The following is a 57,671-nucleotide window of genomic DNA, read 5'->3' on the forward strand; positions in this document are numbered from 1 at the left end:
AAAAAGCGAAATAAAGAGCATATCTACAACAAGTACCGATTTTATACGGAGGACTCCGGGATAAGGGGGTCGCACCGAGAAGTGCCCCTGAATCCCGGGAAAGTTGGCTAAACGAGTAAATCAGGAGCACAAGTGCCCTTGAATCCCGGGAAAGTTGGCTAAACGAGTAAATGAAGAGCACAAGTGCCCCTGAATCCCGGGAAAGTTGGCTAAACGAGTAAATGAAGAGCACAAGTGCCCTTGAATCCCGGGAAAGTTGGCTAAACGAGTAAATGAAGAGCACAAGTGCCCCTGAATCCCGGAAAAGTTGGCTAAACGAGTAAATGAAGAGCACAAGTGCCCCTGAATTCCAGAAAAGTTGGCTAAACGAGTAATTCAGGAGCACAAGTGCCCCTGAGTTCGTGGAAAGTAGGAGTGTTCAAATCTATATTAGTCCAAAGCGTGCGGGGCGAGCAACAGTAGCTCCCTAATCATTCCTGATAGCTCTCATAGCTCCCGAATCGCTCCCTGTTAGCTATCATTGCTCGTTGATCGCTCCCTCATTGCTCCTTGATCGCTCCCTCATCACTTCCTCATCGCCCCAATCACTCCAATCACTCCAATCTCCCCTGGCCCCATCCCTCGCCATGCCTTTCTATCCGACTTGTACCTGCTCCCCTCCCAATTGAAAGCGCTTTATTAATTTTGGGAATGCCTATCAGTTTTGATTATTCTCCTGCGGCTGAGGCCAGGAGTGCCGGGCGGCAATCAATTGGCAATCAATTGTGATAGGTGATCATCAATACTCATGATATTCAAGACCCGGCAAAGGCGGTAGCATAGGAGCCAGGCCGGAGAATAATAGCCGGAAGCCGGCAAGAAGAATTCAAGGCAGGAGGTGAATATGTTGAAAGCTGCAAGCGCTTCACAAACGAATCACAGTCCTTTATTAAGAAGGAAACAGGGGTTCAGCTATTATTTACTGCGGGATTGGCAGCTCTATCTGCTGGTGATGCTTCCGCTGGCTTTTGTCATCGTATTCAAATATTTGCCCATGACCGGACTTGTAATCGCCTTCAAGGACTATAAGATCGCCAGAGGCTTCTGGGGCAGTGAATGGGCCGGACTGCAGGTCTTCCAGGACCTGTTCGCCAAGCCTGATTTCATCCGGGCCGTCCGCAACACCCTGCTGTTGAACGTGCTCGACCTGTGCTTCAGCTTCACGATGCCGATTGTGCTGGCTCTGCTGCTGAACGAGATCAAGAGTGTACGGTTCAAAAGAATCAATCAGACGGTGCTCTATTTGCCCCACTTCCTGTCCTGGGTCATTATCGGAGCCATCGCCTATCAGCTCCTCAGTGAGGGGGGCGGCGTTGTCAATAATCTCATAGAACTGATGGGAGGCACCCGGATTCCGTTCCTGCAGCAGGATACGAATTGGCTCATTAGCTATCTCGTGATCGGGGTCTGGCAGAGCATGGGCTGGGGCACGATTATCTATCTGGCGGCGATGAGCGGGATCAACCCTGAGATGTATGAAGCGGCTACGGTGGACGGGGCAGGCCGCTGGAGAAAGGTATGGAATATCACCCTTCCATCAATCCGGGCAACGATTGTGACGCTCTTGATTATGGCGCTGGGCAAAGTAATGGACGGCTCCTTCGAGCGTATCTATGCGCTGCAGAATAAGGCCACCACGGAGTTCACCACCACCATACCGGTCCTGGTGTACCGCTGGGGGATTGAGAGCGGTAATTTCAGCCGGGCGACCGCCATCGGATTATTCCAGTCCGTCATCGGAATTATTCTGGTCATTTCCGCGGACCGCGTAGCCAAGAAGCTTGGCGAGGATGGGATTTTGTAGAAAGGAGAGGAACCATGAAAGCAATTGCCGGAGGCACTGCCGCACCCCATAAAGCACGTATCGATATCTGGGAAACGCTGATCCGCCTCGTCATTATTATCATCTCATTGATCTGCCTGCTGCCGTTCATTCATGTTGTATCGAAATCGCTGAGCTCTGACTCCTTCGTCATTGCCAACAAGGTCTTTCTGTGGCCGCAGGGCTTCACCATTGAAGCGTATAACAAAATCTTCGCGGATGCCAGTATCCTCCGTTCCCTGTACATCTCGGTCATCGTGACTGTGCTGTTCACCATTCTGGGCATGATCCTGACCATCTGCGCCGCCTATCCGCTGTCCCGAACCCAGTTCAAGGGGCGCAGGGTGATCACCTTTATCTTCCTGTTCACCATGTACTTCAGCGGGGGCATTATCCCCGACTATATGAACATCAATAATCTGGGGCTGATGGATACCATCTGGTCACTGGTGCTGCCGCTCTCCTTCAGCGCTTTCAATCTTCTCATTATGAAAACCTCGCTGACCAGCGGGATTCCCGTCAGTCTGGAGGAATCTGCGCGGATCGACGGTGCCGGGCATTTCCGGATTCTGTTCAGCATTGTGCTGCCATTATCCAAGCCGATCATGGCGACACTCGCTCTCTTCTATGCAGTGGGACGCTGGAATGCTTATCAGGACGCATTGTTCTATATCAAGCATGAGACCTCGCTCCGGCCGCTTCAGCTCAAGCTGTATTATCTGGTCATTCAGGCAAGTGAAAGCTTCCAGCTGGAGGCCAGCCAGGTGCAGCTCAGCAATCCCGAGGTCCTGAAGGCGTCAGTCGTTGTATTCGCTACCTTGCCTATCCTCTGTGTGTATCCGTTCGTCCAGAAATACTTCGTTCAAGGTGTTATGCTCGGAGCCGTCAAGGAGTAATCCTGCGTCCCTGGTATATAGTCATTCTTTGGAATTACGAAAATTCAAAAAATGGGGGAATTGCGATGAGTAAAAGAAGCGTGTATTCGTTAATGATGGCATCCGTCATGACGGCCGGCCTGCTGGCCGGATGCTCCGGGGGAAATAACACCAAGGATACAGCCGAAGCCAGCAGTAAGCCGGCCGAGACTGCCGCTGCTACGAACCAGACCGAAGGAGCCTATCCTGATTATTCCAAGGGCTTTGAGAAAAAAGTCTCGCTCGACATTCCAGTCTATGAGCGTGCCTATGAAGGCTGGAACGTGTCCGATAACTACTATACCCGCTGGGTGCAGGCGGAGTTCGGCAACAAATATAATATAGAGGTTAACTATGTGCCGATTACCCGCTCCAAGGAAGTAACGGATTTCGAACAGCTGCTGGCTTCGCACAAGGCTCCGGATATTATTTTCCACTATGATATGCCGCAAGCGCTTACTTATTATGGTGAGGATGTGATGCAGCCGCTCGACTATGCAGAGATCCAGAATTATGCGCCGACCTACTGGAAGAACTTGGGTGAGACAATTGAACAGTATGGTACCGTGGACGATCAGAAGACCTTCTTCTTCGCTGCCCGCCCTGAAGCCGACAACTTCGTCAACATTATCCGCAAGGACTGGGTGGAAAAGGTAGGCATGAAGGTTGAGGATCTGACCTCGCTCGAGAAGTACAACGAGATGCTGGCTAAATGGAAGGAAGCCGGACTCGGGGTAAGCGGCGGCAATCTGCTGCAGAACTTCTTCAACTTCAACTATCCGTTCCGCAAATGGCCGGTGGATGCGAAATATCGTGCGCTGTATTCCGATCTCAGCGTTGCCGATCTGACTACGGAGGAGACTGAGGCTTACCTGCGGAACCTCAATTATCAGTATAACAATGGCCTGATTGATAAGGAATTCTATCTGCGCAACGATGAACCGAAGATTAAGGCTGAATTCGTGGCAGGCAAAACCGGCAACTTCGGCTTCTATCTGGCGAACAACACTGATGTTTTTGCGGCTACGCTGCAGAATAACCCGGATGCCGAATTTGCTGTGGTGCCTCCGTATGCGGGAGTTCCGGAAGGCAACAAGCCACAGGGACGCGCTTACTGGCCGTTCGGCTTCATTATGGGAATTAACTATGAATCCACGCCGGAAGAACGCGCAGCCGTGTGGATGTATCTGGAATGGCTCAGCCAGCCGGAGAACCTATTCAAGTTCCAGAACGGGATCGAAGGGGAGAACTATACGCTTGACGCAGACGGCATTGCGCTGAAGAACCCGGATTATAAGGGCGAAGCGGTGCTGGCACAGAACAATAACAAGGACTATTGGGGTCTGGTGACAGAAATTGCCCAGTACCCGGATGAAGCCAAGACCCGCAAGGCCAACCTGCGCAACTGGGCACCGGCCGGTTATGAGCCGCTGGCGGATGATCTGGTGAAGTATTATGACGAGGTTGCCGAATTCCGTACACCGGATGCCCTGTTCAATGTGGTGCTGGAGAAGGTGAACGAATACAAGGCGGATCTGAATACGCTGTTCCAGGAGCTGTACGTGAAGGTGGTGCTCGCTCCGGAGGCTGAATTCGATGCTACGTATGAAGCCGCCAAGAAGACGTATCTGGAGGCAGGCTACCAGGAGATTCTCGATGAGAAGCAGGCGGCAATTGATGCAGGCAAGTTCCGTTAATCTTGTGTAAGTCTGGCTTAGTATAGCAAAAAAATTACCCGGAAGTATCCTCACCCGGCAGGCCGATCCGTAGCATTACGGAGGCTTGCCGGGTGATTGCTGTGTTCCCCGCCGCTACTCGCGGCTGTTCAGGAAGACATCCTCCGTCACCTGCACCAGGCAGCGCGCTGCCGTGCTGAGTCCGCCGCTGCTCTGGTATATGAGGCAAGTGGTCCGCTGCGTCTGCTCCAGCTCCTTGATGTGCAGGGAGACCAGCCCCCCGCCGTTCAGCAGCTCCGGACGCAGATACGAATTCGGCAGCAGGGCCGCAGCTTTGATGGTGGGCAGCAGACGGACAATGGCCTCGAAGGAGTCGATCTCCATCCGTACATCGGGATCAACCCCGCAGCGCTGGAACAGATCATCTGTCGTCCGGCGGTACCAGGTTCCCTTGGAGAAAAGGATCATCGGCAGCCGGGAGAGATGCTCCATGGTGAGCCGCGGCGTCAGGGTCAGTGGATGCTGCTCGGAGACGACCAGCCGGAGCTGGTCCTCGAACAGCGGAATGCAGCGCAGCCCCGGCTCCTGGACCTGGGAGGCGATGATGGCCACATCGCATTTGCCTTCACTGACAGCGGTAACCATCTCATGGGTCTTCCCGGTGATAAGCTTGAGCTCGGCTGCCGGATATTTCTCTGTGTACGCTTTTACCAGGGGAGGCAGGGTTGTCTGCAGCGTGGTCAGGCTGGCCCCCAGCGTCACGAGCTGCGGCTCGCCCTCCTTGAACTTCGATAACGCTTCCAGGAACTTGGAACGCTGCTGCCGCTGCTCCAGCGCATAGGTGTAGGTAAGGCGGCCTACCTCTGTAAGCTCCAGGCGCTTGCCGAAGCGGTTGAACAGGGCGACGCCGAGCCGCTCCTCCAGCTTGGAGATTTTGCGGGAGAGGGCCGGCTGGGACAGGTTGAGCTGGCGCGAGGCCCGGTTCAGGCTGGAATGCTCCACCACCGCAGCAAAAGCATCTAAATCATCATACATTTCATAGTGCTCCTCTCTCTCCCAAATTCCCATTCAACTGTGATAAAAAGTATAGCAGATGAGCAGAGTTGCCCCTGATACGCAGGTAGACAAGTCTGGATTGTATGTTATTAATGAAGCTAAATGAGAATTATTATCATATTAAAAATATTCTTATGCAATTATAGTATAACGATTAATAATTAGATTGCAATTCCCTTATAAGCGAAAAAAGAGTAACATGAAAAGTGACACAGGATATTCACATATTGTGAATTATTCAGCAAAGTCCGGGAAAACAATGGATAGTGGTGCAAACAGACTATTAGCCGGTAAATCAAGCCTGCCGCTGCCCTGTTTCAACTGTACTCCCGGCGGTGTATGCTCTTTAAAAAGACTTGTGAAAACGCTGTTTTATATGGAAAGGGGACACTTTGCATGAGAGGATTTTATTCCAGAAAGATTCATTCCTTGCTCGGCGTTATCCCGCTCGGGGCATTCTTCCTTGAGCACATGCTGACGAACTTCGCAGCAGTAGAGGGTGGCGCTTCTGGCTTCACAGACAGTGTGCTGTGGCTGAACAGCCTGCCGCTTGTCTTCTTCCTGGAATTGTTCGGCATCTGGCTGCCGCTGCTGTACCATGGAGTCTACGGCCTGTACATCGCGTACCAGTCGAAGCCGAACCTGAACCGCTACAATCTTGAGCGCAACTGGCGTTATACGCTGCAGCGGATTACCGGAGTCGTCACCTTCATCTTCATTGTCTGGCATCTGTGGGACACCCGCGTCCAGGTAGCGCTCGGCAAGGTGGAGCATGATCAGCTTGGCGGAGTGATGCATAACATTGTGACCCAGCCGCTGCTGATGACTCTCTATATTGTCGGAATCGTGGCTGCCTGCTTCCACTTCTCCAACGGTCTATGGTCGTTCCTGATCAGCTGGGGAATCACGGTGGGGCCGCGTTCGCAGAGAGTATCGTCCGTACTTTGCCTAGGTATTTTCGTTATCGTTACTTTCATGTTCGTCCTGTCGCTGGTTACCTTCCGTAACGATGAATTCCAAACTGCCGCTACAGCGATGCAGTCAGTGCGCAGTTTTATTTAGTAATAGAAGAGAGAGCTATTAACTTGTAGGAGGGGAACAATCATGGCATCAGCCGATATCATCATCGTGGGCGGCGGTCTGGCCGGCCTGATGGCTACCATTAAGGCCGCTGAATCCGGCGCGCATGTACATCTATTCTCACTGGTCCCTGTCAAAAGATCACATTCCGTCTGCGCGCAAGGCGGCATCAATGGCGCCGTGAATACTAAGGGCGAGGGCGACTCGCCCTGGGAGCATTTCGACGATACCGTCTACGGCGGCGACTTTCTGGCCAACCAGCCTCCGGTGAAGGCCATGTGCGAAGCGGCACCGGGCATTATTCACCTGATGGACCGGATGGGCGTAATGTTCAACCGTACCCCAGAGGGGCTGCTCGACTTCCGCCGGTTCGGCGGAACGAAGCGCCACCGCACAGCCTTTGCCGGGGCGACTACCGGCCAGCAGCTATTGTATGCGCTGGATGAGCAGGTGCGCCGCTGGGAAGCGGAAGGTCTCGTTACCAAGAGCGAGAACTGGGAATTCCTCTCGGTGATTCTGGATGATGAGCGGGTCTGCCGCGGCATCAGCGCCCAGAATCTCAAGACGATGGAGATTCAGACCTTCCCGGCGGACGCGGTCATTCTGGCCAGCGGCGGTCCGGGGATTATTTTCGGCAAAACCACGAATTCGGTCATCAACACAGGAACCGCCGCAAGCGCCGTGTATCAACAGGGTGTGCATTATGCGAACGGGGAATTCATTCAGATTCACCCGACGGCGATTCCCGGCGATGACAAGCTGCGGCTGATGTCGGAATCGGCGCGCGGTGAAGGCGGACGGATCTGGACCTATAAGGACGGTAAACCGTGGTACTTCCTTGAAGAGAAATATCCTTCGTACGGTAACCTGGTGCCGCGCGATATTGCTACCCGTGAGATTTTCAATGTGTGTGTGGATCAGGGGCTGGGCATTAACGGCGAGAACATGGTCTACCTGGATCTGTCGCATAAGGACCCGAAGGAGCTTGACGTCAAGCTGGGCGGCATTATTGAGATCTACGAGAAGTTCATGGGGGATGATCCCCGCAAGATTCCGATGAAAATCTTCCCGGCTGTGCATTATTCGATGGGCGGCATGTGGGTCGACTATAATCAAATGACGAATATTCCCGGCTTGTTCGCGGCAGGGGAATGTGAATATCAATACCACGGGGCCAACCGTCTGGGCGCGAATTCCCTGGTCTCTGCCATTTATGGCGGGATGGTCTCCGGTCCGAAGGCTGTGGAATACATTAAGGGACTGAAGAAATCGGTGCAGGATATCTCCTCGACGGTGTTCGACAGCTTCCACAAGACGCAGACCGATAAATATGAGTCGCTGCTAGGGATGACTGGCACAGAGAATGCTTACGTGATCCATAAGGAGCTTGGTGAATGGATGACGGCCAACATGACCGTGGTGCGTGAGAACAAGAAGCTGGAAGCGACCATCGGCAAAATCAAAGAACTGAAGGAACGCTACAAGAATATCAATATGAGCGACACTTCGCGCTGGAGCAACCAGGGCGTGGCCTTCACCCGCCAGCTGTGGAACATGCTGGAGCTGTCGGAGGCGATGACGCTTGGAGCCCTCCTGCGGAATGAGAGCCGGGGCGCACATTACAAGCCGGAATTCCCGACGCGCAATGATGAGGAATTCCTCAAGACCACCAAAGCCGCCTGGACAGCAGACGGCCCGCAGATCTCCTACGAGGAAGTCGATGTATCGCTGATTCCTCCGCGCGTGCGGGATTACTCGAAGGACTGACAGGTTAGACTAACCAAACTTTCTAGGAGGTAACTGACATGGCGGAAACAGCAGCAGCTCCCAAAAATGTGAAATTTATTATTACCCGCCAGGATGAACCGGAGACCAGCCCCTATACGGAGGAGTTCGAGCTTGCCTACCGCCCGGGGATGAACGTGATCAGCGCGCTGATGGAGATTCAGCGTAATCCGGTGAACGCGAAAGGCGATAATACGGTTCCTGTATGCTGGGAATCCAACTGTCTGGAGGAGGTCTGCGGCGCCTGCTCCATGGTCATCAACGGCAAACCCCGTCAGGCCTGCGCAGCGCTCATCGACAATCTGGAGCAGCCGGTGCGCATTGAGCCGATGAAGACCTTCCCGGTCGTCCGCGACCTGGTGATTGACCGCAGCCGGATGTTCAATGCCCTGAAGCGGGTCAAGGCCTGGATTCCGATTGACGGCACGTATGATCTCGGTCCGGGACCGCGCATGCCGGAGAAGAAGCGCCAGTGGGCCTATGAGCTGTCCAAATGCATGACCTGCGGCGTCTGCCTGGAGGCCTGCCCGAATGTCAACGAGAAGACCGATTTCATCGGGCCGGCAGCCATCTCGCAGGTGCGGCTGTTCAACGCTCATCCTACAGGTGAGATGAACGCTGAAGAACGCTTGGATGCGCTCATGGATGACGGCGGCATCGACGGCTGCGGCAACTCGCAGAACTGTGTGCGGGCCTGCCCGAAGGGCATTCCGCTCACGACCTCCATTGCCGAGATCAACAAGCAGACGACGAAGCATATGTTCAAGCGCTGGCTGGGTGTCTGAGGCAATGTAGCCCATTTCTCTATAATCAGAATTGTAGCAGGCCATTCAGGTGTCAATCCTGGGTGGCCTGTTTGGCTGCGTCTGGCATAGTAACAGGTACGGATGTTTCTGGCCGGCTGGAAAAAGGGTACATGTGTAGACAGCCTGTAATGAGAAGCCTGTAGCTGCATAGAATAGCTATACGTCCGCAGGTTCCGATAAATATAGGTGAATATGTTATAATCTACATAGCCAAGTGGAAACGGCTTTGCCGTCCTTTTAAGGACGGTACCGTTTCAGCGAGAAATAGAAGGATAATTTATAGCGTAAAACATATAAATTTTTATATTTTAAAGATAACCGTCTGACAGCGGATAACGGGGAGGAATGACTGTGATTTGCCGTGAACAGGATGGAACGCTTGTAATGACGAAGCAGCATGAGCACGGTCTGCTGGCTGGAGAATTTGCTAAGTGGTTCAAGGAAGAGCATACGCCCGCGGAAGGCCGCCGGGCTGAGGTACTGTGGGCAGTAAGTAACCATGACCGGGGCTGGATTGATCTGGATGAGACACCGTTCTGGAATGATGCGGAGGGGCTGCCTTACAGCTTCCTCGATTTCCCGGTTGTGCCGAAGCTGACCTTTTATAGACGGGGAATCGATGAGGTGGAAGCGGAGACGCCATACGGGGCGCTGCTGTGCAGCTCGCATTTTGAACGGCTGATTGAGGTGTCGGGTGAGGAATGCCCGGAGCTGACGCAATATCTGGAGGATGAAGCGGACCGACGTGCCCGTATCCACCGGGCGCTGGAGCAGAGCAAGCCGCTTGAAGAAGGCGAGCTGTATTATGACGCCAGACTGCTGCAATTCTGCGATGATCTGTCGCTGTTCCTGGCGCTTAGTAGGCCGGGCAGCGCCGAATCCGAGAAGCACCCCTGGTTCGCAGACGGCTTCTCCGGCAGTGAGGAGTTCAGCTTCACCTCCGGCCGTGCCATTGAGGCGGAGTGGCAGGACAGTGCTACGCTGACCCTGACTCCGTTCCCGTTCACACAGGAGGTTGAAGTGAGCTTCAAGCAGCGGCGGGTCAGCCGCAAGGACATTCAGGCCAAGGGTATTGCCCTCGCCTACCGCGAGGCTCCTGAGGAAGAATGCCGGATCAGAGTCATAAGCGGACCGGAGGAAGATTCGCGGGTGAAGTCCGGAGCCGGTCAGCGCACTAAGGGGTAGTGTAAGTCCGGGGCAAGCCGCTGCTCTGCGAGTATCGGCAGGACCGGATAAGGACCTTCCCGGCGGGAAGCCGGGAGCATAGAACAGGAGCGTAAAAGCCATGGCATGGTGGATCTGGGCTTTTAATATCATTGTCATTGTATTCCTGGTAGTGAGATTTGCCCGGTTGAAGCTGAACTGGATGGGCAGAGGAGTGTTGCTCGCTCCTATTCTGATCTATGCGCTGATCTCGGTGGAGGATCTGCTGAACCTGATCGATCTGGGGACGATTGTGCCCGGCAACCGGGGACTGCGCGGACTGATTTTGTTTTTTGTCCTGGCTTCAGTCCTGTTTTATATTCTGTTTATTTTCCATGAAATCAGGGATTCCAACAGTAAGGAAGTCAGAATGCAGCAGACGCTGGTCCGGATCAGCATTGCTGCGTTCACCTGCATTCTTTTTTTTACAGTCGTATATACATCGATATATAAGCTGTTTGGACAGTCCTCGTTCCAGGGAGAAGGCTTGGGTCAGGATCTGCTTAGCCAGTTGATTACGTTCCTCTATTTCAGCGTGGCTACTTTTACGACCGTCGGTTACGGAGATATAGCTCCCATAGACAATACCTCAAGGCTGGTTGTAGTTATGCAGATCTGCTTCAGCTTCATTACGGTCGCCTATGCGCTGTCCATGCTGGGCTTGTTCCGCAAGATTCTTGGGGTAAATACCACGGAGGAAGAGATTGAGGCGGCCATTGAAGTAGATATTGATGACAAAGTGGATGAAGCCGTAGCGGATCGACAATAACCCGATTAGAATTCAAGACAGAGAGGAGAATCTCCCTATGAAAAAATCGTTCGGAGGCTCTCCCGAGCGTACGGTTCCTGCTGCTGGCGATGGCGCGGGAACAGGCCCCCCGAAGCCGGAAGGCCGAAGCAGCCGCAAGATGACCCGCCGCCAGTTCCTGGCCCGGGGGGCAGGAGCGGTGGTAGGGGCGGGTCTCCTCGCCGGCGGCTATGCCTGGCAGGGGGAGCCGAACTGGTTAGAGGTGACCCGCCGGGAGCTGCCGCTTGCGGAGCTGCCGTCCGCGTTCGCCGGGACCCGGCTGGTCCATTTCAGCGATGTGCATCTGGGCTTCAACAAGGATGCGAAGGATCTGGCCCGGCTGACGAAGCATATCAAGGAAGAGCAGCCGGATCTGATCTGCTTCACCGGAGATATCGTAGACAGCTATGCCGAGGATCTGACCGACTCAGTCCCCCTGCTGGCAGAGCTACAGGCTCCGCTTGGGAAGTATGCTATCCTCGGGAATCATGATTACAAGAATACGGAGCTGCTTACCCGTCTGCTGACGGAGGCCGGATTCCGCGTCCTGCGGAACGAGTCTTATCTGATCAAGCAAGGCGGAGCGACGATTGCCGTAGCAGGACTGGATGACATGCTGCACGGCAAGCCGGACCCGGAGGCAGCCATCCGGGATATTCCAGACGGCATCTTCACGGTGCTGCTGATGCATGAGCCGGATTACGCCGATGTGGCGGAAGCGTACCCGTTTCACCTTCAGCTCTCGGGGCATAGCCACGGCGGTCAGATTCGCCTGCCGCTGGTCGGCGCGCCGTTCACGCCCTACGGATCTCAGAAATACATAGACGGCTTGTATTATACAGAGAATAAGGCCATGCCAGTGTATGTGAACAGAGGTTTCGGCGAGACATTGATGCCGCTGCGCTTCCTGTGCCGCCCGGAGCTTACCGTGCTGACTCTGCGCCGGGGGTAGCCGGACTGCAAGAGAGGGACGCCATAGGCGGGAGAAGAAGAGGGAGAAGTTCATGAGCACTTATGAGATGATCATGGGGATGTCACTGCAAGGTTCTAAGGTAGAACTGAAGAATATGGCGTCTGGCGACGGAGCGCTGCTGAAGTTGCTGCTCTCCCACCCCGAGGTGCAGCCGCATATTCAGCTGCGCCATGGATCGACTTCCCGGCAGAGTGTGCTGGATAAACTGGTGAACCGGATGCTGCACGGCTATGATCCCGGCGCGCTGCATGCAGGAATCTATATGTTAGGCCAGCCGGAGCTGATCGGTTCAGTCTCCCTGCAGAACTGGAACCGGCAGGAGGGCCAGGCGGTGCTGGGCTATATGCTGAATCCGTTATGGTGGGGTCGCGGGTATGCAACCGAGGCACTGGGATTGCTGCTGGCCTACGGTTTCAGGGAACTTGGCCTGAGGAAGGTCGAGGGGCGCTGCCGGGGGGATAATTACCGGTCCGCTCAGGTCATGCTGAGGAACGGCCTGACCCTGGAGCGGACCCTGCCGATGGCGGACGGCTCGGGCGACGTAATGAAAGTCTTCACATTGTTACACAATTGAAATAATGCCGTTATCAAACTCTAACAGTCAGCGGTTAAACTAAGTACATGACCCCCTTTTGAAAATATAACTGCTGTTGGGACCCGATGATTCGGGTCCATTTTTTTTGGGCGTGTGCGGGGCTGGGCTCCCGATTAGAGGGATAAATCCCTTGGGATCGGCCGGAAGTTGGCTAAATGGCTGAATGGGGGGCATTAGTGCCCCTGAATTCGTAGATAGTTGGCTGGAATGCTGAATGAGGGGCATTAGTGCCCCTGAATTCGCAGATAGTCGGCTGGAATGCTGAATGAGGAGCACAAGTGCCCCTGAATTCGTAGATAGTTGGCTAAATGGCTGAATGGGGGGCATTAGTGCCCCTGAATTCGTAGATAGTCGGCTGAACGAGCGAATGAGGAGCACAAGTGCCCCAGAATTCGTAGATAGTCGGCTAAGTGGCCGAATGAGGGGCATTAGTGCCCCAGAATTCGTAGATAGTTGGCTAAATGGCTGAATGGGGAGCATAGTTCTCCTGAATAAGTAACCTCTGCCCTTACGTATAAACATTGTGTGCTGGCAGTCTCCGAGGGGATTGAGCTATGATAGTGTAGAGGGTACATGGACAAGTATAGATGGGGGAGGAAATGAACCTTTGAATGATGTGATTAGATTACTTATGAACCACCGTTCATTCCGTAACTACAGCGGGCAGGCGGTGGAGCCTTGGAAGCTGAAGACGATTATTGAGGCAGCCCAGGCGGCACCGTCGTGGGTGAATGGCCAGCAAGTATCGATGATTGCGGTACGCAGCGAGGAACGCAGGCAGCAGCTGTCGGCGCTAAGCGGTAACCAGAAGCATGTGGCGGAAGCACCGGTATTCCTGGTGTTCTGCATGGACTTTCACCGGGCCAAGCTTGCGGCGGAGCTGGAAGGCCAGCCGTTCGAAACGGCTGCGGATATAGACGCGCTGCTCGTTGGGGCTACGGATGTCGGCATTGCACTATCGAACGCAGTAGCTGCTGCCGAGTCGCTGGGGTTGGGGATTATCCCGATTGGGGGCGTACGCCGTAACACGGCAGGGGTGATTGAACTGCTGCAGCTGCCAGCGTATGTATTCCCGGTGGTCGGACTCTGCATCGGCTATCCGGCGGGAGAACAGCCGAAGGGTTCACGCCTGCCTGTAGCAGCTGTGTATCATGAAGAGGTCTATAACCCGGATCAGCAACACTTGATCGAAGAATATAATGAGACTCACCGGGAGCTGCTCAAGTCCCAGGGGCTGACGGAGCGGAGCTGGACCAGTATGATTGCCCGCTTCTACGCTCTGAATCCGCAGTATGGGGACTCGCAGCGTACCCTGAAGCAGCAGGGCTTCACCTGTGAGAATCTGAATAAGGAATAAGCACAGTATTAGGTGTACAGCGCAAAAAAGCACCACAGCAGCAGGCAGCGTGACGGGGAGTGTCCCGTTACGCTGCCTGTTTGCGCGGTGCTGGTTGTACGCGGAGAATTCCCGCCCACTTATTGCCTACAACGCGACCTTAACCTTCTCGCGCCGCTTGTAATAGACCCAATATTCGAATCCAATCTCCTTCAGCCGTGCAGCCACCTGATTACGCTGGTCGGCAACGCGGGCAGGGAGATGGGCATCGGAGCCGAAGCTGACCTCCACGCCGAAGTGCAGGGCCCGCTCCAAAATCTCATCGGAAGGGTACCAGCCGCCGCACAGCTTGGTGCCGCCGGAGGTGTTGATCTCGATGGCCGGGCCGCATTCGCCTATTACGCGCAAGGCTTCGTCAATCTCCTTGGGGGCAGCGATCTCGGAGAACGGCGGATAGTTCCCCTTCATGGCATCGATATGGCCGAGAATCTGGAAGATGCCGCTGCGTGCGGATTCGGCAATCAGCCGGTAGTACTCGCTTTTGGAGGCAAGCCTCTGCGCGGGGTCAAGCCCCTTCCAGCGGCCCTGGTTGAAGATACTGACCTCCTCAACATGATGCACGGAGCCGATTATATAATCGAACGGGTATGCGGAGTAGGTCTTGCGGTACAGCTCCGCATGCTCCGGGAAAAAGTCGGATTCCATACCGAGCAGAACATCAATGCGGCCTTCGTATTCTTTTTGCAGCGACAATACTTCCTCTACATAGTGGACCAGCTCGGACTTGGCCATAGCAATGCGCGGAAAAGCCTGCTCGGACGGGCTTCCGAAGTAAGGCGAATGATCGGAAATACCGATGACATCCAGCCCCGCCGCTATTGCGGCTTCAATATAATCCCGGATCGTGCCGTCAGCATGGCCGCAGCGGAAATGATGGGTATGCAGGTCGAACTTCATAATCGGAACATCTCCTTAGGCCAATATGGCGAAATAGGGTGCAGGTTACTCTGAGCCGATGAACTGGGTCTCGGGCATTCCCTTAAGGTCGCTCAGGAACTGTCTCATCGCAGAGTTGACATACTTGCCCGACTTGGTAATGACACCTACAGGGTGGGTAACCTCAAGCTCGATGATCGGAACGATCCGCAGGGTTCCGCTTCTGACCTCGGCAGTGACAGACTGCTTGGAGATGACCGCCGCTCCCAGATCAAGCTCGACCATCCGCTTCACTTCCTCACTGCTGGTCAGCTCCATAATCACCAGCGGCTGAATACCGTGCCTCGCCAGTACCTCATCGACAAATTTCCGGCCGACCGTATCCGGTGAGAGCAGGATGAGCGGGATGGTGCCCAGTGCCTCGATCCCGGCTGTTTTGACCTGGGCCAGCGGATGGCGGGGCGAAACCACCAGTTCAAAAGTATCATAATACAGGACCGAGGTCGTCATTCCCGGATTGCGGCCGATCAGATAGCCGATGCCGACATCCACAATCCCGTTCTCGACTTGCTGGTAGATCTGGGAGGAGGACATGGATGAGATCGAGGTTTTGATATGAGGGAACTGATCCTGGAAGTAGGAGAGCACCCGGGGGAGAATCTGGATGGCGATGGAGGTGGTCGTACCGAGAATAATATGCCCTTGGGGATTCTCTTCGAGATCGGCAAGGCGCTGCTTAAGCTCATCTACGATTCCGACAATCTGTTCCGCGTGGGCGAGGAAGACCTTGCCCCTGTCCGTCAGCGTCACCGGCTGGTTCCGGTCAACAAGCTGCGTTTTGAACTCTTCCTCCAGGCTTTTGATCTGGGCCGAGACCGCCGGCTGCGTCAGGTTGAGCAGCTCGCCCGCCTTGCGGAAGCTCATGGTTTTGGAGATGGTGATCAATGTTTCGAGCTGGCTGATATTCATGGACTGTCCCCCTTATGGCTACCGGATGGTGCCGCCGTATATTTGTACAAACAGGGAAAGCCGCAGCTTTCCGGAGGGCGTATGCGCACATGCCGGCTTCCAGAATTAGAGTCTGCAAGCCGCGGATTCTGACAAAGCAGATAGGTACAAGGGTCGCTGTGAGTGCTGCACTCGGAGGGTGTGACGCCGCAGATCTTACGTTTATTGATTAAATTATAGGAGATTCCTCCCGGGAGGGCAATGTTGCGCTCCAAACTATCTTCAGAAATCATTCGACAAGACCATTAATTTTTGGTGAATAATGCCGATATATGAAGTATAATAAATTTTATTGCTTAGGACTTTTGGTATATGACTAAAGACTGGTCGAGGGGGACAGCACTTTCATGAAAGCAGAAGTAATCAATCCGTTTTTAGAGTCTGCGCGCATTGTAATTGAACAGGTGATCCAAGTCTCGCCGTCCACCGGTATGCTGGGGATTAAGGATATTGAACTGATCGATAATCATATATGGATCCAAGTAGGAATGACAGGTCAGCTCAGCGGGAATATTATCTTCGGGATTGCCGAACCGGTAGCACTTAAGATGGTGTCGGCCATGATGGGCGGTTATGTGATAACAGAGATGGATGAGATGGGCCAGAGCGCCATTTCCGAGCTGGGCAATATGATCAGCGGCAATGCCAGTACTATTCTTTCCAATCAAGGGGTGTCGGTAGACATTACCCCGCCGAAGCTGATGAAGTCCGAGGGTATGTCCATCCTGCCGCGCAAAGCATTGAGTATTCCTCTTTTGATGGAAGGCATCGGGGAGCTTGATATTCAGGTTATGATCTCTTAGGCAAATAATCGGGAGTTGAACCTATTCCATGGCAGTACAAGGCAAGATTGTGGTGATTACAGGAGCTTCCAGCGGGATTGGAGCGCTAACGGCACAGATGCTCAGCGAGCGTGGGGCAGTTCCCGTTCTGCTGGCCCGGTCCAGGGACAAGCTGCAGGCTGTTGCGGCGGGCATTCAGGGGGAGCATGGGCTGTTCGTCTGTGATGTGACCGATGAAACAGCAGTTAAGCATACCTTTGCGGAGATCCTGAAGCAATACGGCAGAATTGACATTCTGCTCAATAATGCCGGTTACGGCAAGTTTGCGGCTTTTACAGAGATGGAGTCTGAAGAGTTCGCCGACATGATGGATGTTAACTATATGGGAATTGTGCGCTGCACCAAGGCTGTCGTTCCTCATATGCTTACACGCGGCAGCGGTCAGATCGTGAATGTGGCTTCCATGGCCGGCAAAATCGGAACAGCACGCTCAGTGTCCTACACGGCCACCAAGCATGCTGTTCTCGGCTTCACCAATGCGCTCCGCCAGGAGCTTCGTAAGAGCGGTATTATTGTCTCGGCTGTGAACCCCGGACCTATCGCCACCGAATTCTTCAAGACCGCCGACCCTTCAGGCAATTATGAACGAAGCGTAAGCCGGATCATGATGACGCCGCAGCATGTGTCCGCGAAGATCGTCAAGCTGATGGACAAGGGCAAAGAGGAAGTGGATCTGCCCGGTCTGGCAGGCTTCGGCATCCGGCTCTATGGCCTGTTTCCGCGGCTGGCAGACAAGCTGACCTATAACCTGATGAACAGAAAATGACCAGAGAAGTATAGATCATAGTTACCGTCTGTGGCGTGAACGGCTTGTCCCCCTTTGGTATACAGGATGGTATGACCGTGTTAAATACGGCCCCAACTTAGATTTTATGGCCTTCCATTTGGTGGAGAGGCCTTTTTGGCATATAATGAACATATTATCTTAAGTGAAAAGGATGAAACCCTATTATGAATAAAGCTTCTTTTGCGGCTATCGGCATCCAGGAAGACCTTGCTGCCCGATTGTCTGAATTCGGCATCACTGAACCATCCCCTGTACAGGAGCAGACGATTCCGCTTCTGCTGGAAGGAAGAGATGTTCTGGCCGCATCCCAGACAGGAACAGGCAAGACACTGGCTTATCTGCTGCCGCTGCTGCAAGGGATTAACCCGGACTCGAAATCGGTGCAAAAGCTGGTGCTGGCCCCAACCCAGGAGCTGGCCATGCAAATTCTCCGTGAAGCGGAGCGCTACGGGGCACACCGGGGCATCCGGGCCATGGGACTGATCGGCGGGGCGGCGATCAAGCGCCAGATTGACAAGCTGCGGGAGCATCCGCATCTGGTGGTAGGCACCCCGGGACGCATACGTGAGCTGATCGGGCTGCGCAAGCTCAAGATGCACGAGGTGAGCACGATTATTCTCGATGAGGCAGATCAGATGTTCCAGCTTAGCGGTGCAGGCGAAGTGACGAAGATCGTCAGCAGTGCGCTGCGTACGCGGCAGCTGGTCATGCTGTCAGCCACCATTGGACCGGAGACCCGTCTGCTGGCAAACCGGGAAATGAAGAATCCGGCGGAGGTGGGCATTGATCCGGAGATGATGACCGCAGCGAGCCTGGAGCATCACTATGTGGTGTGCGAGGAGCGGAACAAGATCGATATGCTGCGCCGGGTCATCCGCCACTACAAGCCGGACCGGGCTATTGTGTTCGTGAACGCTACGGAAGACATCGCTGAAGTGACCGCGAAGCTGAACCATCTGGGGCTTCCGGCTGCTGCGCTCTATGGAGATGCGGACAAGGTGACGCGCGCAAACGTGCTGACCCGCTTCCGGGACGGCAAGCTCAAGGTGCTGGTCGCCAGTGACGTAGCGGCGCGGGGCCTGGATATTGAGAATCTGACGCTTGTCGTCAGCTTCGATCCGGCCTTTGACTCCGAGCACTATGTCCACCGTGCCGGACGGACCGGGCGCATGGGCAAACGCGGCTTATCCGTAACGATCGTTACGGAGCAGCAGACGTTCATCATGCGCAAATTCGCCCGCGAGCTGGATATCCAGCTGGACGAGCGGGCCATGGCCTTCGGCAAGGCGCTGGCGGAAGGCGAGCGCAGTGATTTAGGCGGCGGGGGCGGGAAGGAGCGCCGCGAAGGGCCTGAACCGCGCGGCGGCATTGCGCCGCGCACCGGCAAGCCGCAGGTGCGGACCTCGGCGGCTGGAACAGCAGCCGGAGGGACGGGCGGCGATGCGCCGGCAGGCCAGCCGGGCGCAGCGGCTGGCGGCAGTGGCGTTACGGCGCGGCACGAGCAGCACCGGCCGGGAGTGAGCGCCGGCACGCGCAGCGCGGCGGGGCCCGGCGGCAAGGCCCGCAGCAATGCGGAGCGGGAGCAGAACCGCAAGAATAAGGGAGCCCCGAAATGGCTCAAGAACAAAACCCCGAGAGGTGACGGTCAATGAATACAGCTCCCGTATTGGAAATTACGGGCCTCAGCGGAGGCTACAGCCTGAACAAGCCGGTGCTGCATGACATCGGCCTGCAGGTGCAGCCCGGTGAGATGGTTGGGTTAATCGGACTGAACGGTGCAGGCAAGAGCACTACGATGAAGCATATCCTGGGGCTGATGTCCCCGCATAAGGGTGAGATTACGGTACAAGGGAAGACGCGCAGCAGCGATCCTGAGAGCTACCACAGTGCGCTGTCCTTCGTGCCGGAGTCCCCTCTGCTCTATGAGGAAATGACGGTTCGTGAGCATGTAGAATTCACTGCCAGAGCGTATGGCGTGGAGCGCAGTGATTATGAATCACGCACCAGCCAGCTGGCTGCACTCTTCAATATGGAGGACAAGATGGATACCTTGTCCTCCCATCTGTCCAAAGGCATGAAGCAGAAGGTGATGATTATGTGCGCGTTCGTAGCGCGCCCGGCCCTGTATGTCATCGACGAGCCGTTCCTCGGCCTCGACCCGCTGGGTATCCGCTCCCTGCTGGATTTCATGCTGGACCTGAAGAAGTCCGGAGCTTCAATTCTGCTCAGCTCGCATATTCTCTCTACGATTGAGAACTATTGTGACCGGTTCATTGTGCTGCACGGCGGTAAGGTGATAGCGGAGGGAACCCTCGCCGAGATGACCGCGAAGGCCGGGCGGCAGGGCTTGAATTTGGAGCAGCTGTTCTACGAGCTGGTTCAGGGAGGGAAATGATATGGATTTGAAGGAGCTGCGCCGGCAGCGGCGCAGCCGGTTCACAGGAAGCCTTGTCCCTTATATGGGATATATCATACAGAGCGGTGTCGCCATGGTGTTCCTGCTGGTGCTGATTATTTTCTCCGCCTGGTACACAGCGCTGTTGCGCGATATTCCGCCTGGCATACCGATCCGCTGGATTATGTTCGTCCTGCTGGTGCCCGCGGCGGTACACAGCAGCTTCCGGACATATCTGCAGACCCCGGATACGATCTTCCTGCTGCCGCAGGGCCACCGGATGAGAGAGTATTTCGCCCCGTCCTGGGTCAGCGGCAATGTGTGGAAGATTCTGCGACTGGCCTTTATCCTCATTACATTATGGCCGCTGTACATACGCACCGAGGAGTCTCCCCGGGGGCTACTGGGTACCCTGCTGGTGCTGATTCTGGTCAAGCTGTTATCCAGCTACGGGTTATGGCGGGAGACGGCGATGCTCTCCCGCCCCGCTGCGGCAGGCTATAACCTGCTGCGCTGGGCGGTCGGCGGTCTAATGGTCGGGGCATGGCTATGGCAGCCGTCCATGCGCGCCCTGATCTTCATCCTGATTCTGGCCGCAGCCTATGCGGCCGCGCTGGCCGTTCCCGGACGGCATGCTGTTCCGTGGGAACGCCTGATCACCATGGAGAAGAACCAGGGGACCCGGGCGCTGATGGTCCTCGGCTGGTTCGTCGATGTTCCGGGACGCGAGCAGCGGGTCTATGCCCGCCGTTATCTGTCGCGTTGGGGCAGCGGGCTGAGTTGGCAGCGGGATTCAGCCTACCGGTTCCTCTTGACCAAAAGCTTCGCCCGGGGTGACGTCTTCGGCATCGTCCTGCGGATGGCTGTGCTGGATCTGTTCCTGGTGTGGATGATGAAGGACGGCTATCTCGGCATTGGCATCTATGTATTCTTCCTCTTCCTGATGGGCATTCAGCTGACGGCGCTGCGCAAGCTGCACAGCGAATCGTTCTGGCTGACCGTCTACCCGCTGCCGGAGGGCAGCAAGGGCAAGGGAACGATCCAGTTTGTATTCCGGGCCCATCTGGTCCTGGCGCTGCTGACCGGATTGCCGCTCCTGCTTCAGGCAGGGCAGCGCCCGCTGGAAGTGCTGGCGACCTTCGCCTGCGGATTCCTGCTGGCGTATCTGTTCAAGGCGTACTCCACTCGCAAGGAAGCGCGTATGGATGAAGACGACCTGTAGAACAGATTGCAGCAGCCGACAAGGCGTACCCGCAAGCGGGTGTGCTTAACACAAATGGCCTCAGACTCTCGCAGATGCGGAGTCTGAGGCCATTTTCAGAAGGAAAGAATGTATAAAAGGGAATCCCCTCTTCATATCAGGTGGAGCAGGGAATGCTATAACACGTGGATCGGAGAGAGCACGCAGCTCCCTCCAGGGGACTCACTCCCTGTTAGACAAAGAGTGAACGGCTGATGATGACAAGCAGGATAAAGAGAACCAGAATCGCTCCAGTGCTTGTGAACCCGCCGCCGTATCCGTATCCGCCTCTAACTTCTTCGCTCATGTTCATTCCCCTTTCGCGTGTGAGTTGTTGTACTTGAGTACATCGTATTGTATGTGCGGAGGGCAGAACGTGTATAGGCCAATGCCGTAGCACCGGGCAAAAAAAATCAGCCCCGGCCTTCCGGGGCTGACGCAGGTATGCAAAGGCGGATGATCAGGCCTTCTCCAAATCACGGATGCCCGCATAGACCAGATCGAACAGATCTTCCAGCTGATCCTCCTCGATACAGGAAAAGGCAATGCGCAGGTCGCTCTCGCCAAGGGCGATGGTGCCCAGGCCGTAGGTGTGAATCAGATGAAGCCGCAGATCCTCCGCAGAGACGGTAAAGAGCTTCAGGCACATGAAGTACCCGGAGTTGAACGGATAATACGTCCATACATCATCGCCGTATTTTCCGCTGTCCAGCAGCGCCTTCACTTTGTTGGCCCGGCCTTTCATGATGAGGAATTTCTCTTCCTTCTGGGCTGAGAATTCCGGCGCCTTCAGCGCGTCCAGTACGAAGGTCTGCGACGGATGCGCGCCGCTGGAGATGGTGGCACGGATAATGCCCAGGGTTTTTTGTTCCAGCGCAGCCAGCAGCTCCTTGTTCTCCGAAGCGTAGGTGATGAAGCCGACGCGGAAGCCCCAGACGAATTCTTCTTTGGTGGCTCCGTCAATCTTGACCGCCAGCACGCGCGGATGCAGATTCGCCAGCTTGCCGAACAGGGATTCCTTGAGTGAATCCTCGAAAAAAAGTCCGAAATAAGCGTCATCGCTGACCACTACCACATTAACGCCTTCTTCGGCAGCACGCAGGATAGCGGCAACAATGGCTTCGCCTTCTGCAAGGCCTGGCGTATATCCGGTTGGATTATTCGGGAAGTTAAGGAGGACGATGGCTTTGCCGCGGTCCTTCTGGGCCAGCAGGGCATCCAGCAGCCCTTCGCTGTTGAAGCTCATGTCCTCCGTGAAGAGCGGGTAATTCACGGTTTCGGTCTGGCGGCGGATGCCGAAGGTCAGCTCGTAGTTCTCCCAGTTTTTGTCCGGATAAATAACGGCATCCCCTGGCTCTGCGAACAGATCGGCAACGATGCTAAGCCCGTGGGTCAGCGCATTCGTTACGACAGGATTGCTGAAGGACTTGCCTTCAAGCGACGGATTCTCACGCAGCATCTTCTCCCGCCATACGGAGCGCAGCTCCGGCTTGCCTGCTGGAGGCGCGTAGCCATAGAGGTCTTTGGGACTGTAGGCGGAGAGTTTATCCTGGATCACACCAAGGTGCATCGGCAACCCGTTCTCCGTAGCGATTCCGATGGTGGCGTTATACTTTTTAGCATGAGCCGTTGCCTCTGCGGATTGGCTCAGAATCCCCTCTTTGGGAAAATAGATCGCTTTACCGAGACTCGAGAGCATATCGTATACATGTTCATTGCCTGCCTTGATGCTGTCATTCAATTGTCCAGCCAGTGGATTCATCAGTTTCATCCTTCCGGTATTCTTCTGGGATATATACGCTAACATTGCCTAACATTATAACACCGTGGATTGCCCCCGTCACTTAGGAATGCTGCGTTTTCATAAATAGTTTTGGAAACGAAGCGGCGTCCCGTCCCCATGCGCAGCCCAGAAGATGTACAAATGGGAACCGGACAAGGTATTATGAAAAGTAAGCTTAAGCTATATCTATAGGAGGGAATCATATGCTGCATGCATCGCCATCCTCTTTTGTAATCCTCCCGGCTCTGGCGAAGATTGTCTGTGAACCGGGCTGGAAGTGGCAAAAAAGAGAGAAGCCGCTGCAAAATTACGATTTATTCTACGTCTGGAGCGGGGAGGGGACTGTTGTGCGCGGAGGAGTGCCCTATCAGGTAGGGAAGGGAAGCTGCTTCCTGTTCCGCCCGGGGGATTATACCAGCGCCACACATAATCCGCAAAAGCCGCTTGTGCTTACATATATTCATTTCGATGTTGCCGAAGAGGTGACCGAGGTGCCGGCGTTCTACCACGAGCTAAGTGAGACGGTGGAATTCGAGCATCTGCTGGCCCGTTATGTCCGGCTGTTCCTGGTGCAGACCTACGCTGCGGAGGAGGAGGGCCGTCTGATTCTGAAGCAGCTCATGATTCATCTGCTGCGGCAGGATCAGGCAAGGCCGGTCGAGCGCCATGTCAGCAACCAGCTGGCGGAGGTGATCCACGAGGTCGCCAACTATGTCAGCCAGCATCCCGGGGCGGCGCACCGGGTAGAGGATCTGGCCGCCCGTGCAGGGCTGTCCCCTCGCTATTTCTCGATCAAGTTCAAGGAGATAACAGGCTCCTCGGTCCAGTCCTATGTGATTCGCGCACGGATCGAACGGGCTCAGCATCTGCTGCTGTATGCGGGCATGAACGTCACAGAGGTGGCGGATGCGCTCGGCTACAGGGACATCTTCTTTTTCAGCCGCCAGTTCAAGCAGCATACCGGGAAGAGCCCATCGGAGATTCGCTGAAGCGGCGGGGGAGTATTGTGCTGAGTGTGGTATAGGTGCTTCGGGTGCTAGATGTGCTATATGTGCTATGTGCGCCATCCGTGCTATGTGTGCTGTGTATGCTACGGGTGCTAGATGTGCCGTATGTGCTATGCGTGCCATGTGTGCCATCCGTGCTATGCGGACCGTGAGGGCCTTATTTTGTGAAAAAGTCACTTATTCCCCCTGCTGCGGACTCAGGAGCCGTTATCAGGCTGATTGGGCCGAAATGGAGGCGTATGGGCTAACTTAAGAGCATCTGAGTCCGCTTGCCCTGCGTGATCTGGCAGAATCACTGAAATAGCGGCTCTCCAGTCCGCAAGGCAGGCATGAAGTTGAAGCGGACACTGCGCTGTGACAAAATAAAGGAAAGCGCAACAAAATATACACGGGAGAAGGAGAATACTTATGTACGAAATAGTCCTGATACGGCATGGAGAGAGTGAATACAACCGGCAGAATCTGTTTACGGGCTGGAGTGATCCTGATCTGACGGAGAAGGGTGTTGAAGAGGCGAAGAAGGCGGGCAAGCTGCTGAAGGATGCCGGATATACCTTCGATCTGGCATTCGCCTCGGTGCTGAAGCGTTCGATCAAGACGCTGAACTATATCCTGGATGAGATGGATCTGCTGTGGATTCCGGTGCAGAAATCCTGGAAGCTCAATGAGCGCCATTACGGTGCATTGCAGGGCCTCAGCAAAAGTGAAACCGCACTTCAATACGGTGAGGAGCAGCTCCATATCTGGCGGCGCAGCCTCTCGGTCCGCCCTCCGATGCTGGAGCCGGATGATCCGCGTTATGCCAGACATGATATCCGTTACAAGGAAGTGCGTCCGGGTGACATCCCGCGCGGCGAGAGCCTGGAGGATACCGTCCACCGGGTCGGGGATTTCTGGACCAACCGGATTGTGCCGCTCATCCGCAAGAAGGAGCGGGTTCTGATCTCGGCGCACGGCAACACGCTGCGGGCCCTGATCAAGTATATGGAGGATATCGACGAGACCGCGCTGCTGGATCTCAATATCCCGACCGGCGTTCCGCTGGTCTACAAGCTCGATGACGATGTGAAGCCGATCAGCCGCTTCTACCTCGGCGAACCGGAAGAGGTGCAGCAGAAAGCCCGCGAGGTGGCGAATCAGAGTAAGGTTACGGAGTAACCGGAGCGGCGCTGTGCCCAGCATAGCTTAGCGTATATGATAATAAAGGGAGTATTCCAGCCGTCATAGGGGGTTGGGATACTCCTTTTTTATGAAACATAATTTGTAGTTGAGTATAAGGGGGATTATGTATATTCTTGTTAAGGTTATACTATATGAGGAGGAACAAATTGTGGAAATCAATGTACAACCGTCTTCACCCCCAAACTATCCACCGCTACGCCCGTCAGGTCTCGGAGGCTGGCTGGTGCTGGTGCAGATCGGATTAATCGCAACGTTAATTCAAGTATCGTATCAGCTGATTAACTACAATATTCCCAGCTTCAGCCAGGAGTATTGGGGGATTCTGGCTTCCCCGCAAGGGGAAATGTACCATCCGCTCTGGGCGCCGGTGATTATATTTGAAGCGGCTGCGAACGGAGTGCTGCTGTTGCTTACTGTTTTTACTTTGATTTTGTTTTATCAAAAAAAGGCACTTCTGCCGCGTATGATGATTATCCTCTATTCCGTCAACCTGCTGATAGGGATTATTGATTATGTGCTCGTGATGAATATTCCCGTTGCCAGTGAGCTGGAGGATGGAAGCAGTATGCGCGATCTGATTAGAGCGTTATTCACCTGTGTGATATGGACAGCCTACTTCCGGAAATCGGAGCGCGTAAGATACACCTTTATCCGGTAAAAAAGCCTGGCGAACGCAACCTATGCGCTAACCCGGAAGCTTCATTTATAGTTCAAAAAAACCCGTCCAAGGTACACAAATTCGTGTCCTTAGGCGGGTTTTGTGCTGTGCGGAAAGTGTAATCCTGTCCTATTATCAGTTGTGACGTTCGTGCAGGATCAGGTCCGGCAGAACTAGACCGGCCGCCGCATCTCTCCCAGCAGCTCGCCCATCTTCACCTTCGTATCCGGGGCCAGCCCGGGGCGCGGGGTGAAGGTGCCGCTCTCCATCAGCAGGACTACCGTGGAACCGAATTCGAAATATGCCAGGTCGTCGCCGCGCTGCCATTCTCTGGCTGCCTCATCGGTGTAGCGGATACTGCTCACATTCATTGCGCCTACCTTGACCACGGCGGTCTCGCCATAGCTGCCGGCTATATAAGTAATCAGCCGTTCGTTACGGCTCAGGACACTCTTCATATGGCGCATGCCGAAATCATTCACGGGGTAAGCCCGTCCGCGGATATAATCGCTCTCCCTCAGCTGTCCGGTTAACGGGGAGTGAATCCGGTGATAATCGGTAGGGCTTAAGTAGAGGACGAAATAATAGCCTTTCTTGTACAGTTCGAGGTGTGGCGAGTGATTAAGCAAATCCTCCAGCGTATAATCCTGCCCCTTCACATTCATTATCGTGCCGCAGTTGATTTCGCCCATTGCCGTAATCATCGCGTCTACAGGACTGGCTACGGCATGCTCACCGCTGGCCACCGGGCGCATCCCCGGCTTCAGGCGGCGGCTGAAGAATTCATTCAGTGTACGGTATTCTCCGGCAGCCTTCTCCGCCTCGGCGGCAGGAATCTGATAGGAACGAATAAATACCGGAATCATAAGGCGGCTGAGTCTGCTGTGGGATAAAGCCCCCATCAACCTGGAAAGCCATCTGTGCGAGGATAGCTCGGTCATCAGCCGCAGCAATTGTTTAACCATGCCCATCTCCCTTCCATCATGCAGCAGTGTTATCCTGTGCCAAGGGACTCCACCCGCTCTGCATTATATTGACATAGAATAGGAGACAAATCAATAAGAGTTCATTCTTAATGCTTCTTCGTACAGATATCTGGCATAGCCCATAGGCTGGCGGTAGCTGTCTTTCCATACCCCGCGCAGTCCGGCCTTCTGGAAGCCGTAACGCTGGTCGCGCCCGTTGCATTCAATGAAATACAGCTGTCCGTGCTTCGTGACACCGATGTCCAGACCGATATCGGCCAGCCCCGGCAGACTCTTCTCCAGCTCACGGGCGAGGGCGAGACTGAGTGAGAGGACGGACATACGGATTCTGGCTGCCTCTTCTCCAGGGAATGCCTGCTCCAGGGCAAAAGAGGACTTCAGGGCTTCTCCTCCTCTGGCAATGTTCGATACAAAGCCGCCTGGAGCGGCGAGCTTGGCGAACAGGCCGGTGACCTGCCACGCTCCGCCCCAGCCCCGCTGTACCGTAACACGCAGGTCAAAGGGGCGTCCGTTAATCTCTGCCAGCGGAATCCGTTCCTGGACCAGATAGGGCACAGAAGAGAGCCGGGCGCGGAGGACACGGGGAAGGGCGTCCGGGTTAACGGATCTGCTAACCTTGCGTCTTGAGCCAGAGAGAGAGTAGCTCCAGAGCCAGCGCCCTTCGCCGCTGCGGGTGAGCCGCATCACGCCGTTACCCACGCTGCCCCGGCAAGGCTTGAGGATCAGATCCGGGTAGCGGTTCATCATCTCCCTCAGGCCGGAGAGTCCGCTTGCAGTGACCGGCAGATAAGCTTGCAGTTCGCGGCTGTGCTCCAGCAGGCCGTGAATCTGATCCTTGCCGTAGCGGTTGCAGCTGTTATAGACCTGAATTCCCTGCCGGAGCAGGCGCTCGACTCCAGTGCTGCGGGGATCATAGATTGCCCGGTTGTGGATGACCTCCGGCGTAGGGACGATTTGTCTGCGGTAGCCTTGCAGACCTTTCTTCATATAGACACTGCTGAAGCCGGACGCTACGTCGATGTCGGACAGCTTCACAAAGCAAGGGGTTAATCCGTATGCAGCGGCGGCCTCTTCATAGTTGGCCAGAGATTCCTGTCCGGTTTTTAACCGGGGAACGCCCCCGTGCATAGCGGCATTTAGCAGTATCCCAACGAGCTTTTGCCCCATGTTCGTTCCTCCTGTTATCTTGAAGTACTTCCCGGCTGTTTTTATGTCTCCTGTCATTGTATGTATGTACGTGCCCGTAAGGGTTGGACGGATGCGCGGCGGCAGATGCCCTTTTTTGAAAGGAGAAGATTGGATTACCGGCTAGGGGAAGGGTGTCATCCGCCCATGCTGCTGCATATGATGCCTAGAAGATACAATAGATGGAAGGAGGAGACTGCTTGTGAAGAGTCCCAAACGAAAACAGCAGCGCAGTTCCAAAAGACCGCTCTATTACGTGGATAATCCCGATACGACTGAACTTAGCATGTTGAACAGCAGTCCCAAAACACAAAAGAACCAGGAATTGGAATGGGTGGAAGTGGCAGAGGGGGAAGACCTTGCCCTGCAGGTGAGCGGGGTGGAGATGCTGGAAGTGACCGCGCCGCTCCAGCAGACTGTGCCTGCACCGGAGGGGAATCAGGGAGCGGTGACGGAAGAGGGGCGCCAGCAGGAAGGCCCTGCTGCCCTGCTAGAAGCGGAGGTAACAGCTCCGCTGGAAAAAGAACGCCTGCAGCCCGTATACACCGATGATCTGTCCGATGGCGCCGTCACCGGTGCCAAGATTGCTCCACGGACCATTGACGGGTCCAGGCTAAAGCATGGCATCATCGGCACACCCTGGCTGCAGGACTATGCAGTGCAGAGCATCAACCTTGCGGACCGGGCGGTTACCTCCTCGAAGATAGCGCCGGAGTCCGTTACCGGTGAGCATCTGGCGGAGAGCAGTGTCAGCGGGGGCAAGCTGCTGGATCACTCCATCGGCGGCGAGAAGCTGAAGGATGGCAGCGTCGGTCCGGAGAAGCTGGCAGACCGGATGATCAGCGGAGGACATATTGCCGATGGTGCCATCAGCAGCCGGCATCTCAGTGAGTTCATTATCACAGCGGAGCTGTTGGATGATGGGGCAGTGACTGGTGAGAAGATTCTCAGCAGCAGTATTGACAGCCGTCATCTCAGTAACGGCAGTATTGACCGCTCTAAGCTGGCTGACGAAGCGGTGTCCGCCGACAAAATCGCCGATGGCGAGATCAGCGGTGTCAAGCTGGGTGATGCAGTGATCGAGAGCCGTCATGTGGGGGAAGGCGTCATTACCGCGAGGCATCTGGCCCCGGGTGCCATTGGACGGGAACAGCTGGCGGCGCGCCTGATCGGCAAGGAGCAGCTTCAGCCCGGTATTATTGAGAGCGGGCATCTCGCAGATGGGGCAACCGGGTCCCGGCAGATCGCGGCGAAAGCTATCCGCAGCCAGCACATTAACCCGGAGAGCATCCATGCCGACCATATTGCCGAAGGTGAAGTTGGCAGCCGTCATCTGGCAGACCGCAGTATTTCTTTTGTGAAGCTGGCGGACGGCGCGGTAGGAACTGCACAGCTGATAGAGCAGGCGGTCACCTCTTCCAAAATTGCGGATCAGAGCATTCTCGCTCATAAGCTGGCTGACGAAGCCGTGATGACGCGCCATATTGCGAAATCTGCCGTGCGCAGTGCGCAGATTGCCGCGCAGGCTGTCACTTCGGCTCATCTGCAGCGCGAAGCTGTGGATAATTCTCATTTGGCTGCAGAATCTGTAGGCTCTGCCCAGCTGCAGGAGCAATCCGTCCTGACCGGCCATCTAGCCAAAGGGGCAGTTACGGAAGAACAACTGGGGTATGAATCCGTTACAGGAGAGCATATTAGCCCCCAGAGTATTACCGCAGCCAAGCTGGCGGACGGCAGCATCATTACCGCCAAGCTGGCCATGGGCGCGGTCGGGAGTACGATTCTGGCAAAAGAAGCGGTCAGCGGTGAGCATATTGCGGTCTGCGCCGTGGAGGAGAAGCACCTGGCGGATGGCAGCATCAGCGGGCGGGTGCTGCAGGAGGAGGCTGTAGACGCCAGTCATCTGGCATCCGGCGCCATCGAACGCCGGCATTTGGGAGACAGCAGTGTGACTTCATCCGCGCTGCAATCCGGTTCGGTAACGGCAGATAAGCTGTCCTCCGGTGCCGTCAAGGAGGCTCATCTTACTGCTGCGATTGTACAGCCGCATCATTTGGCTGACTATGCCGTCACTTCGCTGAAGCTATCGCCGGAGAGTGTCTCAACGGATAAACTCGGTGATCTGGCCGTCACTTCCATTAAGCTGGCGGACGGCAGTGTAAGCGCGGAAAAGCTGGCAGCCTCAGCAGTGCAGACTGAGCATCTGTCGGCAGGCGCGGTCGGCCCGGATTCGCTTAAGGATACGTCTGTGCAAGGCAGACATTTGGCGGCTGGCAGCGTGGGCGGAGCACATATCCGGCCGATGTCGATCGGCAACGGACATCTTATTCCAAGCTCTGTCTCATCGATCCAGATTCAGGATGGCAGCATCAGCGGCACCAAGCTGGCCGAGGGGGCGGTAGCTTCCCGTCATCTCACTCCTGGCAGTGTAGGCGGAAGCGAGCTGGCTGAGGCCTCAGTGGAAGGGCGGCATCTCGCGGATGGAGGCATTAGCCTGGCGCATCTGGCAGATGAGGTCCGCAGTGCAGACCTACTGCCCGACGGAAGCATTGGCGCAGAGAAGCTGGCAGCGGGTGCTGTAGAGTCGGTTCACTTGGCTGAAGCGAGTGTTCAGGCCGTTCATTTGGCGCAGGCAGCGGTGGAAGCCCGGCATATCGGTGCCGGAGAGATTACGCTGGCCCATCTGGCCAAAGAGACACGCAGCGCGGATCTTCTGCCGGATGGCAGCATCGCAGGCAGCAAGCTGGGAGCGGGAGTGGTAGGGGCCTTCCATTTGGCTGCAGGCAGTGTGTATGGCGGCCACCTGGCTGCGGATGCAGTAAGCAGCCGGCATATCCGCGCCGGCAGCATTCAGCTCAGTCATCTGGCTTCCGATACGCGGGGCGCGGACCTGCTGCCGGATGGCTGCATAGGCGGAAGCAAGCTGGCTGAAGGCGCAGTGGATTCGCAGCATCTCCAGCCGCAGAGTGTGGACGCAGAGCATCTTGCTGGCGGAGTAATTCAGGAGCGTCATCTCGGGGCGGGGATTATCCGGCTGACGCATTTGGCTGAGGAAACGAGGAGTGCGGAGCTGCTGCCGGATGGCAGTATAGGTGGAAGCAAGCTGGCTGAAGGCGCAGTGGATTCGCAGCATCTCCAGCCGCAGAGCGTGGACGCAGAGCATCTTGCAGACAGAGTAATTCAGGAGCGTCATTTGGGCTCAGGGATTATCCGGCTGGCGCATCTGGCTGAGGAGACGAAGAGTGCGGACCTGCTGCCGGATGGCAGTATAGGTGGAAGCAAGCTGGCCGAAGGCGCAGTGGATTCGCAGCATCTTCAGCCGCAGAGCGTGGACGCAGAGCATCTTGCCGGTAGAGCTATCCAGGAGCATCACTTGGGCTCAGGAATTATCCGGCTGGCGCATCTCGCGGAGGAAACCAGAAGTGCAGAGCTGCTGCCGGATGGCAGTATAGGTGGAAGCAAGCTGGTTGAAGGCGCAGTGGGTTCGCAGCATCTCCAGCCGCAGAGCGTGAACGCAGAACATCTTGCAGGCGGAGTAATCCGGGATCGCCATTTGGCGCCGGGAATTATCCGGCTGGCGCATCTCGCGGAGGAAACCAGAAGTGCGGAGCTGCTGCCGGATGGCAGTATTAGTGGAAGCAAGCTGGCCGCAGGTTCTGTGGGCTCTATCCATTTGGCTTCCGGCAGCATCTACGGAGGTCACCTGGCGCCTGAAGCCGTGGATAGCTGTCATATCCGTCCCGGCAGCATCGGCCTGGAGCATCTGGCCCAGGATGCCCGGACCTCTGAGCTTTTGCAGGATGACAGTATTACAGGGGGGAAGGTTGCTCCTCACAGCATTGGAACCAGGCATCTGGCGGAAGGGGCAGTGGGAAGCTCAGAGCTTCAGGATGAGGCGGTGGATGGTTCCAAAATCTCTTCCTTTGCCATTCAGTCCCGGCATCTGGAAGAAGACAGCGTGCAGAGCTACCACATTGTTCAGAATGCGGTGAGCGGGGATCATCTGGCGCCTGATTCAGTGGATAGCAGCCATCTCCGCGCGGGCAGCATCCAGCGTGAGCATCTGGCCGAGAATACGCTGACCTCCGAGCTGCTGGGTGAGGGCAGCATAGACGGCAGTAAGCTGGCGCCAGGAGCGGTGGGCTCTAATCATCTGGCTCCGGGCAGTATCTACGGAGGCCATCTGGCTCCCGGAATCGTTGACGGACGCCATATCCGTCCTGGTAGTATAGGCCTCGAGCATCTGGCCGGGGATGCGCTGACCTCAGAGCTGCTCCCGGACCATAGTGTGAACGGAGAGAAGCTTGCGCTTCACAGCGTCGGCACCGGGCATCTGGCTGAAGGTGCGGTAGGCAGCACTGAGCTGCAGGACGAGGCGGTGAAGGCTGCCAAAATCGCTTCCTTTGCCGTCCAGTCCCGGCATCTGGAAGAAGACAGCATCCAGAGTCATCATATTGCTCAGGGTGTAGTGAACGGAGATCATCTGGCGCCTGATTCAGTGGATAGCAGCCATCTCCGCGCGGGCAGCATCCAGCGTGAGCATCTGGCCGAGGGCACACTGACCTCCGAGTTGCTGGGTGAGGGCAGCATAGACAGCAGCAAGCTGGCGCCAGGAGCGGTGGGGCCTAATCATCTGGCTCCGGGCAGCATTTACGGAGGCCATCTGGCTCCCGAAATCGTTGACGGACGCCATATCCGTCCTGGTAGTATAGGCCTCGAGCATCTGGCCGGGGATGCGCTGACCTCCGAGCTGCTCCCGGACCATAGTGTGAACGGAGCGAAGCTTGCGATTCACAGCGTCGGCACCGGCCATCTGGCTGAAGGTGCGGTAGGCAGCACTGAACTGCAGGATGAGGCGGTGAAGGCTGCCAAAATCGCTCCCTTTGCCGTCCAGTCCCGGCATCTGGAAGAAGACAGTATCCAGAGCCATCATATTGCTCAGGGTGCAGTGAACGGGGATCATCTGGCGCCCGGATCAGTCAATGCGGAGCATCTGTCCTTCCATCCGGTGCAGAGTGTCGGGAACCGCGATGTTTTGCAGCAGTTCGGGATGACGGCGTTCATGTTCAATGGTGAGGCGGAGAGTGTGGAGGTAACGGTTTCTTTTGACGAGAGCTTCGGCCATACCGGCTATGTGCTGGTTGCCATGGCTAACCAGCCGTACTTCCATGCCTCGCTTAAGAACAGAACGGGCGGAGGAGCGACGATTGAGGTGGTACGGCTGCGCGAGACCCAGCATTTCTATGGCGTGCTGTCGTGGATTGCGCTCGGTACTCCGCTGGTCAAACCTGCTGTGGAGCATCGTGCTTTTGATTGATTGAGGGCAGAATAGATTGTACATGAGGCGCAGCCGTGGGTTGCGCCTTTTGTGCATGATTACGCCAGCATTTATAGGCTTCACGCTATTCATTTCTGCTAATTGTACAAGCAGGGAGGCCGGGAGAAGTGTTGTAGCTGCTTTAATATACTCCTGTTGCTGATGATCGGAAGTGTTCCTCCTCCTGTAAGCGCTCTCCTGTGGCGGCCTATTGCCGGGTGGAGGCGCATAGCGGCATTTGTCCAATTATCTGCGCTCAGGGAGACACTTGCCGTTACCGGGGGTGGCGGGATACATAGACTATGGTGTAACCCTCAGCCCGGGAGCAGCCCTGTGAAGGAAGGTGGATGAGCATGAAAAGAAAAGGAGCATCTGCCCGCCGCACGGGGCGGCGGGCAACCCGGACAACAAGGCGGCCGGTGGCAAGGCCGGTACGGCCTGCTGTACTGCCGCCTGCGGTGAATCATCCGCAGCCTGAGGTGTCGGTTATTATTCCGGCCATGAATGAGGCGGCGACGATTGCCGCAGTGATTGCCGGAGCCAGAGGCGTTCATCCCCGCTGTGAGGTTATTGTGATTGTTAACGGTTCTGCGGATCAGACCGCAGATATTGCGCGCTCCTGCGGAGCTAACGTAATTGTGTATGAACAGCCGCTCGGACACGATGTCGGGCGAAGCGTAGGCGCGGAGGCGGCAAAGGGAGCGGTTCTGCTGTTCACAGACGGGGATCTGGTGATCCCCGCCTCGCAGCTGCGTCCCTTCGTGAACGCGGTAAGCGGCGGAGCGGATCTGGCCTTGAATGATTATTCCGGCCCGGTCCGCAGCAGATTTCCGCATCCGGTGGTGTTATCCAAGCATGTGCTGAATCTTCTGCTCGGAAGGTCTGAGCTGAAGGGCTGCTCCTTGACCGCCGTTCCTCATGCGATTAGCCGCAGGGCGCTGGATGTTCTGGGCAGCGGTCTGCTGTCGAGGCCGCCGCTCGCACATGCGCAGGCGGTACTGGAGGGCCTGGTGGTGACGGCGGTGCATAACGTGCCTGTGGGCAGGATGAATGCGGTCCGCCGGAAGCACAGCGGCAGTGATCTTCTGCAGGAGGCTATCCTCAGAGACCACCTGGATGCTGTAGCAATGGTGCTGGAACGCAAGGGCGGCCGGGCAGGCTTCGGGGACGGCATCCGGCGAAGGGAGATGGTGAGATGATGGGAGCGCGGGAAGTATCCGTCAGCGGCCGGTCTTCAGCGGGGCGTACTGCGCCTGGAGGCAGTGGCTCTACAGGCCGCGCCGCCAGACGCAGCGCAGTAGTACGTGGAGGCGCGGCTAAGCGGCGGTCCGCGAAGCGCCGCAACAAGCCTGCGGCGGCGGGCCCTGGCCTCTCCCGGTCCAAGCGGAAGCCCGCTTCCGGGCGGCGGACCCTGGCCCTGCCGACATCGCAGGGTTCGCTGTCGGTCATTATCTCGGCCAGGAATGAAGAGCAGACGTTGCCGAAGCTGTTGGAGCAGGTGGAACGCCTGAAGCCGCAAGAAATTATTGTTGTGCTCAATGGATGTAATGACCGCAGCTTTCAGCGGACCCGGCTATGTGCTCAGGCAAGTATAGTGTACATTCCGGAATCTGCCGGACATGATGTGGGACGTTCTCTTGGCGCCAAGCTTAGCCGGGGAGATATCCTGTTGTTTCTGGACGGCGATATGGTGATCTCCGCCGGGCAGCTGTCCTCTTTTGTGGCTGCGGTGGACCGGGGGGTGGATGTGGCGCTCAATGACCTTGATCCGCTGCTGCCGCCCTTCGGGCTAAGTGATGCGGTTACCCGCTGCAAGCTCTACCTGAATCAGGTTCTGGGCCGCCCTGATCTTGGAGCAAGCTCCATGACGGCGGTTCCGCATGCCTTATCCCGCCGGGCGCTGGAGAGAATCGGCTACCGTGAGCTGATGGTGCCGCCTCGGGCGCTGGCGCTCTCCATTCTGGGCCGCCTGCGGGTGGAGAAGGCCGGAGGGGTGAATGTGATCAAGCAAAACCGGCTGCGACAGGGGAACACGGGAGCCGGGAATGCCATGGAGCAGCTGATTGCCGGTGATCACGCGGAAGCCCTGGTCTGTGTGATTGCCCACCAGCAGAGCAGCGGGCAGCTGTCGGCCGATAATTTGCTGGAGCACCGCCGGCAGATTGCCGCCTGGAGGAACGCGCTATGACAATGACGAGCATTATTATTCCTACGTATAACAGGCTTGGGCTGCTGCGTTCCTGCGTCGAATCGATCAGAGCGCATACCCGGTCTGCCTATGAGATTATTGTAGTGGACAATGCCTCGGATGATGGTACCGAAGCCTACTGCCGCGCCAGCAAGCTGACGTTCATTTCCCTCCCGGAGAACCGCGGTTTTCCGCTGGCCTGCAATATTGGGCTGCAGCTGGCTGCGGGGGAGGAGCTGCTGCTGCTGAACAATGACGTCATTGTGTCGCAAGGTTGGCTGGATAATCTGAAGAGCGCCTTGTACAGTGCCTCCGATATAGGAATTGTCGGACCGGTGACGAATTATGCCAGCGGACGGCAGCAGGTACAGACCGGCTATACCGATATTGCAGGGTTCCATGCCGAGGCGCTCCGGGCCAATATTCCTGATGCAGCGAAGTGGGTGGAGACCCGAAGGCTTGTAGGTCTGTGCTTTTTATTCAAAAGACAGCTTATGGACGCGATCGGCCTGCTCGATGAACGATTCTCGCCGGGCCATTATGAGGATGACGATTACTGCTACCGTGCCCGGCTGCAGGGATACCGGCTGCTGATTGCCGGAGATTGCCTGGTTCATCATGAAGGCAGCGCCAGCTTCAAGGAGGTCTATTCCGCCTCATTGCAGGAGCTGGTGGAGCGCAACCGCAGGTTTTTTATAGAGAAGTGGCAAGTGGACCCGGCGCAGTTCATCTGAGGCCGCTGGCCGAAGGCAAAAGACGTAGAGAAAGAGGAGGAACGTAAGTGAAAGGAGTCATACTGGCAGGCGGAACAGGAACAAGGCTATACCCGCTCACCCGGCTGATGAACAAACATTTGCTTCCGGTCGGCAAATACCCTATGGTGTGCTACGGGATTGAGCGGCTGCGCCAGGGGGGGATCACCGATATTCTCCTGGTCATCAGCAAACAGTCCGCAGGACAGTACACTGACTTTTTGGGCAGCGGTGCGGAATTCGGCGTATCCCTGACTTACAAAATCCAGGAGGCGGCAGGCGGCATCGCGGAAGCGCTGGAGCTGGCGGAAGGATTCATCCTGCCGGGGGAACGGTTTGTCGTACTACTGGGGGATAATCTGTTCAAGGATAGTCTGGAGCCTTACGTGAAGAGTTATCTGCAGCAGCCGGCGGGGACCGCGAAGGTGCTCCTGAAGCCTGTCGAGGATGCGCGCAGATACGGGGTTCCGGTGTTTGACAGCGCCGATGCCTCCCTGATTGCTTACATTGAAGAGAAGCCGGAGCAGCCGAAGACGAAATTCTGTGTTACAGGCATATATATGTACGATGAAGCTGTATTCGATATCATCCGCCGGATTTCGCCTTCCCGAAGGGGCGAGCTGGAGATTACCGATGTGAACAACCTGTATGCTGTAGAGCGCAAGCTAAGCTATGATGTGCTGCAAGGCTGGTGGAGCGACGCGGGAACCTTCCAGTCTCTGCGCGAAGCCGGAGATAAGCTGAGAGATACGCTGCCCTGAGGGGCGGCTTTTTTTTGGAAATAGAATTTATATGTTTCACACGATAACTTATCCTTCTATTTCTCGCCGAAACGGTACTGTCCATTAAAAGGACGGCAAAGCCGTTTCCGCTTGGTGGGGGCGATTAATGTAGGGCGGCGGAGAGGTGGGGAAGGGAATAGTAATTAGTTGGTCTACATAGGAAGAGATTGAGGATGGTAGGAAACTTGAATGGTCAAAGGTAACTAAAGGGATAAATCCCTCTGAATTTGCCGGGAATGGGCTGGCGGCTGGAATAAAAGGGATAAATCCCTCTGAATTTGCCGGGAATGGGCTGGCGGCTGGAATGAAAGGGATAAATCCCTCTGAATTCGCTAGAAGTGGGCTGGAAGCTGGAATGAAGAGCACAAATACACTTGAATCCGGAGAAAGTTGGCGTTCGGCGGAAATGAAGAGCACAAATGCCCCTGAATCCGGCAAAAGTCGGGGTTGGGCGGAAATGAAGAGCACAAATGCCCCTGAATGCGGAGAAAGTCGGCGCTGGCCGGAAATGAGGAGCACTAATACCCTTGAATCGGGCAAAAGTCGGGGTTGGGCGGAAATGAGGCACAAATGCCCCTGAAACCCGCCGCAAGCGGGCGCAGGGATCCAAAGTCGTTCGAGCTGCCCCGATGGGCAGTGCAGCAGCCAGCTCATCGCCGCCAGCTTACAGCCTCAGCTTAACGTCTTCAACTCATCGCCGCCAGCATGCAGCCTCAGCTTAACGTCTTCACTCATCGCCCCCAGCTAGCAGCCTCAGCTAAACGTCTCTACTTATTGCCCAAGCATGCAGCCACCAGCATATCGTTCGCAGCATATCGCCCCAGCTAGCAACCTTCAGCTCAACGCCCTCAGCTAAACGTCTTCAGCTCATCACCATCAGTCACTGGCTGGCCGGGCGATTCGCCACCAGAATAAATCCTCGGTCTCGCGGTACAGCTCCGCACCCAGGTGCTGCAGGACACGCTGGGAGGCGATGTTGTCCTTCTCGGTATCTGCAATGACCCAGCGTGCGCCGGGATGGCCGAAGATCCAGGCGGTGATCTGCCGCAGCGCTTCTGTGGCATAGCCCTGGCCCCAGTATCTCTCGTCCAGGACATAACCAACGATGACCTCTCCTTGCTCGTTCGGGCGGCTTTTGAGAATCAGGAAGCCAATGAGCTGCCGCTGCTCCTGGTGGATGATGGCCCACATGGTCAGCCAGCAGTAGTTCTCTTCATCCTGTAGTACCTTCGCATGCCTGACCCGCAGCGCATAGCGCATCTCTTCATCGTCCAGCAGGGTTGCGGTTGCCGTCACGTTCAGGCCCAGCGCCTGCTCCAGCCCGGCGTAATTCTCTAAGGCTAACGCCAGCTCGGATGCGCTTAGAGGAGATAGGTCCAGGTGTTCACCTGTAAGTTTCATAGATTGCCTCCAGTTCTAATGTGGGTACATAGATGCGGACATACACCATTAGGAAGTATTTTCAGCCAAGCATAGTCTGCCGTCCTGTTCCTTGTCAATAATATGCTCCAGTTTGCAGCCTTCTCCGTACCTTGAAGCGGAAGCGGACACGGGGATTCGAACATTGAAATTAATGGTCATCTTGCGACATGTCCCAGCCCAACTTGCGGCGCTTCTCCGGCACCGTCAAGGCGGATGCCGCATATGCTGTAGCAGGGCGTTTGAGCAAAGGAGACATGAAGGTGCAGAGTAAAATTACAAAAGTCCTGCAGCACATGGCCCATACGCACGAACAAATGGCACGGATTCTCGACGCCGAACGCCACGTAGCCGTCCGTATGTCGCAAATAGTTCACGATCTGCCGGATGCGGACCCTGATTTCGGCGGATTCAGTGGGCTGGTGGAAAGCTCAGGCCAAGTCAACAAAAATATCATTGCTTATCTCAATGCACTTGCTGATCTTGAAGAGGCGATGGCTGAGGGAGTAGGCAGGGTCATCAAGGAATTAAACGGTCAGGAAGAAGAGTAAGGGTAACGTGTAACCTGAGCAAGGAGGCGGAGGATGAGCAGAGAAAAGGCATATCTGCAAATGCTGGAGTCGACCGCTGCCATCCAGTGGAACATCGCGATGATTCTCGAGGCCAAAGCGGTGGAAGCGGAAAAAGTGAAGCAGTGGACCCATCATCATATCCACGCTAGAGCGTTCGACTCCCACGAAGACCAGTTGAAGGAATCCATCTCTATTCACGAGGTAATCGTGGAAATGGTAGAGGGGCTGACGAAGCTGGAGAACGGGCTGTACAGCAATCTGAAGGCGGTGCTGGGCAGCGGGGAAGACGAGGGCGGCGATTTCGGCGGGGATGGCGAGGGCTTCAGCTTCGGGGACGACAGCAAATGAGCGGCGGGCTGCTCTCCGAACACGCCGTCAAGCTGGAGATGATCCGCTCGATCGCCCGCAGCCAGGCAGCGCTTGCAGCCATCCTCGAGAGTATTGCTGAAGTGACGGGGCAATCGGAGCTGACAGCCCGCAAGCTGAGCGACAATATCAGGATTCTTAGCGGGTACCAGAGTTCGATGTGCCGGATGATATCCGGTATTTCGCTGCATGAGCCCAAAGAAGGAGTGCCTGCAGCCCCCTGGCTGAGCAAGGTCTGCTCAGAGGGGACCGCCAGAAGTAGATGAAGTACAGGAGGCGTAGATGATGAAGAGAAAGAGACTGGGCAAGCTTGGTTCCACGGGCAAGGGCAAGAGACGCAGACCGCTGCTGTCACGGAAGACACGGATACGCAAAGGTCCCGGACGCAAATCGCGCAAGGGTCTGCCCGGTAAGCCGGGGAAGAAATCCCTGCAGCTGCGCAAAAAAAGAAGGCTACGCCGCCGGTTACGCAGGGTGCGCGCTGTGCAGGTCATACCGGCAATCGAAACACCATTGGTGCCGCAGGTGATTCCGCTCCCCCCGGAGCTGGGCGTCCCGCCGGAACTGCCGCCGGGAGACGCCTATCAGCAGGGCTACACCGAAGCATACAACGTGGGGTTCGACGCCGGTTTCGCCAAGGGCTTCGAGGACGGGCATAAGCTGGAGCTTGGCTGACAGAGCCGCAGGAACAGCAGCGGACCAGGGCTGCGGTTATATAGGGGCTGGCGCATATTGCGCCGCCCCTATAGCACATGGGGAACTTTGGGATAAGGTGCGCTCTCGGAATTTCCGGCCGGATATGGTAGACTTCTTAACAGAATCTTTACCGGGGTCACTATTCAGGCAGGAAAGCGGGGAACACACATGATGGGGAATGAGATACGAAGAGCGCGGAGTGAGGAAATCCAGGAGATCATGAATCTGATTGCCGAATGTGTACAAGTTATGCAGGCAGGCGGAAGCGATCAATGGGATGAAGGGTACCCTAACCGGGAAGTCATTAGTGAAGATATCGGTAAGGGCACCTTATTTGTCTGCCTGGAGCATGAGGCGATTGCCGGGATTCTTGTGCTGGATGAGAACCAGGCGGAGCAATATGCAGGCATTGAATGGGAACAGCAGCAGGGGCCGCATCTGATCATGCACCGGCTCGCGGTACATCCCGAGATTCAGGGCAGAGGGATTGCCCGGCGGCTGATCGCCTTTGCCGAGGAATTCGCCCGCAGCAGCGGGTATAGAAGCATCCGGCTTGATACATATGCGAAGAATGACAGGGTGCTTAAGCTGTATCCTTCGCTCGGGTATTCACAGAGAGGCGAGATTTGTTTTCCCGGCCGTACCGCTGCTTTTCCGGTGTTTGAGAAGGTGCTGCCAGATAACATGGAGAGATAACTTCTGCTTAAGTTAGTTAACATCACATTGAAGTCTGATTTTCTATTGTTAAAAATGTTGATTCATGCCCTAAACTCACTTTATCGAATAATAATGTTAACTTTAATAACTCTTATTGACATGAAAGTTGTCTTTGAACTATGATGGGATTATTCATAAGTAATTGAATAGTCCTTTTCGTATATCCTTAATAATTGGTTTAAGGGTCTCTACCGGGAACCGTAAATTTCTGGCTACGAAAATATGCTGAGGCATATTTTTGTGGCCTTTTTGTGTTACAGGCAGCCGGATATCAACAAGACTAGGGGGAGAAGACAATGGCGAATATCCTGATCAAGCATGCGGAGATTGTTACGATGAACAAGCAGGAGGACATTATATATGGCGATATCCGTATCAAGGGCGATCTGATTGTGGAGATTGGCACCGGCCTTGAAGGGAATGGGGATGAACTTGTCATAGACGCTAAGAAGCGGACGGTTATCCCCGGCTTTATCCAGACGCATATTCATCTGTGCCAGACGCTGTTCCGCGGCAAAGGGGATGATCTGGAGCTGATGGACTGGCTGCGCAAGCGGATCTGGCCGCTGGAGGCGGCGCATGACGAGGAGTCCCTGTACTATTCTGCCATGCTCGGCATTGGGGAATTAATCACCAGCGGCACAACGACCATCGTGGATATGGAGACGGTACATCATACGGATTATGCCTTCCAGGCGATTGCGAAGAGCGGTATCCGCGCGTTGTCAGGGAAGGTCATGATGGACCGGAAGAACCCCGATGCACCGGCGGCTCTGCAGGAGGAGACGGCGGCTTCGCTGCAGGAGAGTGTGGATCTGCTGGAGAAATGGAACGGATATGCGAATGGCCGGATTCAGTATGCTTTTTCCCCAAGGTTTGTCATATCTTGTACGGAGCCGCTGCTGCGGGAGGTGCAGAGCCTTTCGGCCCGTTACGGGGTGAAGGTGCATACCCATGCTTCCGAGAATCTGGGCGAGATCGAGCTTGTGCAGGCGATGACCGGTATGCGCAATGTCGTCTATCTGGATCACCTGGGGCTGGCTAACGAACGTCTGATTCTGGCTCACTGTGTCTGGCTGGATGAGCAGGAAAAGCGGATTCTGCGGGACCGCGGTGTTCATGTCAGCCACTGTCCGGGCTCGAACCTCAAGCTGGCCTCCGGCATTGCTGATACGCCTGGTATGTTAAATGACCATATTCACCTCAGCCTGGGTGCAGACGGCGCGCCCTGCAACAATAACCTGGATATGTTCAACGAGATGCGTCTGGCGGCAGTCATCCAGAAGCCCGCGCATGGCCCGACTATTATGGATGCCCGGAGCGTCTTTCGGATGGCGACCATCGGGGGGGCGAAGGCGGTCGGGATGGAGGATCAGATCGGCAGCATCGAGGTCGGCAAGAAGGCAGATCTGGCTATCCTTAACCTCTATAATTTCCATACCTTCCCCTCCTATGATGTGGACCCGATCTCGCGGATTGTCTACTCGGCCACCCGTGCCGATGTGGAGACAACGATGGTTGACGGTGAGATTCTTATGCACACAGGGCTGCTGAAGACCATCGACAAGGAAGTCGTGCTCCATGAAGCGAACCTTTCGATTAAAAGATTACTGGGCAGCGCGCGGCTATCCTGAGCGGTAGGGGCTCCACGCCAGTTGTTCCAGACAAACTGACTATAGTGACCGGAGGCATGATTGCAGCCTGGACCAGAAGCATCTCAGATTCAAACTGTAGCCATGCAGGGGACTTTGCGCCTCTGCTTTTTTTGTCCGGATAATGATAATGACCTTAATGAACCTTTTCTCCCGCTCAGTTGTTTAATAGGGTGGCCCTCTTTTGATTCCCTTTACAAGTATTGCTATACTAGAGCAACGTGAGCTTTTTACAGAAATAAGGAATTAATTTTACACCACTATTAATGAAGAGAGTAAGAGGGGATGGCAATGAGAGAGGGCAAACCTGCGTCTGCGCAGGCGCATTTCTATATCGTGGCGGGACTGCTGTGGCTGAAGCTGCTGCTGTTGAGAGGGCTGTTCTTTGACCGGATTGCCTGGGAGTGGATCGCTGCGGATCTGGCGCCGGTGCTCCTGCTGCTCGGTGTGCTGGCTATAATTACGCCTCGGCGGATGAGAAGAGGGGTCTTCTGGAGCTTCAATGGCCTATTGTCGCTGCTGCTCTTCGCGGCCAGTGTGTATTTCAATCACTTCGGCTCGGTGCCTACCTATCTGGCGCTCTATGAGCTGAACCAGGTCTTTCAGGTCAAAGAGAGTGTGGAATCTACGATTGAGTGGGTCGATTATCTGTTTTTTGCCGATCTGCTGATAGTGATAATTTATTCGCTCTTCCGTAGATGGAAAAGAGGCCCTATGCGCTGGCAGCGGGGCAGCCAGCCTGCAAGCAGAACCCGGAGCATCTATCTGGTGCTGCTGCTGGTGGCAATCATAGGGGGCGGCTCGCTATCGGCGTATTCGATTCATTCGGCCCGGGGAATTACCAATGAGCTGGTCCAGGCGGAGACGGCCGGATTCCTGAATTATGAGGTGGTGGCAGCGATCAAGGCCCGGGAGGATAACGGCCTCATCGGGACCGGTGATATTCAGGAGACGATAGCCAAGGTGAAGTCACTGGAGGCTACCTACCCATACAAGGCTGTGACAGGCGGACTGCCAGAGCATTTCGGATCGCAAAAAGGGAAAAACGTCATCATCATCCAACTGGAGGCGTTCCAGAATTTCCCGCTGCATCAGTCACTGGAGGGTCAGGAGCTGACCCCGGTGCTGAATGGTCTGGCCGGAGAGGGCTTCTATTTCCCGCATGTGTATCAGCAGGTAGGTCCGGGCAATACCTCGGATGCGGAATTTATGAGCAATACCTCGATTTATCCGATCGCTTCGCTTGCCATGTCCACAGGCTTCGGGGACCGGGAGCTGCCGGGACTGCCGCGGCTTTTGCGGGATAAGGGGTATGAGGCGTACACGTTCCATGTGAATAAGGTCGGCTTCTGGAACCGGAATGAGCTGTATCCGGCGCTTGGCTTCAACGGCTACTATGACAAAGGTTCCTTCAAGAATGACCATTTCAATTCGTTCGGGGCTTCCGATGAGCAGCTCTATGCTACTGCCGTGGAGAAGCTGGCGGTGCTGCATCAGAAGGGCACGCCTTTCTACGCCCAACTGGTGACAGCCTCCAGCCATCATCCGTTCAAGGTGCCGGACAACTTCCGTCGTATTCAGGTACCGGACAAGCTTCAGGGCACGATGCTGGGCGATTATCTGAGCGCGGTGAACTATACGGATTATGCGATAGGCACACTGATTGACGGATTGAAGCAGCAGGGGATGTGGGAGGATACCGTGCTGGTGCTGTACGGTGACCATTTCGGCCTGCAGCCGAAGGACGTCCCGGCGGAGCAGGTGGAGGACGCGCTGGGCATCAAGTATGATGACCGGATCAGCCGGTTCAACATTCCGCTCGTGATCCACGTGCCCGGTATGAAGCAGGGACAGGTTGTGGAGCGGACCGGCGGACAGCTGGATGTGCTGCCGACGGTAGCCAATCTGCTCGGGGTATCGCTGAAGGACGAAGGGTTCACGGCGTTCGGGCATGATTTGCTGAATGTGGACCGTAATGTGGTGGGCATGCGCTATTATTTGCCGACAGGCTCGTTTTTTAATGATGAAGTGTTGTTTGTGCCCGGTAAGAGCTTCTCGGACGGTGAGGCGGTCTCGCTGGATACGCATGAGCCGGTGAAGGATTTCAGTGCCTATCAGAGCGATTACGACTATATCCTGAAGCTGATGGGCTTATCTGACGAATATGTGAAGCTGCTTCCGCAGCGTTAGGAGAATGTTATGAAAAGACTATGGAAACCCGAATACCTCATCTCGCTGGCCGGCGCTGTGCTGATCCTCTATCTGTTGTTCGTGCGGCCCTTCACAGGCGTTGCCGATAACGGCGATTTTTTGCGGATGATGAATACGGTCGGGCTGAATTATTTTGATGCCGGGGAGGACTATGCCGACCGCTTCTTTAGCTACAGTCATTCTAAGTTTGCTTATGATGATCTGTTCAAGGGCTTCTATCCGTCCTCGCAAATTTTGCTGGTGCTGGTGCCAAGGCTGCTTGCGGGCTTATTTCACGGCAGCTACTTCGATATCCGTCTTCTGGCAGTGGTATATGCAATGCTGCTGCTGGCTGCCACGTGGATGATCGTCAAGCTGGGTGCGAAGAGCTCCTATGCCACGGGCCTGCTGCTGGGTGCGGGAATGCTGTTTGTGTTCTACGATATCGGCTATCTGGCGTATTTCAACTCTCTGTTCGGCGAACCCGTGTCGATGGTCTTCATGCTGCTTACGTTCGCGCTGGGTCTGAGGCTTATCGGGCAGGAGCAGCCGTCCTCCAAAGGAATTACGCTGTTCTTCGTGGCCGTGCTGTTCCTGATCTGCTCCAAAATCCAGAATGCCCCCGTCGGCCTCGCCTTCGCGCTGATCTTCCTGCGCCTGCGGACGCTGCATGGAACAGGCAGCTGGCGCAAGCTGGCACTTGGGCTTGGGGTGGCTACAGCGCTGGTATCAGTGATTATGTACGTGACAGCGCCGAAGGAGCTTAAGCATATCAACCTGTATCAGACGGTGTTCTTCGGCATTCTGAATGAATCGCCGGATGTGCGCGGGGATCTTCGCGACCTGGGTCTGCCGGAGCACCTAGAAGTCCTGGCGGGTACGAATTATTTCCAGGGGGATACGGCAATCAAGCAGGATGATCCATCGCTGGGTCCGGATTTCTATGACCGTGTATCGCATAAGGATGTGCTTTTCTTTTATATGAAGCATCCTGGCCGGTTAATAGAGAATATGAAGTATGCGGCTGCTAACAGCATGTCCATCCGTCCCTACTATCTCGGAAGCTATGAGAAAAGCGAGGGCAAGCCTGCGGGTGCGGTAGCAGGAATGTACAGCGGGTGGAGCGAGCTCAAGAACAAGCATCTGCCCCATTCCCTCGGATTCCTGGTTATTTTCTATCTAGTGTATTACGCCGGAGTGTTCTATCAATACTTCCGTACGCGGGAGGCGGCAGGGCGGATTGCCGGAGAACTGATGATGCTGCTGGGACTGATCGGGCTGTTCTCGTTCCTGGTTCCGATCCTCGGTGACGGCCGCGCGGATATCGGCAAGCATCTGTTCCTGTTCAATGTCTGCTTCGATATGATGGCGGTAGCGATGCTGGGCTGGACGCTGCATAAGCTGACGAGGCTGCTGAAATAACCTGTCATGTCAAACCCTTAATTGACCCCTAGCGGATTATAGAATACAATGTGTTTGGAACTTTAGTAAAAGAGTGGAAATGGCTTGATACAGCCTCATCCTACAAGGGGGCCGCTATGGGGAATGACGAATACAAGGACAAGATTGAACAGGCAAGACAGGAACTGAACAAACTGGCCTTGGAGTACGGGATGCAGGATGTCCGGGTACTCCGCCAATCGGTGAAGCTGGATGCGCTCCTGAATGAATACAGTGATTGTAATACGGAGAAGGATGATCAGCTTTATTAGAGAAATGCAGAGCAGCTATGCAAATTCAAGAGACATCTCGGGCGTTCAACGCCTGGAGGTGTCTTTTTTAAAATTTATATGTTTGTGGTTATTTTAGTGGTCGCCCAGCAGCTCGCGGAGCATCTTCTCCCGGTTCGTCATGAAGGCGCGGGTGACCGTATAATGATCCGTGTCTTCCAGCGCAACAGGCGTGATACTCTCTCCCTTCAGCAGAAGAATCTCTGCACCCGGATAGGACATCAGAATCGGGGAGTGGGTGGCGATGATGAACTGGGAATTCTGCGCAGCCAGCTCATGCATCCGCGCCAGCAGTGACATCTGCCGCAGGGGAGACAAAGCGGCTTCGGGCTCGTCCAGAATATAGATGCCCTGTCCGCCAAAGCGGTGAACGAATGTGGAGAAGAAGGATTCTCCATGCGACTGCTCATGCAGCGAGCTCCCTCCATAGGAGGATTTAATGGGTCTTCCCGCCTCGGGGTCCTCATCCAGCTCATCGATGTAAGTAGCCACATTGTAGTAGCTCTCCGCACGCAGGAAAAAGCCGTCCTTCGGCCGCCGCACCCCTTTGGCAATCCGCAAATATTCGTAGAGACTGGAATGCGAGGCGCGGGTATTAAACGAGAAATTCAGCGTCCCCCCTTCCGGATTGAACCCCCAGGCAGCAGCAACGCCCTCCAGCAAGGTAGACTTCCCGCTACCGTTCTCCCCTACAAGAAAAGTGACCTGTTTCTGAAAAGCAAGCCGTTCCAAGGTTCTTACCACCGGCAGATTAAACGGATAGCTTCCGAAGGAAGGGACCGCATCGCGCAGCAGCTCGACATGGCGCAGATACAGCATAGGGTCATAGATTGAACTCATATCTTAGTGCCTCCTCAGTAGGTGTTTCCCTAATTGTAGATGATTCCCGTTGTCCCCGCAAAGTACTTGAACAAGCATCGGAGTACAGAGCATGCACTCATGGACAAGAGTGGATGAATTCTGTAGAGGTTCGGGCCAAGCGGGCGAAAGACCGGGGGCATATGCCAATTTCGGTGTGATACAGACAGATGTCCATGAGGCGGATGCTGACTCCGCATATAGTACTACTGTCTTGAGAATATAACGGGGCAGGGTGAAGGCCGTGAAAACAAAAAAGAGAGGCGGGCTTCCACAGGATTACCGGGATGGCTATCTGCAAGGGTACCATCTCGGCCTGTGCGAAGCCGTGAAGCGCCTGAATACCCTTGAAGTGGGGGAATGTCAGCCGTTAAAACTGATGTATGTTCCCCAGGGGTTTCAGGCCATCGATGCGGGAGTCGCAGAAGCGCTGCGGCTGCTGGTAAGCGAGCTGATCATCTGTCCTCCGGAAACTATGCTGGAGGTGGCATCGCGCGAATTGCCTGAGGCGGTGCTGGTGATGAACGGGCTGCATGTATTTCCGGAGAATCATCTGGAACAAATTATGGCAATAAGACAGCTGGGTATCCCGGCGGCGATCTGGTTTGTGGATGATCCTTATTTCACCGAGGACACATCCGTCATCTGCCGGCATTACGATTATGTGTTCACGCATGAACTGGGCTGTGTGGAATTCTACCGTTCGCTGGGGACGGCGTCTGTGCACTATCTTCCGCTGTGCGTCAACCCCCAGATGTTCTACCCGCGCCACACCGGACCGCAATATCACTATGATGTCGTGTTCATCGGCAACGCCTTCCGCAACCGTACGGAGCTGTTCGATGAACTGGTCCCCTTCCTGCAGGGAAAGAAGGTGCTCATCGCCGGCGGATTCTGGGAGCGGCTGGCCCACTTCGAGGAGCTGTCTCCGTACATCAGAGAGGGCTTCATCCCGCCGGAGGAGACCGCCAATTATTACAGCGGCGCGAAGCTGGTCATTAATATCCACCGGCCCTGGGAGGGAGGGATGGACAACCGGAATACGTTCCAGCTTCCGTCCCTCTCCATTAATCCCCGGACCTATGAGATCAGCGCCTGCGGGACGATGCAGCTGACCGATATCCGGCAGGATCTGGATATCCACTACAAGCCGGGCCGGGATCTGGAGACCTTCGCTTCTGCCGATGAGCTGAAGCGCAAAATTGATTATTACCTGAAGCACGACAAGGAGCGCCGGCAGTATGCGCTGCGGGGACTGCAGACCACGCTGCGCCGGCATACCTTTACTTCGCGTCTGCCTCATTTACTGGGTGTTCTTACTTCAAGAGGGTGAATTTCATTATGGATCAAAAGGAGCGAATACTCATGAACAACGAATTTATTATGCCTGCCCCGCCGTTGCCGAGAACCCCTGCGGAGGAAGAGAAGCTGCGGGGACGTCTGACCGGCTTCAAGGGAGGCTATGACGAAGGATATCTGCGGGGACGTCTGGCTGTTCTGGACGGACGTCCGGAGGAGCCGCAGCCGGTAAGGAATATCCATGTGATGTACGTGGCTTCAGGCAAGGGCTATCCGTATTCACCGCTGGATGATGCCGTGCTCTTCGCACTGCAGCGGTTAACGGTTCAGGTCACGATTACTGATGTGCGGCAGAATCTGGTGGAGCTGGCTTCTGCCCAGCGTCCCGACCTCGTGCTGGTGCTGGATGGTCTGGATTTACCGCTGGAGCAGGTGGCTATTCTGCGGGGCCAGGACATTAAGACCGCGATCTGGCTGACCGATGATCCGTATTACACCGATTTCACAATGAAGATTGTGGCTCACTATGACTATGTATTCACACTGGAGCGTAATTGCGTAGAGATCTACCGCGGCCTTGGCTGCACGGAGGTCCACTATCTGCCCTTTGCCGCACACCGTGAGCATTACCGTCCGACTACCGGACGTTCGCCGGTCAGCCGGGAGGTCAGCTTCATCGGGTCTGCCTACTGGAACCGGATTAATTTCTTCCGCGATATTATGCCGGAGCTGATGAGCTATAACACGGTCATTAACGGAATCTGGTGGGACCGGTTGCCTGAAGCGCCGCTCTATGGCGACCGGATTGAGATCGGCAAATGGATGTCCCCCCAGGAGACGGCTGTAGCCTACAGCGGCTCGAAGATTGTGATTAACCTTCACCGCTCGCACATTGACGATGCAGTCAACAACAACGCACTGTATATTCCGGCCGTATCGCCGAATCCGCGTACGTTCGAGATTGCTGCCAGCGGCACGCTGCAGCTCAGCGATGCCCGTGACGATCTTGGCTCCTTCTACAAGGTGGGCGAAGAGATCGACACCTTCTCCAGCCCACGCGAGCTGATGGACAAAATCCAGTACTATCTGACGCATGAGGAAGAGCGCCGGGAGATGTCCCTCCGTGCCTTCGAGCGGACGCTCAGGGATCATACGTATACCAGACGTCTTAGTCAGCTGCTCACTATTATTTACGGTAAGCCAGCAGGGCAATCGTAGAACAGGCTGTCAGCAAAATGTGCGTATCACAGGGGACAGGTGTCGTGCCGGCATCTGTGCCCCCTCAATATACTGGAGTACCGGGCAGAGATGTTAGCCTGTCAGCTAATATACCCGTCCCAAGCAGGAGCACTGCTGAGTGATAGTAGATTGTGTGCATTCAAATTTTAGGAGGTGAATGGCTGCTCCACAGCCCTTCGCAGGGGAGCGCCGAGACACCATGGCCGACAAAGCGACGATCGTCCTCTTTTCCCATGTCTCCAACACGCGCAGTATTACGGGTGCGGAGAAGCTGCTGTTATTCTTCAGCCGGGAGCTGTCTCCTTACTTCAATTGTATCCTCGTAGCCCCGCAGGACGGGAAGCTGACACAGCTGGCCCGGAGCTACGGCCTTCAAGTCCGGCTGATGTCTATTCCGCTGGTCTATGGAGTGTACACTCCCTATGCCGGTCTTCCGGCAGATATCCGCAAGCTGCAGGAGGGCCGGGAATATCATGAGCTGACTCACTGGCTTGCGGAGCTCCGTCCGTCCTTCGTGATCACCAGCACCTGTGTGCATGCCCTGCCGCCAATCGCGGCGAAGTCACTGGGCATACCAGTGATCTGGAAGATCTCGGAGACCATTACAGACAACGAGTTCACCCCGATCAGCGTAGAGCTGATCCACAACAACAGCGATGAGATTCTGGCGATTTCACAGACAGCGGCAGCATGCTTCCCCGAGGAGATCCGCGATAGCAAAGTGACCCAGCTTCCTCCGTCATGGAGTGACGCGGATTTGATGTTCGAGGCCTGGAGCAAGCTGCGCGGGGAACGGCGGAGTGAGCTGAAGATCGCCCCGGGGGACCCGCTGATCGGCTATGTCTCTTCCTTCATTAATAAGGAGAAGGGGCTGGAGCATTTCGTCAAGATGGCGGTTCTGGTGCATGAGCAGCATCCGGCTGCCCGCTACCTCGTAGTTGGGACTCCCGGGGATAAAAGCTACTATGAGCGCTGTGTCCGCAAGGTGAAGCTGGAGGGTCTGACCTCACGCTTCCGGTTTGTCGGGTACGAAGAATGTCTGCCGGCCGCTTACTGCGCGATGGATCTGCTTGTTGTTCCCAGCCTGATCCGGGAAGGCTTCGGCATGACCGCCCTGGAGGGCTATGCCTTCAGCAAGCCGGTTGTCGCTTATGATTCCGGCGGCCTGCGGGAGATTCTGGACGCCGCAGGCTGCGGCGAGCTGCTAGTGCCTGCGGGAGACATGGATGCGCTGGCCGGGCGGGTGAACGCGCTGCTGGTCGACCAGGCGATGGCGGCCGGCATTGGCCGGCAGGCGCGGGAGCGCATCGAGGCCGTCTACGGCCCGGCGGCTTACCGCGTCCGGCTGCAAGGCTTAGCGGAGAGGTGGCATCTCCGCTACTGCCTCCAGCCGCCGCAGCTCATCGGCGGCCCGGAAGCCCCGCCCGCAGCTGCGCCGGCGGGCGGGAAGAGCGCCCCCGCGGCACAGCCGACACGGGGCAAGACCGGGCGCCGCGCCGCACGGCTGCGGGCCGCGAAGCTGCGGCGCGGCAGGCTGCGCCGCGCCAAGTCCCGGAGCGGCGCGGCTGGAACGCGCCCGCGCCGCAAGAAGCGCGCGGCAGGCTCCGCGCGCCGTCGGGCCAGCGGCGGCGGCAAGAAGCGCCGCGCGGGCCAGGCCGGAAGCCGCCAGAGCAAGCGGCGGCGTAAGGCATCCTGAGCAGCCTGCCCGGTTCCTAAGGGCAGGCCATAATCAAAGGGGAGTGAACCCATGAAGATCATGACGATTTTGGGCACGCGGCCCGAGATCATCCGCCTTAGCGTTATCATTCCGCTGCTGGACCGGTATGCGGAGCGGCATGTGCTGGTGCATACGGGACAGAATTTCACGGCCAGCCTCAGCGGGGTATTCTTCGCTGAGCTGGGACTCCGCGCACCGGACTACGTGCTGCAGGATAAGCAGGCCGGACTCGGGGGTCAGCTGGCCGCCATGTTCGGCAGTCTGGAGAGCATTCTGCTTCAAGAGCAGCCGGACCGCGTGCTGCTGCTGGGGGATACCAACAGTGCGCTATGTGCCATTCTGGCCGAGCGGATGGGCATCCCTGTGGTGCATATGGAAGCAGGCAACCGCTGTTACGATCTGAAAGTGCCGGAGGAGAAAAACCGCCGTGTCATAGATGCCGTCTCCACCATAAATATGCCCTATACCCAGCAGAGTAAGAGACATCTGCTCAGCGAAGGGTTCCCCAGCCAGCGTATCGTGTTAACCGGCAACCCCATCCATGAGGTGATTACGCATTACGAAGAGCAGATCGCGGCCAGTGACATCCTGTCCCGGCTGAAGCTTGAAGCCGGCCGGTATCTGCTGGTAACAGCCCACCGGGCCGAGAATGTCGATGATCCGGAGTCGCTGCTCCAGATTATGTCCGGGCTGAACCTGGTGGCTGAGCATTTGGGACTCCGCCTGATCTGCAGCATCCATCCCCGTACACGCTCCAAGCTTACGGAGCAGTTCCCGCTGAGTATGAACCCGCTGGTGGAGTTTCACGAACCTTTCGGATTTTTTGACTTTGTTCATCTGGAACGTTATGCCCTGTGCGCCATTACCGACAGCGGCACCGTTCAAGAAGAATGTTGCCTGATGGGAGTGCCTACGGTGACCATACGCCGGACGACAGAACGCCCGGAAACTATCGATTGCGGAAGTAATGTAGTGTCCGGGGTAGAACAGAACAGCATTCTGCGCTGCACCGTGCTGATGACGTCGCTTAAGCCCGATTGGGAGGCGCCGGAAGGGTATCTTGCCCAAGGTGTCTCGGTAAAGGTAGTTAAATTTCTGCTTGGAGGGAACCTGCATGTTCAATAATAAACGGATTCTGGTTACAGGCGGTACCGGTTCCTGGGGGCATGAGCTGATCCGGCAGCTGCTGCCGCAACATCCCAAAGAAATCATCGTATTCTCCCGCAGTGAGTCTGCACAGGTAGCCATGAGCCGTGAATTTGAAGATAAGCATCTCAGCTTCATCATCGGCGATATCCGTGACAAGGATGCGCTGGTGGCTGCCTGCCGCGGTGTGGATTATGTCTTCCATCTGGCCGCGCTCAAGCATGTACCCGTCTGCGAGGACCAGCCGTACGAGGCGCTCAAGACGAATGTGGTCGGCACACAAAATGTCATCGAAGCCGCGATTGCCAACAATGTGGAGAAGGCGATCTACATTTCTACCGACAAGGCGGCCAATCCGTCGAACTTCTACGGTATGACCAAGGCCATCGGTGAGAAGCTGTTCGTCTATGCCAATCTGATCGGCTCAGGCACCAAGTTTGTTACGGTGCGCGGAGGCAATGTGCTGGGTACGAACGGCAGCGTGGTCCATCTGTTCATGAAGCAGATCAAGGACAAGGGACAGGTAAAGATTACGGATATGAACATGACCCGGTTTTTTTTCACCCTGCGCGATGCCATTACCCTGCTGTTCAAGGCTTCCGATGTCAGTATCGGCGGAGAGATCTTTGTCATGACCATGCCTACCTGCCGGATCGTGGATTTGGCCGATGTGCTGATTGAAGCTTCCGGCCGGACGGATGTCAGTATGATCGAGACCGGCATCCGCCCGGGTGAGAAAATCCATGAGATCCTGATGAGCGATTTCGAGAGCCTGACTACGGTGGTCTACGATGAGCAGTACCTGGTTATTCTGCCCACACTCGATATGCCGGAGCTGAAGGAGCATTACCGTCATTTCCCTCATGTGTCCTTCAGCAGCTTCAGCTCGGAGAATCATCTGATGGAGCAGGCTGAAATCAAAGATATCCTGATCCGGGGAGGGTTCCTCCAGTGAAGCTCCTGATTCTCGGCGGAAATGGTATGGCAGGTCATATGCTGGCGGAGTATTTTCGCCGCCAGGGCAAGCACCACATCTTCCATACAACCCGGGATAAGAAGGATCTTGGAGGGTTGTATGTAGACGCCGACGACATCGCCGGTGTAGAGAAGCTGGTTGAAATCGTCTCCCCCCATTGCATTATTAATGCGATGGGGGTACTCAATCAATTCGCCGAACGGGACCGGATCGGCGCGTATCATGTCAACGGATTTCTGCCCCACCGCCTGCGGCGGGCAGCGGACCAGATACATGCCCGGCTCATCCATATCAGCTCCGACTGCGTGTTCGAAGGAACACGCGGCGGATATACGGAGGAGGATGCCGCGGATGGAACCTCGGTCTACGCCCTCACCAAGAGTCTTGGAGAAGTGCGCGATCCCGGACATCTCACGATCCGTACCTCCATTATCGGGCCCGAGATCCGCTCCGGCGGAATCGGCCTCATGGAATGGTTTCTGGCCCAGAAAGGCCGGGTAACCGGATATGAATGCGTGATGTGGAATGGAGTCACCACCCTGGAGCTGGCCAAAGCCATCGATTCCCTGCTGGACTCGGATCTCTCCGGGCTGATTCATCTGGCCCACCCGCAGCCCGTAAGCAAATATCAGCTGCTGCAGATGATGCAGACCGCATTTCATAAAGAGGATGTTGAGATCATCCCGCAGCAGACGCCGGTTCAGGACCGGACGCTGATCAGCACGAGAAGCGATGTCACGATTGAGCTGCCTTCCTATCCCCGGATGCTTAGCGAGCTTGCCGACTTTATGCGCAGCTCAGAGCTGCTGACATGAGCGGGCGGCGTCTCCTTATTACCGGAGCTTCCGGCTTTACCGGCAGGCATGCCGTGGCCTACTTTGCCGCCGGAGGAGCGGAGGTGACTGCTGTAGTCCGACGCAAGCCAGCTGCGGAGTTGTTCCCGGACGGCGTTCAGCAGTATGTCTGTGACCTGGGGGACCGCAGGGCTGTGGCGGCAATGATTGGAGCGGTGAAGCCGGATCAGGTGCTGCACCTGGCAGGCAAGAATTCGGTCCCGGAGTCCTGGAGAGACCCGCTGCTCTACATGGAGACCAATGTAATGGCTACTCTATATTTGCTTGAGGCGCTGCGTGTCCAGCCGGCCAGCCGTATTCTGGTGGCCGGCTCCCGGCTTAAGTATAGACCGGGTGCGGCAGACCCGCCCCATCCCTATAGCCTTAGCAAGACGCTGGAGGAGCTGGTATCGCTGGCCTGGGCAACGCTGTTTGCACAGCCGGTGCTGATGGCGGAGCCCTCGAACCTGATTGGTCCGGGTCCGTCCACAGGCTTCTGTTCCCTGCTGGCACAGCATATTGTGCGCAGTGAAGCAGCCGCTGTAACCGGATCGGCTGCACCTGCTGCGTTTCGGCTCTCCTCTCGCCATGCGCTGCGTGACTTTCTGGATGTGCGTGATGCGGTCAGGGCCTATGGCTTCATTCTGGATTCGGGCGAGACAGGAAGGATCTACCGCATTGATTCCGGGACAGAGCGGGAGCTGGGGGAGGTTGCGGCGAAGCTGCTGGCCCATGCCGCAGCTCCGGTTGCGATGGACTGGGGCCCGCAGGAGGAGCACAGTCGGGGCAATCCTTCCCCGACACCTGCCGTTCCGGCGAAGCCTCCATTTGAATCTGCTGATAGTAAGGTACCGCCTGAAAAATCGGGGGACTATGCTGTTATTTCCGGCTGGATGCCGGAGATTGCGCTGGACCGTTCGCTGGCGGATATTATCGGCTATACAAGGGCCGGTAAGGAAGGAAGGTTGTTATGAAGCCCAGAGTATCCGTAGTTATTCCTTTTTACAATTGCCCTTATATTGAGCAGGCGCTGCAGAGCGCCATAAGCCAATCCTGGCAGCCTTATGAGATTATCGTAGTGGATGACGGTTCAACTCTGCATGCAGAGCGGATTACCCCTTATCTGCCCTACATTCACTATCTGGGCAAGGCCAACGGCGGCACCGCTTCGGCACTTAACCACGGTATTGCGCATGCCACGGGAGATTATGTAGTCTGGCTCAGCTCGGATGATATGTTCTATCGTGACAAGATCAATAATCAGGTTCTGTTCATGGAACAGAACCGTTTGCTGATCTCGTACACCAACTTCAATTACATTAACGGAAACTCGCAGGCTATGGAGCTGAATGCTGCGGCCGTATTCCCGAACCAGCTTGAATATCTGCGCTGCTTCCTGTACGGCAATCCCATCAACGGCTGTACGGTGATGTTCAAGCGGGAGATCTTCGGAGCCATCGGGATGTTCGATGAAGCACTGCCGTATACCCATGATTATGATCTGTGGTACCGGGCGATTCTGAACGGTTATGCACCGGTGATGCTGAACCAGTCCTTGACGGCTTACCGCCGGCATGAGGGAATGGGCACGCTCAGACACTACGATGTCATTATGGCTGAAGCTGCAGCAACCAGTGCCCGTTATCACGCTCCGTTAAGCGCCCTCATTGCCTCCATGGGCGGCTAGCTGCCGGAGCGCACAGCCGGCACTGCAGCACAGCCCAAGGTCAGGCAACTAACGCTTAGGAGGGAGAGCATATGTACCGGGAAATCGAAGTGAAAGACTTCCTGCCGGTCCTGCTGGAGCAGCTGAAATTCTCCGAGAGTATACTGGATATCGGTAGCGGTACCGGTACGCTGCTGGAGCGGTATGAAGCCGCTGTGGTGCTGGGGCTGGATATCCACAGGCCTTATCTGCTGCACCGCAAATACAAGGCTCCCCATATCATTCCGGTTCATGCCGATGCCGGTCATATCGATAAGCTGTTCCTGCCGGGAACCTTCTCTGCGGTTACTCTGATCGATTCGCTGGAGCATTTCTCGATGAGTGAAGGCATGGAACTGCTGCGTAAGGCAGAGCTCATCGCTGCGAACCGTGTCGTCGTATTTACACCGCGGGGCTTCTTCCCGCAGGAGGGAAAGGACCATTTCAATCTGCATGGAGAGTATTACCAGAAACACTGGAGCGGCTGGGAGCCTGAGGATTTTCTGAAGCTGGGCTACGCTGTAACTGTACTGAAGGGCTTTCACCATGCGGAGAATCCTTCATTCCGGGAAGCCTTCGGTGAGAATCACGCTCCGCTGGACGCCCTGCTCGCCTGCAAGACCGTATAAATGACTCAGGGAGGAGGCCGGGGCATGAATCAGAAGACCAAGGTCTCGGTGGTAATTCCGTTCTATAATTGTCCTTACGTATCTCTGGCGGTCGAAAGCGTGCTGGCCCAGAGCTACACGGATATTGAGCTGATCGTGGTGGATGACGGCTCAACGCTCCATACGGAGAAGCTTGACGCCTATAGAAGCCGGATTGTGTATGTCCGCAAGACCAACGGAGGGACTGGCTCGGCCCTCAATAAGGGAATCGAGGTGGCAAGCGGAGCTTATTTTGCCTGGTTAAGCGCGGACGATCTGTTTCATCCCGATAAAATCAGACGGCAGATAGAATCCATCCGCAGCTCGGGCACCTCCTTCAATCATACGGCTTACTACTATATTAATGAGTACGGGCAGCGGTTCTCCGATATAGTCCGAATGCCGGCCTGGAGCAGGCCGGCCCTCATACAGACCATGATGTCCGGCTGTCCGGTGAACGGCAGCACGGTGCTGTTAGATATGGAGATCCTCTCTAGGGTCGGTATGTTTAATGAGACCCTCCTGTATACACAGGATTATGATATGTGGCTGCGGATTCTGCCTCATTATGAGTGGTCTTATATAGAAGAGCCGCTGCTGGATTACCGCGTCCATAATGAGATGGGCTCGGTCCTGCACAGCGAAGCGCAGAACCGGGAAATTGCCAAGGTGCAGTTCATGCACAGGGGTAAATTGACGGAGCTGCTGAGAAAGGAGAGAAGGAATTGAGACTGACCTTTCCGGTTCTGACCTTATCCAGAGGCGGCGCGCAGCGGATGATAACCGAGC

General features: G+C 55.8%; 53 protein-coding genes and 1 riboswitch (1 of these 54 running past the window's edge). Of the genes, 44 read left to right on the forward strand and 9 right to left on the reverse strand.

What is annotated here, in order from left to right:
- Nucleotides 1-883: 883 nt before the first annotated feature.
- The 3 genes from C173_RS18040 to C173_RS18050 all read left to right on the forward strand — a co-directional run bounded on the left by C173_RS18040 (nt 884) and on the right by C173_RS18050 (nt 4,472).
- Nucleotides 884-1,843 carry an ABC transporter permease gene (locus C173_RS18040; RefSeq protein WP_155991536.1) on the forward strand — a complete coding sequence of 320 codons (960 nt, stop codon included), beginning with the start codon at nt 884-886 and terminating at the stop codon, nt 1,841-1,843.
- 14 nt (nt 1,844-1,857) lie between these two features.
- Nucleotides 1,858-2,757, forward strand: coding sequence for a carbohydrate ABC transporter permease (locus C173_RS18045; RefSeq protein WP_051478153.1), 900 nt, complete (start codon nt 1,858-1,860; stop codon nt 2,755-2,757).
- Nucleotides 2,758-2,822: 65 nt separating this feature from the next.
- Nucleotides 2,823-4,472 (forward strand): ABC transporter substrate-binding protein, encoded by a 1,650-nt coding sequence (locus tag C173_RS18050; protein ID WP_036727087.1) that lies wholly within the window; start codon nt 2,823-2,825, stop codon nt 4,470-4,472.
- Nucleotides 4,473-4,586: 114 nt separating this feature from the next.
- Here the strand turns inward: C173_RS18050 and C173_RS18055 are convergent, their stop codons facing one another.
- Entirely contained in the window at nt 4,587-5,486 is a 900-nt protein-coding gene (locus C173_RS18055; RefSeq protein WP_036701597.1) for a LysR family transcriptional regulator, read from the reverse strand.
- A 417-nt stretch (nt 5,487-5,903) separates the two neighbouring features.
- Between C173_RS18055 and C173_RS18060 the strand changes: the two genes are divergently transcribed.
- From C173_RS18060 to C173_RS18095, 8 genes are all read left to right on the forward strand, one after another.
- A complete protein-coding gene (locus C173_RS18060) occupies nt 5,904-6,569 on the forward strand; it encodes a succinate dehydrogenase cytochrome b558 subunit (RefSeq protein WP_036727089.1) in 666 nt (221 codons plus the stop codon).
- A gap of 42 nt (nt 6,570-6,611) precedes the next feature.
- Nucleotides 6,612-8,354 carry a succinate dehydrogenase flavoprotein subunit gene (gene sdhA / locus C173_RS18065; RefSeq protein ID WP_036701593.1) on the forward strand — a complete coding sequence of 581 codons (1,743 nt, stop codon included), beginning with the start codon at nt 6,612-6,614 and terminating at the stop codon, nt 8,352-8,354.
- A 38-nt stretch (nt 8,355-8,392) separates the two neighbouring features.
- A complete protein-coding gene (gene sdhB / locus C173_RS18070; protein WP_036727090.1) occupies nt 8,393-9,157 on the forward strand; it encodes a succinate dehydrogenase iron-sulfur subunit in 765 nt (254 codons plus the stop codon).
- A 372-nt stretch (nt 9,158-9,529) separates the two neighbouring features.
- Nucleotides 9,530-10,363, forward strand: a complete 834-nt coding sequence (locus C173_RS18075) for a DUF3891 family protein (RefSeq protein ID WP_051478154.1) — start codon at nt 9,530-9,532, stop codon at nt 10,361-10,363.
- A gap of 100 nt (nt 10,364-10,463) precedes the next feature.
- Nucleotides 10,464-11,150, forward strand: a complete 687-nt coding sequence (locus C173_RS18080; RefSeq protein WP_051478155.1) for an ion channel — start codon at nt 10,464-10,466, stop codon at nt 11,148-11,150.
- 37 nt (nt 11,151-11,187) lie between these two features.
- The gene (locus tag C173_RS18085; protein ID WP_081751231.1) at nt 11,188-12,120 is read left to right on the forward strand and encodes a metallophosphoesterase; all 933 of its coding nucleotides are present in this window, start codon (nt 11,188-11,190) and stop codon (nt 12,118-12,120) included.
- A 52-nt stretch (nt 12,121-12,172) separates the two neighbouring features.
- Nucleotides 12,173-12,715: a GNAT family N-acetyltransferase gene (locus C173_RS32940; protein ID WP_051478156.1), complete on the forward strand. Its 543-nt coding sequence runs from the start codon at nt 12,173-12,175 to the stop codon at nt 12,713-12,715.
- A 652-nt stretch (nt 12,716-13,367) separates the two neighbouring features.
- Nucleotides 13,368-14,093, forward strand: coding sequence for an NADPH-dependent oxidoreductase (locus C173_RS18095; protein WP_235191940.1), 726 nt, complete (start codon nt 13,368-13,370; stop codon nt 14,091-14,093).
- Nucleotides 14,094-14,219: 126 nt separating this feature from the next.
- Here C173_RS18095 and C173_RS18100 read toward each other — a convergent pair whose 3' ends face one another.
- Nucleotides 14,220-15,029 (reverse strand): histidinol-phosphatase, encoded by an 810-nt coding sequence (locus C173_RS18100; protein WP_036727093.1) that lies wholly within the window; start codon nt 15,027-15,029, stop codon nt 14,220-14,222.
- 45 nt (nt 15,030-15,074) lie between these two features.
- Nucleotides 15,075-15,977 (reverse strand): LysR family transcriptional regulator, encoded by a 903-nt coding sequence (locus tag C173_RS18105; RefSeq protein WP_036701586.1) that lies wholly within the window; start codon nt 15,975-15,977, stop codon nt 15,075-15,077.
- A 386-nt stretch (nt 15,978-16,363) separates the two neighbouring features.
- On the opposite strand from C173_RS18105, the gene C173_RS18110 reads away from it, so the two are divergent.
- The 5 genes from C173_RS18110 to C173_RS18130 all read left to right on the forward strand — a co-directional run bounded on the left by C173_RS18110 (nt 16,364) and on the right by C173_RS18130 (nt 21,262).
- Entirely contained in the window at nt 16,364-16,819 is a 456-nt protein-coding gene (locus C173_RS18110; protein WP_036727095.1) for a chemotaxis protein CheX, read from the forward strand.
- Nucleotides 16,820-16,847: 28 nt separating this feature from the next.
- On the forward strand, nt 16,848-17,624 hold the full coding sequence (locus tag C173_RS18115; protein WP_036727097.1) for an SDR family NAD(P)-dependent oxidoreductase: 777 nt from the start codon (nt 16,848-16,850) through the stop codon (nt 17,622-17,624).
- Nucleotides 17,625-17,809: 185 nt separating this feature from the next.
- Nucleotides 17,810-19,297 (forward strand): DEAD/DEAH box helicase, encoded by a 1,488-nt coding sequence (locus C173_RS18120; protein WP_036727099.1) that lies wholly within the window; start codon nt 17,810-17,812, stop codon nt 19,295-19,297.
- Nucleotides 19,294-20,040, forward strand: a complete 747-nt coding sequence (locus C173_RS18125; protein WP_036701580.1) for an ABC transporter ATP-binding protein — start codon at nt 19,294-19,296, stop codon at nt 20,038-20,040. Before C173_RS18120 ends, C173_RS18125 begins: the two co-directional genes overlap by 4 nt.
- 1 nt (nt 20,041) lies before the next feature.
- Nucleotides 20,042-21,262: an ABC transporter permease gene (locus tag C173_RS18130; RefSeq protein ID WP_036727101.1), complete on the forward strand. Its 1,221-nt coding sequence runs from the start codon at nt 20,042-20,044 to the stop codon at nt 21,260-21,262.
- A gap of 211 nt (nt 21,263-21,473) precedes the next feature.
- Here C173_RS18130 and C173_RS35010 read toward each other — a convergent pair whose 3' ends face one another.
- Both C173_RS35010 and C173_RS18135 read right to left on the reverse strand, forming a co-directional pair.
- Nucleotides 21,474-21,587, reverse strand: coding sequence for a YjcZ family sporulation protein (locus C173_RS35010; RefSeq protein ID WP_209875980.1), 114 nt, complete (start codon nt 21,585-21,587; stop codon nt 21,474-21,476).
- 153 nt (nt 21,588-21,740) lie between these two features.
- Nucleotides 21,741-23,042 (reverse strand): aminotransferase class I/II-fold pyridoxal phosphate-dependent enzyme, encoded by a 1,302-nt coding sequence (locus tag C173_RS18135; protein ID WP_036727167.1) that lies wholly within the window; start codon nt 23,040-23,042, stop codon nt 21,741-21,743.
- Nucleotides 23,043-23,266: 224 nt separating this feature from the next.
- Between C173_RS18135 and C173_RS18140 the strand changes: the two genes are divergently transcribed.
- From C173_RS18140 to C173_RS18150, 3 genes are all read left to right on the forward strand, one after another.
- On the forward strand, nt 23,267-24,052 hold the full coding sequence (locus C173_RS18140) for a helix-turn-helix domain-containing protein (RefSeq protein ID WP_036727103.1): 786 nt from the start codon (nt 23,267-23,269) through the stop codon (nt 24,050-24,052).
- Nucleotides 24,053-24,478: 426 nt separating this feature from the next.
- Entirely contained in the window at nt 24,479-25,228 is a 750-nt protein-coding gene (gene gpmA, locus C173_RS18145) for a 2,3-diphosphoglycerate-dependent phosphoglycerate mutase (protein ID WP_036727105.1), read from the forward strand.
- A gap of 172 nt (nt 25,229-25,400) precedes the next feature.
- A complete protein-coding gene (locus C173_RS18150) occupies nt 25,401-25,910 on the forward strand; it encodes a DUF2569 domain-containing protein (RefSeq protein WP_162174702.1) in 510 nt (169 codons plus the stop codon).
- A 173-nt stretch (nt 25,911-26,083) separates the two neighbouring features.
- Here C173_RS18150 and asd read toward each other — a convergent pair whose 3' ends face one another.
- Entirely contained in the window at nt 26,084-26,875 is a 792-nt protein-coding gene (gene asd, locus C173_RS18155; protein ID WP_036727108.1) for an archaetidylserine decarboxylase, read from the reverse strand.
- Between the two features lie 90 nt (nt 26,876-26,965).
- Nucleotides 26,966-28,063 carry a YheC/YheD family endospore coat-associated protein gene (locus C173_RS18160; protein ID WP_036727110.1) on the reverse strand — a complete coding sequence of 366 codons (1,098 nt, stop codon included), beginning with the start codon at nt 28,061-28,063 and terminating at the stop codon, nt 26,966-26,968.
- Between the two features lie 220 nt (nt 28,064-28,283).
- On the opposite strand from C173_RS18160, the gene C173_RS18165 reads away from it, so the two are divergent.
- The 5 genes from C173_RS18165 to C173_RS18185 all read left to right on the forward strand — a co-directional run bounded on the left by C173_RS18165 (nt 28,284) and on the right by C173_RS18185 (nt 37,099).
- A complete protein-coding gene (locus C173_RS18165; RefSeq protein WP_036727112.1) occupies nt 28,284-33,398 on the forward strand; it encodes a WIAG-tail domain in 5,115 nt (1,704 codons plus the stop codon).
- A 353-nt stretch (nt 33,399-33,751) separates the two neighbouring features.
- Entirely contained in the window at nt 33,752-34,597 is an 846-nt protein-coding gene (locus C173_RS18170; RefSeq protein ID WP_235191941.1) for a glycosyltransferase family 2 protein, read from the forward strand.
- The gene (locus C173_RS18175; protein ID WP_051478157.1) at nt 34,594-35,586 is read left to right on the forward strand and encodes a glycosyltransferase family 2 protein; all 993 of its coding nucleotides are present in this window, start codon (nt 34,594-34,596) and stop codon (nt 35,584-35,586) included. The genes C173_RS18170 and C173_RS18175 overlap by 4 nt, the downstream gene beginning before the upstream one ends.
- Nucleotides 35,583-36,320, forward strand: a complete 738-nt coding sequence (locus C173_RS18180; RefSeq protein ID WP_036727116.1) for a glycosyltransferase family 2 protein — start codon at nt 35,583-35,585, stop codon at nt 36,318-36,320. The genes C173_RS18175 and C173_RS18180 overlap by 4 nt, the downstream gene beginning before the upstream one ends.
- 47 nt (nt 36,321-36,367) lie before the next feature.
- On the forward strand, nt 36,368-37,099 hold the full coding sequence (locus C173_RS18185) for a sugar phosphate nucleotidyltransferase (RefSeq protein WP_036727118.1): 732 nt from the start codon (nt 36,368-36,370) through the stop codon (nt 37,097-37,099).
- An 897-nt stretch (nt 37,100-37,996) separates the two neighbouring features.
- Here the strand turns inward: C173_RS18185 and C173_RS18190 are convergent.
- Entirely contained in the window at nt 37,997-38,521 is a 525-nt protein-coding gene (locus C173_RS18190) for a GNAT family N-acetyltransferase (RefSeq protein ID WP_036727120.1), read from the reverse strand.
- A 275-nt stretch (nt 38,522-38,796) separates the two neighbouring features.
- Here C173_RS18190 and C173_RS18195 point away from each other — a divergent pair, with 275 nt between their 5' ends.
- From C173_RS18195 to C173_RS33720, 9 genes are all read left to right on the forward strand, one after another.
- Nucleotides 38,797-39,090: a nucleoside-diphosphate sugar epimerase gene (locus tag C173_RS18195; protein WP_081751236.1), complete on the forward strand. Its 294-nt coding sequence runs from the start codon at nt 38,797-38,799 to the stop codon at nt 39,088-39,090.
- Between the two features lie 33 nt (nt 39,091-39,123).
- Entirely contained in the window at nt 39,124-39,459 is a 336-nt protein-coding gene (locus C173_RS18200; RefSeq protein ID WP_036727122.1) for a hypothetical protein, read from the forward strand.
- Nucleotides 39,456-39,743, forward strand: a complete 288-nt coding sequence (locus tag C173_RS18205) for a hypothetical protein (protein ID WP_036701531.1) — start codon at nt 39,456-39,458, stop codon at nt 39,741-39,743. The genes C173_RS18200 and C173_RS18205 overlap by 4 nt, the downstream gene beginning before the upstream one ends.
- 19 nt (nt 39,744-39,762) lie before the next feature.
- Nucleotides 39,763-40,152 (forward strand): hypothetical protein, encoded by a 390-nt coding sequence (locus tag C173_RS18210; RefSeq protein WP_036727124.1) that lies wholly within the window; start codon nt 39,763-39,765, stop codon nt 40,150-40,152.
- Nucleotides 40,153-40,341: 189 nt separating this feature from the next.
- Nucleotides 40,342-40,869, forward strand: coding sequence for a GNAT family N-acetyltransferase (locus C173_RS18215; RefSeq protein WP_235191942.1), 528 nt, complete (start codon nt 40,342-40,344; stop codon nt 40,867-40,869).
- A gap of 157 nt (nt 40,870-41,026) precedes the next feature.
- Nucleotides 41,027-41,125, forward strand: a riboswitch (purine riboswitch).
- A 61-nt stretch (nt 41,126-41,186) separates the two neighbouring features.
- A complete protein-coding gene (locus C173_RS18220) occupies nt 41,187-42,524 on the forward strand; it encodes a 5'-deoxyadenosine deaminase (RefSeq protein ID WP_036727125.1) in 1,338 nt (445 codons plus the stop codon).
- A gap of 309 nt (nt 42,525-42,833) precedes the next feature.
- Nucleotides 42,834-44,732, forward strand: coding sequence for an LTA synthase family protein (locus tag C173_RS18225; RefSeq protein ID WP_036727127.1), 1,899 nt, complete (start codon nt 42,834-42,836; stop codon nt 44,730-44,732).
- A gap of 9 nt (nt 44,733-44,741) precedes the next feature.
- Nucleotides 44,742-46,154 carry a glycan biosynthesis hexose transferase WsfD gene (gene wsfD / locus C173_RS18230; RefSeq protein WP_036727128.1) on the forward strand — a complete coding sequence of 471 codons (1,413 nt, stop codon included), beginning with the start codon at nt 44,742-44,744 and terminating at the stop codon, nt 46,152-46,154.
- Between the two features lie 116 nt (nt 46,155-46,270).
- Complete coding sequence (locus C173_RS33720; RefSeq protein ID WP_076082320.1) at nt 46,271-46,444, forward strand: aspartyl-phosphate phosphatase Spo0E family protein; 174 nt, start codon at nt 46,271-46,273, stop codon at nt 46,442-46,444.
- Nucleotides 46,445-46,537: 93 nt separating this feature from the next.
- Here C173_RS33720 and C173_RS18235 read toward each other — a convergent pair whose 3' ends face one another.
- The gene (locus C173_RS18235; protein ID WP_036727130.1) at nt 46,538-47,302 is read right to left on the reverse strand and encodes an AAA family ATPase; all 765 of its coding nucleotides are present in this window, start codon (nt 47,300-47,302) and stop codon (nt 46,538-46,540) included.
- 253 nt (nt 47,303-47,555) lie between these two features.
- On the opposite strand from C173_RS18235, the gene C173_RS18240 reads away from it, so the two are divergent.
- The 11 genes from C173_RS18240 to C173_RS18290 form a co-directional block, all read left to right on the forward strand.
- On the forward strand, nt 47,556-48,653 hold the full coding sequence (locus tag C173_RS18240; protein ID WP_036727132.1) for a glycosyltransferase family protein: 1,098 nt from the start codon (nt 47,556-47,558) through the stop codon (nt 48,651-48,653).
- A 32-nt stretch (nt 48,654-48,685) separates the two neighbouring features.
- A complete protein-coding gene (locus C173_RS18245) occupies nt 48,686-49,837 on the forward strand; it encodes a CgeB family protein (protein WP_081751233.1) in 1,152 nt (383 codons plus the stop codon).
- A gap of 178 nt (nt 49,838-50,015) precedes the next feature.
- Nucleotides 50,016-51,554, forward strand: a complete 1,539-nt coding sequence (locus C173_RS18250; RefSeq protein WP_051478158.1) for a glycosyltransferase family 4 protein — start codon at nt 50,016-50,018, stop codon at nt 51,552-51,554.
- Nucleotides 51,555-51,605: 51 nt separating this feature from the next.
- Nucleotides 51,606-52,700 (forward strand): non-hydrolyzing UDP-N-acetylglucosamine 2-epimerase, encoded by a 1,095-nt coding sequence (gene wecB / locus C173_RS18255; protein WP_036727134.1) that lies wholly within the window; start codon nt 51,606-51,608, stop codon nt 52,698-52,700.
- Nucleotides 52,690-53,676, forward strand: coding sequence for a polysaccharide biosynthesis protein (locus C173_RS18260; RefSeq protein ID WP_036727136.1), 987 nt, complete (start codon nt 52,690-52,692; stop codon nt 53,674-53,676). Before wecB ends, C173_RS18260 begins: the two co-directional genes overlap by 11 nt.
- Nucleotides 53,673-54,512, forward strand: a complete 840-nt coding sequence (locus C173_RS18265) for a dTDP-4-dehydrorhamnose reductase family protein (RefSeq protein WP_036727137.1) — start codon at nt 53,673-53,675, stop codon at nt 54,510-54,512. The genes C173_RS18260 and C173_RS18265 overlap by 4 nt, the downstream gene beginning before the upstream one ends.
- Complete coding sequence (locus C173_RS18270; protein ID WP_036727139.1) at nt 54,509-55,504, forward strand: NAD-dependent epimerase/dehydratase family protein; 996 nt, start codon at nt 54,509-54,511, stop codon at nt 55,502-55,504. Before C173_RS18265 ends, C173_RS18270 begins: the two co-directional genes overlap by 4 nt.
- Nucleotides 55,501-56,217 carry a glycosyltransferase gene (locus tag C173_RS18275; protein WP_036727141.1) on the forward strand — a complete coding sequence of 239 codons (717 nt, stop codon included), beginning with the start codon at nt 55,501-55,503 and terminating at the stop codon, nt 56,215-56,217. The genes C173_RS18270 and C173_RS18275 overlap by 4 nt, the downstream gene beginning before the upstream one ends.
- Nucleotides 56,218-56,288: 71 nt before the next feature.
- Nucleotides 56,289-56,864 carry a class I SAM-dependent methyltransferase gene (locus tag C173_RS18280; protein WP_036727142.1) on the forward strand — a complete coding sequence of 192 codons (576 nt, stop codon included), beginning with the start codon at nt 56,289-56,291 and terminating at the stop codon, nt 56,862-56,864.
- Between the two features lie 24 nt (nt 56,865-56,888).
- Nucleotides 56,889-57,611, forward strand: coding sequence for a glycosyltransferase family 2 protein (locus tag C173_RS18285; RefSeq protein ID WP_036727144.1), 723 nt, complete (start codon nt 56,889-56,891; stop codon nt 57,609-57,611).
- Nucleotides 57,608-57,671 carry the start of a glycosyltransferase family 4 protein gene (locus C173_RS18290; RefSeq protein WP_036727146.1) on the forward strand. It continues 980 nt past the right edge of the window, so 64 of the gene's 1,044 nt are visible here — the first part of the coding sequence; its start codon is at nt 57,608-57,610; the stop codon falls past the right edge of the window. The genes C173_RS18285 and C173_RS18290 overlap by 4 nt, the downstream gene beginning before the upstream one ends.

The organism is Paenibacillus sp. FSL R7-277 (genome assembly GCF_000517965.1).
Classification (GTDB): domain Bacteria; phylum Bacillota; class Bacilli; order Paenibacillales; family Paenibacillaceae; genus Paenibacillus_AQ; species Paenibacillus_AQ silagei.

Excerpts from the sequence above, each read along its gene's own strand:
- asd (WP_036727108.1), bottom strand. The coding sequence starts at position 26,875 with ATGGTTAAACAATTGCTGCGGCTGATGACCGAGCTATCCTCGCACAGA.
- sdhB (WP_036727090.1), top strand. The coding sequence starts at position 8,393 with ATGGCGGAAACAGCAGCAGCTCCCAAAAATGTGAAATTTATTATTACC.
- C173_RS18245 (WP_081751233.1), top strand. The coding sequence starts at position 48,686 with ATGAACAACGAATTTATTATGCCTGCCCCGCCGTTGCCGAGAACCCCT.
- C173_RS18050 (WP_036727087.1), top strand. The coding sequence starts at position 2,823 with ATGAGTAAAAGAAGCGTGTATTCGTTAATGATGGCATCCGTCATGACG.
- C173_RS18175 (WP_051478157.1), top strand. The coding sequence starts at position 34,594 with ATGATGGGAGCGCGGGAAGTATCCGTCAGCGGCCGGTCTTCAGCGGGG.
- C173_RS18180 (WP_036727116.1), top strand. The coding sequence starts at position 35,583 with ATGACAATGACGAGCATTATTATTCCTACGTATAACAGGCTTGGGCTG.
- C173_RS18105 (WP_036701586.1), bottom strand. The coding sequence starts at position 15,977 with ATGAATATCAGCCAGCTCGAAACATTGATCACCATCTCCAAAACCATG.
- C173_RS18275 (WP_036727141.1), top strand. The coding sequence starts at position 55,501 with ATGAAGCCCAGAGTATCCGTAGTTATTCCTTTTTACAATTGCCCTTAT.
- C173_RS18200 (WP_036727122.1), top strand. The coding sequence starts at position 39,124 with ATGAGCAGAGAAAAGGCATATCTGCAAATGCTGGAGTCGACCGCTGCC.
- C173_RS18270 (WP_036727139.1), top strand. The coding sequence starts at position 54,509 with ATGAGCGGGCGGCGTCTCCTTATTACCGGAGCTTCCGGCTTTACCGGC.
- C173_RS18235 (WP_036727130.1), bottom strand. The coding sequence starts at position 47,302 with ATGAGTTCAATCTATGACCCTATGCTGTATCTGCGCCATGTCGAGCTG.
- C173_RS33720 (WP_076082320.1), top strand. The coding sequence starts at position 46,271 with ATGGGGAATGACGAATACAAGGACAAGATTGAACAGGCAAGACAGGAA.
- C173_RS18220 (WP_036727125.1), top strand. The coding sequence starts at position 41,187 with ATGGCGAATATCCTGATCAAGCATGCGGAGATTGTTACGATGAACAAG.
- C173_RS18140 (WP_036727103.1), top strand. The coding sequence starts at position 23,267 with ATGCTGCATGCATCGCCATCCTCTTTTGTAATCCTCCCGGCTCTGGCG.
- C173_RS18115 (WP_036727097.1), top strand. The coding sequence starts at position 16,848 with ATGGCAGTACAAGGCAAGATTGTGGTGATTACAGGAGCTTCCAGCGGG.
- C173_RS18135 (WP_036727167.1), bottom strand. The coding sequence starts at position 23,042 with ATGAATCCACTGGCTGGACAATTGAATGACAGCATCAAGGCAGGCAAT.
- C173_RS18100 (WP_036727093.1), bottom strand. The coding sequence starts at position 15,029 with ATGAAGTTCGACCTGCATACCCATCATTTCCGCTGCGGCCATGCTGAC.
- C173_RS18120 (WP_036727099.1), top strand. The coding sequence starts at position 17,810 with ATGAATAAAGCTTCTTTTGCGGCTATCGGCATCCAGGAAGACCTTGCT.
- C173_RS18080 (WP_051478155.1), top strand. The coding sequence starts at position 10,464 with ATGGCATGGTGGATCTGGGCTTTTAATATCATTGTCATTGTATTCCTG.
- C173_RS18130 (WP_036727101.1), top strand. The coding sequence starts at position 20,042 with ATGGATTTGAAGGAGCTGCGCCGGCAGCGGCGCAGCCGGTTCACAGGA.
- C173_RS18160 (WP_036727110.1), bottom strand. The coding sequence starts at position 28,063 with ATGGGGCAAAAGCTCGTTGGGATACTGCTAAATGCCGCTATGCACGGG.
- C173_RS18095 (WP_235191940.1), top strand. The coding sequence starts at position 13,368 with ATGAACCACCGTTCATTCCGTAACTACAGCGGGCAGGCGGTGGAGCCT.
- C173_RS18195 (WP_081751236.1), top strand. The coding sequence starts at position 38,797 with ATGAAGGTGCAGAGTAAAATTACAAAAGTCCTGCAGCACATGGCCCAT.
- C173_RS18285 (WP_036727144.1), top strand. The coding sequence starts at position 56,889 with ATGAATCAGAAGACCAAGGTCTCGGTGGTAATTCCGTTCTATAATTGT.
- C173_RS32940 (WP_051478156.1), top strand. The coding sequence starts at position 12,173 with ATGAGCACTTATGAGATGATCATGGGGATGTCACTGCAAGGTTCTAAG.
- C173_RS18125 (WP_036701580.1), top strand. The coding sequence starts at position 19,294 with ATGAATACAGCTCCCGTATTGGAAATTACGGGCCTCAGCGGAGGCTAC.
- C173_RS18085 (WP_081751231.1), top strand. The coding sequence starts at position 11,188 with ATGAAAAAATCGTTCGGAGGCTCTCCCGAGCGTACGGTTCCTGCTGCT.
- C173_RS18225 (WP_036727127.1), top strand. The coding sequence starts at position 42,834 with ATGAGAGAGGGCAAACCTGCGTCTGCGCAGGCGCATTTCTATATCGTG.
- wecB (WP_036727134.1), top strand. The coding sequence starts at position 51,606 with ATGAAGATCATGACGATTTTGGGCACGCGGCCCGAGATCATCCGCCTT.
- wsfD (WP_036727128.1), top strand. The coding sequence starts at position 44,742 with ATGAAAAGACTATGGAAACCCGAATACCTCATCTCGCTGGCCGGCGCT.
- C173_RS18280 (WP_036727142.1), top strand. The coding sequence starts at position 56,289 with ATGTACCGGGAAATCGAAGTGAAAGACTTCCTGCCGGTCCTGCTGGAG.
- C173_RS18110 (WP_036727095.1), top strand. The coding sequence starts at position 16,364 with ATGAAAGCAGAAGTAATCAATCCGTTTTTAGAGTCTGCGCGCATTGTA.
- C173_RS18215 (WP_235191942.1), top strand. The coding sequence starts at position 40,342 with ATGATGGGGAATGAGATACGAAGAGCGCGGAGTGAGGAAATCCAGGAG.
- C173_RS35010 (WP_209875980.1), bottom strand. The coding sequence starts at position 21,587 with ATGAGCGAAGAAGTTAGAGGCGGATACGGATACGGCGGCGGGTTCACA.
- C173_RS18045 (WP_051478153.1), top strand. The coding sequence starts at position 1,858 with ATGAAAGCAATTGCCGGAGGCACTGCCGCACCCCATAAAGCACGTATC.
- gpmA (WP_036727105.1), top strand. The coding sequence starts at position 24,479 with ATGTACGAAATAGTCCTGATACGGCATGGAGAGAGTGAATACAACCGG.
- C173_RS18190 (WP_036727120.1), bottom strand. The coding sequence starts at position 38,521 with ATGAAACTTACAGGTGAACACCTGGACCTATCTCCTCTAAGCGCATCC.
- C173_RS18210 (WP_036727124.1), top strand. The coding sequence starts at position 39,763 with ATGAAGAGAAAGAGACTGGGCAAGCTTGGTTCCACGGGCAAGGGCAAG.
- C173_RS18260 (WP_036727136.1), top strand. The coding sequence starts at position 52,690 with ATGTTCAATAATAAACGGATTCTGGTTACAGGCGGTACCGGTTCCTGG.
- C173_RS18060 (WP_036727089.1), top strand. The coding sequence starts at position 5,904 with ATGAGAGGATTTTATTCCAGAAAGATTCATTCCTTGCTCGGCGTTATC.
- C173_RS18040 (WP_155991536.1), top strand. The coding sequence starts at position 884 with ATGTTGAAAGCTGCAAGCGCTTCACAAACGAATCACAGTCCTTTATTA.
- C173_RS18170 (WP_235191941.1), top strand. The coding sequence starts at position 33,752 with ATGAAAAGAAAAGGAGCATCTGCCCGCCGCACGGGGCGGCGGGCAACC.
- C173_RS18250 (WP_051478158.1), top strand. The coding sequence starts at position 50,016 with ATGGCTGCTCCACAGCCCTTCGCAGGGGAGCGCCGAGACACCATGGCC.
- C173_RS18055 (WP_036701597.1), bottom strand. The coding sequence starts at position 5,486 with ATGTATGATGATTTAGATGCTTTTGCTGCGGTGGTGGAGCATTCCAGC.
- C173_RS18205 (WP_036701531.1), top strand. The coding sequence starts at position 39,456 with ATGAGCGGCGGGCTGCTCTCCGAACACGCCGTCAAGCTGGAGATGATC.
- sdhA (WP_036701593.1), top strand. The coding sequence starts at position 6,612 with ATGGCATCAGCCGATATCATCATCGTGGGCGGCGGTCTGGCCGGCCTG.